Annotated in this window: 51 protein-coding genes and 3 pseudogenes (1 of these 54 running past the window's edge); 42 read left to right on the top strand and 12 right to left on the bottom strand. The window is 71.1% G+C overall.

The genetic code is table 11. The features are described from left to right. From AC0AIB_RS10785 to AC0AIB_RS10765, 5 genes are all read left to right on the top strand, one after another. Nucleotides 1-462: the 3' portion of an acyl-CoA dehydrogenase family protein gene (locus AC0AIB_RS10785; protein ID WP_465096515.1), read on the top strand. 2,142 nt of this gene lie to the left of the window's left edge; the window shows 462 of its 2,604 coding nt (coding positions 2,143-2,604); its start codon lies beyond the left edge, outside the window; the stop codon is at nt 460-462. Continuing rightward, nucleotides 462-1,673: a cytochrome P450 gene (locus tag AC0AIB_RS10780; protein ID WP_465096514.1), complete on the top strand. Its 1,212-nt coding sequence runs from the start codon at nt 462-464 to the stop codon at nt 1,671-1,673. The genes AC0AIB_RS10785 and AC0AIB_RS10780 overlap by 1 nt, the downstream gene beginning before the upstream one ends. A 30-nt stretch (nt 1,674-1,703) precedes the next feature. Beyond that, entirely contained in the window at nt 1,704-2,282 is a 579-nt protein-coding gene (locus AC0AIB_RS10775) for a GNAT family N-acetyltransferase (protein ID WP_328345303.1), read from the top strand. 17 nt (nt 2,283-2,299) lie between these two features. Next, entirely contained in the window at nt 2,300-3,613 is a 1,314-nt protein-coding gene (locus AC0AIB_RS10770; protein WP_328348746.1) for an MFS transporter, read from the top strand. A gap of 348 nt (nt 3,614-3,961) precedes the next feature. After that, nucleotides 3,962-5,821 carry an NB-ARC domain-containing protein gene (locus AC0AIB_RS10765; RefSeq protein ID WP_328345301.1) on the top strand — a complete coding sequence of 620 codons (1,860 nt, stop codon included), beginning with the start codon at nt 3,962-3,964 and terminating at the stop codon, nt 5,819-5,821. A gap of 18 nt (nt 5,822-5,839) precedes the next feature. On the opposite strand, the gene AC0AIB_RS10760 is transcribed toward AC0AIB_RS10765, so the two are convergent. Both AC0AIB_RS10760 and AC0AIB_RS10755 read right to left on the bottom strand, forming a co-directional pair. Next, nucleotides 5,840-6,532, bottom strand: coding sequence for a response regulator transcription factor (locus AC0AIB_RS10760; protein WP_328345300.1), 693 nt, complete (start codon nt 6,530-6,532; stop codon nt 5,840-5,842). Then, nucleotides 6,529-6,759 carry a phosphopantetheine-binding protein gene (locus AC0AIB_RS10755; protein ID WP_328345299.1) on the bottom strand — a complete coding sequence of 77 codons (231 nt, stop codon included), beginning with the start codon at nt 6,757-6,759 and terminating at the stop codon, nt 6,529-6,531. Before AC0AIB_RS10755 ends, AC0AIB_RS10760 begins: the two co-directional genes overlap by 4 nt. A 351-nt stretch (nt 6,760-7,110) precedes the next feature. Between AC0AIB_RS10755 and AC0AIB_RS10750 the strand changes: the two genes are divergently transcribed. Next, nucleotides 7,111-7,899: a hypothetical protein gene (locus AC0AIB_RS10750; protein ID WP_328345298.1), complete on the top strand. Its 789-nt coding sequence runs from the start codon at nt 7,111-7,113 to the stop codon at nt 7,897-7,899. A gap of 56 nt (nt 7,900-7,955) precedes the next feature. Here the strand turns inward: AC0AIB_RS10750 and AC0AIB_RS10745 are convergent. After that, nucleotides 7,956-8,120: pseudogene (locus tag AC0AIB_RS10745) on the bottom strand (IS701 family transposase); the annotation flags it as partial. 56 nt (nt 8,121-8,176) lie between these two features. Here AC0AIB_RS10745 and AC0AIB_RS10740 point away from each other — a divergent pair. From AC0AIB_RS10740 to AC0AIB_RS10710, 7 genes are all read left to right on the top strand, one after another. Next, nucleotides 8,177-10,441, top strand: a complete 2,265-nt coding sequence (locus AC0AIB_RS10740) for an AfsR/SARP family transcriptional regulator (protein ID WP_328345296.1) — start codon at nt 8,177-8,179, stop codon at nt 10,439-10,441. Nucleotides 10,442-10,551: 110 nt separating this feature from the next. Further along, on the top strand, nt 10,552-11,445 hold the full coding sequence (locus AC0AIB_RS10735; RefSeq protein WP_328345294.1) for a hypothetical protein: 894 nt from the start codon (nt 10,552-10,554) through the stop codon (nt 11,443-11,445). A gap of 325 nt (nt 11,446-11,770) precedes the next feature. Further along, on the top strand, nt 11,771-11,956 hold the full coding sequence (locus AC0AIB_RS10730) for a hypothetical protein (RefSeq protein ID WP_328345292.1): 186 nt from the start codon (nt 11,771-11,773) through the stop codon (nt 11,954-11,956). Nucleotides 11,957-12,149: 193 nt separating this feature from the next. Continuing rightward, nucleotides 12,150-12,863 carry a DUF6891 domain-containing protein gene (locus AC0AIB_RS10725; protein ID WP_328345290.1) on the top strand — a complete coding sequence of 238 codons (714 nt, stop codon included), beginning with the start codon at nt 12,150-12,152 and terminating at the stop codon, nt 12,861-12,863. A 571-nt stretch (nt 12,864-13,434) separates the two neighbouring features. Then, complete coding sequence (locus AC0AIB_RS10720; protein WP_465096513.1) at nt 13,435-13,680, top strand: AMP-binding protein; 246 nt, start codon at nt 13,435-13,437, stop codon at nt 13,678-13,680. 353 nt (nt 13,681-14,033) lie between these two features. Next, on the top strand, nt 14,034-14,927 hold the full coding sequence (locus AC0AIB_RS10715) for a hypothetical protein (RefSeq protein WP_465096512.1): 894 nt from the start codon (nt 14,034-14,036) through the stop codon (nt 14,925-14,927). A gap of 939 nt (nt 14,928-15,866) precedes the next feature. Beyond that, nucleotides 15,867-17,117: an alpha/beta hydrolase family protein gene (locus AC0AIB_RS10710; RefSeq protein WP_328345285.1), complete on the top strand. Its 1,251-nt coding sequence runs from the start codon at nt 15,867-15,869 to the stop codon at nt 17,115-17,117. A gap of 437 nt (nt 17,118-17,554) precedes the next feature. Here AC0AIB_RS10710 and AC0AIB_RS10705 read toward each other — a convergent pair whose 3' ends face one another. From AC0AIB_RS10705 to AC0AIB_RS10695, 3 genes are read right to left on the bottom strand one after another with little or no spacing between them, the layout of a single operon-like run. Continuing rightward, nucleotides 17,555-18,733: an MAB_1171c family putative transporter gene (locus AC0AIB_RS10705; protein ID WP_328345284.1), complete on the bottom strand. Its 1,179-nt coding sequence runs from the start codon at nt 18,731-18,733 to the stop codon at nt 17,555-17,557. A gap of 15 nt (nt 18,734-18,748) precedes the next feature. Next, entirely contained in the window at nt 18,749-19,261 is a 513-nt protein-coding gene (locus AC0AIB_RS10700) for a hypothetical protein (protein ID WP_328345283.1), read from the bottom strand. Then, complete coding sequence (locus AC0AIB_RS10695; RefSeq protein WP_328345281.1) at nt 19,251-19,727, bottom strand: helix-turn-helix domain-containing protein; 477 nt, start codon at nt 19,725-19,727, stop codon at nt 19,251-19,253. Before AC0AIB_RS10695 ends, AC0AIB_RS10700 begins: the two co-directional genes overlap by 11 nt. A gap of 158 nt (nt 19,728-19,885) precedes the next feature. On the opposite strand from AC0AIB_RS10695, the gene AC0AIB_RS10690 reads away from it, so the two are divergent. The 8 genes and pseudogenes from AC0AIB_RS10690 to AC0AIB_RS10655 all read left to right on the top strand — a co-directional run. Then, entirely contained in the window at nt 19,886-20,110 is a 225-nt protein-coding gene (locus tag AC0AIB_RS10690; RefSeq protein WP_328345279.1) for a hypothetical protein, read from the top strand. A 38-nt stretch (nt 20,111-20,148) separates the two neighbouring features. Continuing rightward, complete coding sequence (locus AC0AIB_RS10685; protein WP_328345277.1) at nt 20,149-20,376, top strand: hypothetical protein; 228 nt, start codon at nt 20,149-20,151, stop codon at nt 20,374-20,376. Nucleotides 20,377-20,482: 106 nt separating this feature from the next. Next, nucleotides 20,483-22,462, top strand: coding sequence for an alpha/beta fold hydrolase (locus AC0AIB_RS10680; RefSeq protein WP_465096511.1), 1,980 nt, complete (start codon nt 20,483-20,485; stop codon nt 22,460-22,462). Beyond that, nucleotides 22,459-23,025: a DUF5819 family protein gene (locus AC0AIB_RS10675; protein WP_328345273.1), complete on the top strand. Its 567-nt coding sequence runs from the start codon at nt 22,459-22,461 to the stop codon at nt 23,023-23,025. Before AC0AIB_RS10680 ends, AC0AIB_RS10675 begins: the two co-directional genes overlap by 4 nt. Further along, nucleotides 23,022-23,792 carry a class I SAM-dependent methyltransferase gene (locus tag AC0AIB_RS10670; RefSeq protein ID WP_328345271.1) on the top strand — a complete coding sequence of 257 codons (771 nt, stop codon included), beginning with the start codon at nt 23,022-23,024 and terminating at the stop codon, nt 23,790-23,792. The genes AC0AIB_RS10675 and AC0AIB_RS10670 overlap by 4 nt, the downstream gene beginning before the upstream one ends. Beyond that, nucleotides 23,789-25,612: an ABC transporter ATP-binding protein gene (locus tag AC0AIB_RS10665; protein WP_328345269.1), complete on the top strand. Its 1,824-nt coding sequence runs from the start codon at nt 23,789-23,791 to the stop codon at nt 25,610-25,612. The genes AC0AIB_RS10670 and AC0AIB_RS10665 overlap by 4 nt, the downstream gene beginning before the upstream one ends. Before the next feature lie 16 nt (nt 25,613-25,628). Further along, a complete protein-coding gene (locus tag AC0AIB_RS10660) occupies nt 25,629-27,110 on the top strand; it encodes a phytoene desaturase family protein (protein WP_465096510.1) in 1,482 nt (493 codons plus the stop codon). Nucleotides 27,111-27,696: 586 nt separating this feature from the next. Continuing rightward, nucleotides 27,697-27,995, top strand: a pseudogene (locus tag AC0AIB_RS10655) (SitI3 family protein); the annotation flags it as partial. 501 nt (nt 27,996-28,496) lie between these two features. Here AC0AIB_RS10655 and AC0AIB_RS10650 read toward each other — a convergent pair. Genes AC0AIB_RS10650 through AC0AIB_RS10635 form a run of 4 tightly spaced genes read right to left on the bottom strand, consistent with a single transcriptional unit; the run spans nt 28,497 to nt 32,723 of the window. Then, entirely contained in the window at nt 28,497-29,321 is an 825-nt protein-coding gene (locus tag AC0AIB_RS10650; RefSeq protein ID WP_328345265.1) for an SDR family NAD(P)-dependent oxidoreductase, read from the bottom strand. Beyond that, nucleotides 29,318-30,160, bottom strand: a complete 843-nt coding sequence (locus tag AC0AIB_RS10645) for an amidohydrolase family protein (protein WP_328345263.1) — start codon at nt 30,158-30,160, stop codon at nt 29,318-29,320. The genes AC0AIB_RS10650 and AC0AIB_RS10645 overlap by 4 nt, the downstream gene beginning before the upstream one ends. Beyond that, nucleotides 30,157-31,344, bottom strand: coding sequence for a mandelate racemase/muconate lactonizing enzyme family protein (locus tag AC0AIB_RS10640; RefSeq protein WP_328345261.1), 1,188 nt, complete (start codon nt 31,342-31,344; stop codon nt 30,157-30,159). The genes AC0AIB_RS10645 and AC0AIB_RS10640 overlap by 4 nt, the downstream gene beginning before the upstream one ends. After that, the gene (locus AC0AIB_RS10635; protein ID WP_328345259.1) at nt 31,344-32,723 is read right to left on the bottom strand and encodes an aspartate aminotransferase family protein; all 1,380 of its coding nucleotides are present in this window, start codon (nt 32,721-32,723) and stop codon (nt 31,344-31,346) included. The genes AC0AIB_RS10640 and AC0AIB_RS10635 overlap by 1 nt, the downstream gene beginning before the upstream one ends. A 239-nt stretch (nt 32,724-32,962) precedes the next feature. On the opposite strand from AC0AIB_RS10635, the gene AC0AIB_RS10630 reads away from it, so the two are divergent. From AC0AIB_RS10630 to AC0AIB_RS10530, 21 genes are all read left to right on the top strand, one after another. Continuing rightward, nucleotides 32,963-33,778, top strand: coding sequence for an IclR family transcriptional regulator (locus AC0AIB_RS10630; protein WP_328345257.1), 816 nt, complete (start codon nt 32,963-32,965; stop codon nt 33,776-33,778). A 278-nt stretch (nt 33,779-34,056) separates the two neighbouring features. Then, nucleotides 34,057-36,156, top strand: a complete 2,100-nt coding sequence (locus AC0AIB_RS10625; protein WP_465096509.1) for a hypothetical protein — start codon at nt 34,057-34,059, stop codon at nt 36,154-36,156. A gap of 25 nt (nt 36,157-36,181) precedes the next feature. Continuing rightward, the gene (locus AC0AIB_RS10620; protein ID WP_465096508.1) at nt 36,182-38,362 is read left to right on the top strand and encodes a hypothetical protein; all 2,181 of its coding nucleotides are present in this window, start codon (nt 36,182-36,184) and stop codon (nt 38,360-38,362) included. 35 nt (nt 38,363-38,397) lie between these two features. After that, complete coding sequence (locus AC0AIB_RS10615) at nt 38,398-39,660, top strand: Gfo/Idh/MocA family protein (RefSeq protein ID WP_328345251.1); 1,263 nt, start codon at nt 38,398-38,400, stop codon at nt 39,658-39,660. A 23-nt stretch (nt 39,661-39,683) separates the two neighbouring features. After that, a complete protein-coding gene (locus AC0AIB_RS10610; protein ID WP_328345250.1) occupies nt 39,684-40,916 on the top strand; it encodes an ABC transporter substrate-binding protein in 1,233 nt (410 codons plus the stop codon). Nucleotides 40,917-41,010: 94 nt separating this feature from the next. Continuing rightward, nucleotides 41,011-41,913 (top strand): carbohydrate ABC transporter permease, encoded by a 903-nt coding sequence (locus AC0AIB_RS10605; RefSeq protein ID WP_328345248.1) that lies wholly within the window; start codon nt 41,011-41,013, stop codon nt 41,911-41,913. Beyond that, complete coding sequence (locus tag AC0AIB_RS10600; RefSeq protein ID WP_465096507.1) at nt 41,910-42,803, top strand: carbohydrate ABC transporter permease; 894 nt, start codon at nt 41,910-41,912, stop codon at nt 42,801-42,803. The genes AC0AIB_RS10605 and AC0AIB_RS10600 overlap by 4 nt, the downstream gene beginning before the upstream one ends. A 5-nt stretch (nt 42,804-42,808) precedes the next feature. Continuing rightward, a complete protein-coding gene (locus AC0AIB_RS10595; RefSeq protein ID WP_465096506.1) occupies nt 42,809-43,828 on the top strand; it encodes an NAD-dependent epimerase/dehydratase family protein in 1,020 nt (339 codons plus the stop codon). Between the two features lie 2 nt (nt 43,829-43,830). Next, entirely contained in the window at nt 43,831-44,838 is a 1,008-nt protein-coding gene (locus AC0AIB_RS10590) for a dihydrodipicolinate synthase family protein (protein WP_328345244.1), read from the top strand. Then, nucleotides 44,822-45,919 (top strand): hydroxyacid dehydrogenase, encoded by a 1,098-nt coding sequence (locus AC0AIB_RS10585; protein WP_465096505.1) that lies wholly within the window; start codon nt 44,822-44,824, stop codon nt 45,917-45,919. The genes AC0AIB_RS10590 and AC0AIB_RS10585 overlap by 17 nt, the downstream gene beginning before the upstream one ends. An 86-nt stretch (nt 45,920-46,005) precedes the next feature. Continuing rightward, entirely contained in the window at nt 46,006-46,836 is an 831-nt protein-coding gene (locus AC0AIB_RS10580; RefSeq protein WP_465096504.1) for a fumarylacetoacetate hydrolase family protein, read from the top strand. After that, entirely contained in the window at nt 46,833-47,774 is a 942-nt protein-coding gene (locus AC0AIB_RS10575; protein ID WP_465096503.1) for a GNAT family N-acetyltransferase, read from the top strand. Before AC0AIB_RS10580 ends, AC0AIB_RS10575 begins: the two co-directional genes overlap by 4 nt. A gap of 87 nt (nt 47,775-47,861) precedes the next feature. Further along, the gene (locus AC0AIB_RS10570) at nt 47,862-48,716 is read left to right on the top strand and encodes an SMP-30/gluconolactonase/LRE family protein (RefSeq protein WP_465096502.1); all 855 of its coding nucleotides are present in this window, start codon (nt 47,862-47,864) and stop codon (nt 48,714-48,716) included. 582 nt (nt 48,717-49,298) lie between these two features. Continuing rightward, nucleotides 49,299-50,351, top strand: coding sequence for a LacI family DNA-binding transcriptional regulator (locus AC0AIB_RS10565; RefSeq protein WP_328345239.1), 1,053 nt, complete (start codon nt 49,299-49,301; stop codon nt 50,349-50,351). Next, complete coding sequence (locus AC0AIB_RS10560; protein WP_328345238.1) at nt 50,338-51,108, top strand: ABC transporter ATP-binding protein; 771 nt, start codon at nt 50,338-50,340, stop codon at nt 51,106-51,108. Before AC0AIB_RS10565 ends, AC0AIB_RS10560 begins: the two co-directional genes overlap by 14 nt. A 76-nt stretch (nt 51,109-51,184) precedes the next feature. Beyond that, a complete protein-coding gene (locus AC0AIB_RS10555; RefSeq protein WP_328345237.1) occupies nt 51,185-51,901 on the top strand; it encodes an ABC transporter permease in 717 nt (238 codons plus the stop codon). A gap of 20 nt (nt 51,902-51,921) precedes the next feature. Next, the gene (locus AC0AIB_RS10550) at nt 51,922-53,031 is read left to right on the top strand and encodes an ABC transporter substrate-binding protein (protein ID WP_328345236.1); all 1,110 of its coding nucleotides are present in this window, start codon (nt 51,922-51,924) and stop codon (nt 53,029-53,031) included. Nucleotides 53,032-53,062: 31 nt separating this feature from the next. Next, on the top strand, nt 53,063-53,884 hold the full coding sequence (locus AC0AIB_RS10545) for an N-acyl homoserine lactonase family protein (protein WP_328345235.1): 822 nt from the start codon (nt 53,063-53,065) through the stop codon (nt 53,882-53,884). Between the two features lie 11 nt (nt 53,885-53,895). Continuing rightward, nucleotides 53,896-54,639: a glutamine amidotransferase gene (locus AC0AIB_RS10540; RefSeq protein ID WP_328345234.1), complete on the top strand. Its 744-nt coding sequence runs from the start codon at nt 53,896-53,898 to the stop codon at nt 54,637-54,639. After that, a complete protein-coding gene (locus AC0AIB_RS10535; RefSeq protein WP_465096501.1) occupies nt 54,632-55,705 on the top strand; it encodes a ribokinase in 1,074 nt (357 codons plus the stop codon). Before AC0AIB_RS10540 ends, AC0AIB_RS10535 begins: the two co-directional genes overlap by 8 nt. A gap of 16 nt (nt 55,706-55,721) precedes the next feature. Next, nucleotides 55,722-56,009: a hypothetical protein gene (locus tag AC0AIB_RS10530; protein ID WP_465096500.1), complete on the top strand. Its 288-nt coding sequence runs from the start codon at nt 55,722-55,724 to the stop codon at nt 56,007-56,009. A gap of 97 nt (nt 56,010-56,106) precedes the next feature. Here the strand turns inward: AC0AIB_RS10530 and AC0AIB_RS10525 are convergent. Beyond that, a protein-coding gene (locus AC0AIB_RS10525; RefSeq protein ID WP_465096531.1) for an IS5 family transposase occupies nt 56,107-56,905 on the bottom strand; the annotation gives its coding sequence in 2 pieces (ribosomal slippage) (nt 56,107-56,569 and nt 56,568-56,905; 801 coding nt in all). Between the two features lie 322 nt (nt 56,906-57,227). After that, a pseudogene (locus AC0AIB_RS10520) lies at nt 57,228-57,461 on the bottom strand (transposase); the annotation flags it as partial. Nucleotides 57,462-57,671 lie beyond the last annotated feature (210 nt).

Raw genomic sequence — 57,671 nt, 5'->3', positions numbered from 1 at the left:
GCGATCAGCCTGAGCCTCGGGTACCTCGGTTACGAGAACGCCTACCGGCCCGGTCCGACCGGTTCCCGCCAGGACCGGGTACGCCACGCGGCGTACGTGCTGGGCCTCGGCGTCGGGCTGTTCCGCACGGCCTGGGAGCACGCGTCCGGCCGCGAGCAGTTCGGCCGGCGCCTCGTCGACCTCGACGCGTTGATGTTCCCGCTCGTGCGGTCGTACGCCGAGATGCACGCGGTGGGCACGCGCCTGTACGAGATCGCGAACACGGCGGCGCAACTGGACGAGAGCGCGCTCCGGCGGTTCGAGCTGGTCCAGCAGGACGCGATGGTCCGCCTCCTACGCGCCGCGATGCAGGTCATGGGCGCCCGAGGCATCACGGAGTGGTCGGTCGCGTCGTGCTTCTACATGCGCTGCGCGGAGAACATCGGGCTGCTCGACCCCCTGTCAGGCAAGGAGAGGTGCTGATGCGAGTCGATCTCGACACTCCCGGAGCGGCGGAACTCTACGACGAGTCGCGGTATTCGGACCAGGGCATGCACGCGGCGTGGCGGGAGATGCGCGCGCGCGGCGGACTCCACCGCCAGGTCACCCCCGACGGGCAGGAGTTCTTCGCGGCTGTGCGGCACGCCGACGTCCGGGAGGTGCTGAGCAACCACACGGCGTTCTCCTCGGCGTACAGCACGATGCTCAGCGTGCGCGGCGACGGGGACGTCGCGGCCGGGGCGGCGATCCACCTCACCGACCCCCCGGTCCACTCCGAACTCAAGCGCATCTTCACCCCGCTGATGACGGTGCCGGCGACGCAGCGGCTCGCGCAGGGGATCGACGAGCGCATGCGAGAGTTGTTCGACACCATCCGGGGCCGTGAATCGTTCGACTTCTGTGCGGACATGGTCACCCTGCCGATGACGGTCACCGGCGCGCTGATGGGCATTCCCACGAGTGAGTGGCCGGTCACCGGCCGGGCGACCGTACGCGCGATGGGCGGAACGGACGCCGGCGAATCGGCGTACCAACGTCGTCTCAACCTCTTCGAGGCCCACACGACGATCATGACCGTGCTCGGGGACGTCCTGGAAGACGCTCCGGCGGGTGACTCGGTGATCGGCCGGTGTCCGCGGACCGCCGGCGTGGTGGAGGACCCGGGCCGGGACGTCGCCCTGCTCAACGCTTACGCGTTCCTGATGGGGGCGAACCCGACCATACCCCAGACGATCAATCAGATGCTGATCCTGCTGGCCGGTGACGACGACCTGTGGTCCTGGTTCACCTGCCAGGAACGCACGGAACAGAAGTTCGTCGACGAGGCACTGCGGTGGGCCAGCCCGATCAACCACGTGCTGCGGCGTACCACCGGCGACGTGACGCTCGCCGGAACCGAGGTCCCGGCGGGGTCGTTGGTCACCGCGTGGCTCGGCTCGGCGAACCGCGACGAAGAGGTGTTCCCGGAGCCGTTCCGGTTCGTCCCCGACCGGTCCCCGAACCAGCACACCGCGTTCGGCTTCGGTGTTCACCGGTGCATCGGCCAGCATGTGGCCATCGCCGGCATGAAAACATTCTTCGATCTCTGGCGCGAGAGCGTGCGATCCGTTTCCCTTGCTGGTGAGCCCAGGCATCTCGTGTCGAACTTCCTGAACGGCGTCGTGAGCCTGCCGCTCTCGGTCAGCTGGAGATAGGCGGCACCAACGCCGCGGAGAGAAGGACGCGTGAGTGACCTCGTGGCAACCGTGGTCGGCCCGGGCGACCGGTCCAGGGTGGACCGGTTCTTCGGCCCGAAGGGGCTCGTCGAACACTGCTTCTGCCAGTACTTCCGACTGGAGCGCAAGGACTACTCCGCATGCCGTTCCGCGGCGCGGCGGGACCGCCTCGCCGAGCTGATCACCGCCGGCGAGCGGGTCGGAGTCCTCGGTTCGATCGACGAGGTACCGGTGGGCTGGATCGGGGTCGGTCCCCGGCTGGGCTTCGCGCGACTGCGCACCTCCCGCGCGGCCAAGCTGCTCCCGGGGGACGACCCGGAGCGCATCTGGTCCATCGTCTGCGTCTACCTGGCGCGTGAGCAGCGGCACCGGGGACTGCTCCAGATACTGATCAACCGGGCCGTGGAGTGGGCCCGGGACGAGAAGGCCGACCTGATCGAGGCCTATCCCGAGGATGACCGGGACCCGGCGACCCGGATCGACCCGCGCAGCTTCCGTGGCCGGGTCACCACGTTCGAGGCCTGCGGATTCACCGTCGTCGAGCCCAGGCTGAAACACCGGGCGCTGATTCGTAAAGACCTTCGATAACCTGTTGAGGAGTGCACATGGGCCTGGGGCGTAATTTCAACCGCCTGTGGTTGTCGCAAGGCTTGTCGAACACGGCTGACGGCCTGGTGTCGGCGGCCATGCCGCTGCTCGCGGTGGCGATCACCCGGGACCCGCTGCTGATCAGCGGGATGACCGTGGCGAACTTCCTGCCGTGGCTGCTGTTCACCCTGCCGTCCGGTGAGCTCGCCGACCGCATCGATCGACGCCTCATCATGGTCGTCGGCAACGTGTTCCGGGCGGTCGCGTTCGGTCTGCTCGTCCTGGCGCTGCTCGCCCACCTGCACAGCATCGTCATCCTCTACCTGGCGGTGTTCCTCTCCGGCGCGGCCGAGACGATGGTCGACAACGCGGCGTTGACGGTTCCGCCGCGCCTGGTCGAACGCAAGGACCTCGAGCGGGCGAACGGGCGCCTGTTCGCCGTCCAGTCGGCCATCAACACGTTCGTCGGTCCGCCGGTGGGCGCCCTGCTGTTCGCGGTGTCGGCATGGTTGGTGTTCACCACCGGCGCCGGGCTGTTCGCGATCGCCGCGCTGGCCCTGATCACGCTGCCCCGGCTGCTGCCGACGGCGAGCAACGTCAGCAGCTCCCGGCCCACCCCCGGCTCCATCGTGCGCAGCATCCGGGCCGGCTGGTCCTACTTCTGGAACCACAAGCTGCTGCGTCGGGTGGCATTCATCTCCGCCTCGATCAACGGTTTCGGAGCGGCCACCGGCAGTCTGATCGTGCTCGTGGCGACCGGGCCGCTCGGCGTCACACCGGCCTGGTGGGGCGTCTTCATCGCGGTACCGGCGGTGGGCTCCATCGCCGGCTCACTGATCGCGCCGAAGCTGGTCCGGACGATCGGCGGTGGACCGGTGACCTGGCTGGCGGCCCTGGTGCCCGCAGCCACCTACGCCGCGTTCGGCCTCAGCAGCAGTGTCGTCCTCGTCGAAATCTTCCTGTTCTGCAGCTCGGTGGCGACCGCGATGAACCAGATCGTGGTCAGTACGTTGCGGCAGGCCTCGGTACCCGACGAGCTGCTGGGCCGGGTCACCGCCGCCTACCGCCTGATCGTGCTCGGCGTCGTACCGCTGGGTGCGTTGCTGGGCGGGGCGCTGGCCCACTGGCGGGGAACGTCGGCCACGTTCATCGGCGCCAGCATCGGGTTGACGCTCGCCGCGCTCGTGTTCGCCTCGCGGGTGACGACGCGAGGACTCCGCGAGGCCGAGCAGGCCGGCCACTCGGCGACCGGGTCGTCGCCCGAGCCCGACCAGAACGGATCCGGCCCGGGCGAGCTCGCCGACGCCGAGGCCGCCACCCGGCAGACCTGACGACGGCGTACGGAGCTGACCCCGAAACGTCCTCGGGGTCAGCTTCCGCGTAGGCGGGGCACGCGGCCCCTTCGCTGGTGGGAGAACCGGCCCGGACGGCGGCCGCCTGCGGAACGTCCTCCGGCCGGCGCCCGCACAATCGCCGGTGCGGGTCGGGTCCTCGCCCGTAGGTCGAAACCGTCCGCCGTGTGTGGGAACACTTCAGCCGGACAAGCATTCACGTTGGGCACGCACGTGTGATTCGATGTCCGGACAGGCGCCGGACATCGACGTTTGCACACGCAGGCGATCGCGTGGGTCAGTCGCTCCGAGCGTTCTACAGCATCGGACATAGGAGGCCGCGATGCCATGGACCTGTCGCTTCAGTCGCTAGAGCACCTGTGCCTGGACCTACGGCAACTCCGACTCCAAGCGGGCGGCCCCAGCCTGCGTGACCTGGCCGCCCGGGTGGGCATCAGCAAGAGTCAGCTGGGAGCGATCCTGTCCGGACAGGTTCGCCGGCTGCCCGACTGGGACGTGGTCAAGGGGCTCGTGGAAGCCGTCCGAAAATACAGCGCCGATCGCGGGCAGTTGGCCCAGCTGTCGTTGACCACCGGCGTGGAGGAGTTCTGGCGGCCCCGTTACAGCGCTGTCGAACACGCGTTCAGCTGCCGGAAGATCCAGCCCTCCGAGACACTGCGGATCTACCAACCGGCTCCGCCCGAGCCGTGCCCGCCGGTCGTACCGCACCAGCTGCCGCCCGCCGTGTCCCACCTCAGCGGCCGAACGTCCGAGCTGGCCGCGTTGGACGCGGTGATCGCGCAGGACGTACCGGCCGGCTGCGCGGTGGTCGCGGTCGTCGGCGGCATGGCCGGGGTGGGGAAGACCGCACTGGCCGTGCACTGGGCCCACCAGGTCGCCGGTCGCTTCCCCGACGGGCAGCTGTACGTCAACCTCCGCGGGTGTGATCCGGACGGGCCGCCGATGTCCCCCGACGCGGTCGTGCGGGACTTCCTGACCGCCCTCGGCGTGTCGGCCGGACAGCTTCCCGCGACCGCCGCGGCGCGCATCGCACTCTACCGTTCCCTGCTCTACGACCGCCGGATGCTGGTGGTGCTGGACAACGCCCACGCGGTCGAGCAGGTGCGGCCCCTCCTGCCGGCGAGTTCGGGCTGCCTGGTCCTGGTGACCAGTCGGAGTCGGATGGCCGGCCTGATCGCCGCCGACGGCGCCCGGTCGGTGCGGCTCGACGTCCTGGCCGGCGAGGCGGCCGGCGAGCTGCTGGCGCGCCGCCTGGGGCCGCACCGGGTGGCCGCCGAGCCGCGCGCGGTCCGCGACGTCGTCGAGCGGTGTGGAGGGCTGCCGCTGGCGCTGGTCCTCGTCGCCGCCCGGGCGCTGAACCACCCCGGCGTGGCCCTGGACACGCTGGCTGTCCGCCTGTTCAATGGCGGCCGCGAACCGAACGCGCCCGCCGGCGATCCGGCCACCGATCTCGAGGCGGCGTTCTCCTGGTCGTACCGGACGCTCAGCCCGCCGTCCGCCCGGCTGTTCCGGCTGCTGAGCCTGCACCCGGGACGGAACGTCAGCACGGCCGCGGCCGCCAGTCTGGCCGCCCTCCCGCTGGCCGAGACGACCCTGCGACTGTCCGAACTCAGCGAGGCGGCCCTGGTCACCGAGCGGGGGCCGGGCTGGTACGCGCTGCACGGCCTGGTCGGCGCCTACGCCGGCGACCTCGCCACGCACACCGATCTCGAGAACGCCCGGCGCGCCGCGACGGTCCGGCTGCTCGACCATTACGTGCACAGCGCGCGGGCCGCCGCGACCCTGCTGGATACCGGCGACGACCCGGACCCGGTGCCGCTCGCCCCGCCGGCCGCCGGCGTCACCCCCGAGCTGCGGTACACCGACCGGTCGCCGGCGACGGCCTGGTTCGACGAGCGACGCCCCGTGCTCCAGACCGTGCTGCACCACGCGATCGGCGCCGGGTTCGCCGCCCACGCCTGGCACCTGGCCTGGAGCCTGGACGCGTACCTGACCCACGGCGGCCACCGGGGCGACCGGGTGGACATCTGGCAGGTCGCGTTGCGCGCCGCGGAGCGACTCGGCCATCCGGACGCCCGGACGTTGGCCTGCCGGCGCCTGGCCGGCGCCTCCGTCCGGCTGGACCGGACGGTCGAGCTCCTCGCCCACAACGAGCGCGCGATGGTGTCCCACCGGCGTCGCGGTTGACCGCCCTCGACAGCGAGGTCAGCTCGCCCGCTTCTCCAGGTCAGTACCTCGCCCATCCGACTGAATGAGACCGGACCGGTAGGCCAGTGACACGAGCTGCGCGCGGTCGCGGACGCCGAGCTTGGTGCGCACCCGGTAGAGATGTGTGCGCACGGTGGCCACGCCGATGATCAGCTCACGGGCCACGTCCTCGGTCGACATACCCCGAGCCACCATCTGTGTCACCTCCCGCTCACGCGGGGTCAGGTCGGTCACCTCCGGATACTGCGGCGGGGCCGTGGTGTCCGGTTGCTCGCGGAACCACGTGACCAGGCGCTGCGCGACGTTCGGGGCGAGCATGGCCCGACCCGCGGCCGCCGCCCGGATCGCGGCGACCAGTTCCTGCGGGCTCGCGTCCTTGCCGAGCAGGCAGCTCGTGCCCGCGTGCAGGACGTCGCTGACGGTCTTGTCGGCGTCGGACGCGGTGAACACGACGATGTTGGGCGGCGGGTCCTCCTTGCCGAGCCGGCGGATCATCTCGAGGCCGGAGATGATCCGCAGGTTCAGGTCGGTGACCACGACGTCGGGCCGTGCGGTGCGCGCCAGCATGATCGCTTCCATGCCGTTGTCGGTCGTCCCGATCACGTCGATGTCCGGCACCGCGTCCAGTAGCGTCCGCATGCCGTCCCGGACGACCGGCAGTTCGTCGCAGATGAGTGCGCGGATGGTCATCGCGTCTCGCCTTCGCACGGATCACCGGAGACCCGGTCGACGAAGGCCGCGACACCGGCCACGGTCGGGTCGTCGAACAGATCGAGGAGCGTCATCTCCACCTGGAAGTCCGAGCGCACCAACGCTACCAGTCGCGCGGCGAGCAGCGAATGGCCGCCGAGGGCGAAGAAGTTGTCGTCGACACCGACCCGCTCGCGGCCGAGCAACGCGGTGAACAGCGCGGTCACCCCCTCCTTGGTCGTCCTGCAGGGTGTGGTCGGGTCATCGACGCCCTCGTGAGGCGGGAGATCCGCCGTGTTCGTTCTGTGCGACACATCAGCCATCTGTCTGTTGTTCTGCGCACCGGTATTGGTGGGCTATCCGATAGATATCGGCACCGGAGAATGCGTCGCCTTCCCGCCCTCCCGGATTGCCGATCTCGGGTCTTTCGCCCGGTTTCCCGGTCGACGGGAGTCCCGCCGTCCTCCGGTGGCACGCCCTGGCACTCCCGGAACGGGCGCAGGCGATCGCCAGGCGATACACGATCGATATCGTCCCTGGGTTGCCTGGGCGCTGGCGATCGAGTGAAGGGGTGGACGGTGGAGCTGACGACGTGGCGGGAACTGTGCGATCGTGGGCGTGACCTGGTCCTGTGCCTGGACTTCCCGGGCGGGCGGGCAGCAGCCGGCTTCTCCGACCTGGCCGCCGGGGCACCCGTCGAGTTGTGCTTCCTCCATCTCGCCTGGTCGGGCCTCCACACGGATTCGCGATTGGACGCGCACATCGCACAGTGGGTGGGCGAGGCGCTCGGGACCCGTCGCCCGGTGCGGGCCGTGCTGGGCTTCTGCGCCGGAACCGCCCTGGCGACACGTGTCGCGGACGCGGTCAGCGCGACGGCCGGCGCGACACCGCCCACGGTCCTGCTGTTCGACGCGGCCGCCGTCCAGGACGACGCGCTCCGCGACCAGTTCGTGTCGTCGGTCCAGGCCTCCGCGGCCTACCTGGCCGAAGGCGAGCTGGACGATGCCCGGCGGTGGTCGCAGGAGTTGCTCGCCACCGGCCGGGACGACCTGCCGCGGGTCGCCACGGCGTTGATCGACCGGTACGACCAACTCATGTCAGGGATCGCCGACCGACTGTCCCTGGGCGAGGTCATCCGCCGGGAGCTCACCGACGGATTCGCCGCGTACATGGCCTACCTGCTCCTGGCCGCCCAGGGCGGACTGGATCTGCGGGTCGGAACTCCGATGTTCCTGTCCTCGCGGGATCACACGCTGCCGGTGGATCCGGTGCGCGGCACGTCGTTCGGGGTCGACCGCGAGCGGCTGTTGGGCGACGCCGACGTGTGGAAGGTCGTCGCCAGCGTGCTGGGCGAACAGCGGTCGTGATCCGGACCGCGCCGCGCCGCAAGTCACCAATCTGACGGTCGGCGACCGCGCCCTGACCGGTCGAGCAGCCACTGCATCCGGTCCGGCGCCGCATCGCCGGCGGCCTCGGCCAAGGTCCAGCCGTCCCGTGTCGCCAGGGGCGACAACAACCCGACCAGGTAGGTCAGCACCCGCCGGCGCGGCTCTGCCCGCCCGGACCGGTGCGCGAATCGCGCCAACAGTTACCGGGCTGACGCCGTCCCGGCGTCGATCACGCCGATGAGCTGCCGAAACCTCAATGCGGGCAAAGTGCGGCTGGAGTACCGGCGTCACCGCATCCGTGGTTCATCGAATATTTGCGCAAACAGCGTGGCGACTGCCGCGCGGGATTCCCACCGCGTCCATTGCTGTCCGCAAGATTTGCTGGACACGCAGGTACGACCTGCGGGTACGGTCCAGGCGTCCGCTGCTTGTCCGGAATGAATGGGATGAGCCTATCGGCGAGCGACCATTCCCAGAGACGGCTCAAGCCCGAGATGCCGCCGGCACGGGGGATCCTTCAGCGCAGTATCGCCAATTTTGCGATGGACGCGCCGAAGCCACCTCATCTCAAAGAGGGAGCATATTCGTGCGGTTCCGCGTTCTCGGTCCACTGGAGGTCGTCGGCACGACCGGCCACCTGTCGTTCCCGCCTCGGCAGCGGACCGTTCTCTCCATGCTGTTACTCGAACCCAACCGGGTGGTGACCGTCGAGCGCCTCGTGGACGCCGTCTGGGACAACACGCCACCACGGACCGCGAAGGAGCAGGTCCGGATCTGCGTCTCGGCCATCCGGCGGGCCATGACCGCCGGCGGCCGGCCCGACGCTATCGTGACCCGCCCGCCGGGCTACTCGATCCAGTGCACCGACCGGGAACTGGATCTGCTGGAGTTCAACGATCTGGTCGCTACCGGCCGGCGGCTACTGGGCCAGGGCCGGCCGCACGACGCGGTCGACGCGCTCCGTGACGCCCTGCGGCTGTGGCGGGGTGCTGTCCCGCTGGTCGGCGTACGCAGCCAACTCGTCCAGTCGATCGGCACCCAGCTGGCCGAACGGCGGCTGGCGGTGATCGAGGAATACGTCGACGTGCGACTGCGGCTCGGCCAGCACCACGAGCTGGCCAGCGGGCTGGCCGAACTGGTCGCGGCGAACCCGTTCCGTGAGCGGCTGCGGGCACGGTTGATGATCGCGCTGTACCGCAGCGGACGGCAGGCCGAGGCGCTGCACACCTACCGGGTCGGCCGGCAGCTGTTCGTGGAGCAGCTCGGCTTGGAGCCCGGGGCCGAGCTGCACCGGTTGGAGCGGGCGATTCTCGCCGGAGAACTGGCCGACCTGCTGGAGCCGGAGGAGGCGTCCCGTCCGATACCGGTGCGGGCCGCCGTGCCCCGCCTGCTACCGGCTGACATCGGCGACTTCACCGGCCGGCGGGACCTGATCGAACGGGTGCGCACGGCGCTGCGCGGACCGCGCGACGCCGGGTCCCGTGCCGTGCCCATCGTGATCCTCGCCGGCCGGCCCTGGCTGGGCAAGACCACCCTGGCTGTGCACGTCGCCCACGCCCTCGACAAGGAGTATCCGGACGGCCAGCTGTTCGCCCGGCTCGGCGGCACCGCCCGCCCGGCCGACACCGGTGGGGTGCTGGCCCGTTTCCTCGGCGCGCTCGGCGTGCCGGGCCGGGCCGTACCCGACACCCTGGAGGAACGGACGGACATGTACCGCAACCTGCTCAGCGACCGCCAGCTTCTCGTGGTCCTCGACGACGCGGCCAGCGGGCAGCAGGCGGCGCCGCTGCTACCCGGCGGCCCGACATGCTCGGTGATCGTGACCAGCCGGACCCGGCTGGCCGCGCTCGGCGGCGCGACCACGCTGACCATCGGCCCACTGGAGGCCCGGGAGTCGGTCGAACTGCTCACCAAGGCGGTCGGCCAGGAGCGGGTCGACACCGAGGCGGCCGACATCGCCCTGCTGGCCGACCTGTGCGCCGGTGAGCCGCTGGCGCTACGGCTGGCCGCCGGGCGGCTGAAGAGCCAACCGCACTGGCCGGTACGGGACCTGATCGTCCGCCTGTACGACGACCACCGCCGGCTGACCGAACTGTCCTACGGCGGTCTGGACCTGGTGGCGATGGTCAACGAGATCTGGCAGGGTCTCACCCCGCTGGCCCGGGGCCTGCTGCGGCGCGTCAGCCGGCTGGACGACCTGCGCTTCCAGGACTGGATGTGCGCGCCCCTGCTGGGCGTCGCCGAGCAGGACGCACAGGACGCGCTCACCGAACTGCTGGACGCCGGGCTCCTGGACGTCGAGCGGCAGGACGGCCACATCGTGTTCCAGCTGCGGGGCCTGCTGCGGGCGTTCGCCCGGCGGTCAGCGGCCGAGGAGTCGTCCTTCGGCGACACCGGCCGCGCGGCGGAGCGGCCCGGCGGGAGCCACGCCGACATCAGCGGGGACCGCACCCCCTCAGCACAGCCAAGACGCCGCCCGACCCGGGATGACCTGAACCGCACATCGCCTAGATCATCCTAGGAGGCAGGCCTGATTCTGTCGGATGCCGGGCGGTAAGGGCACGACCGACAAGCGGATCACCGTCAGCAGCAGGCGTTGCCGGTTTGTCCGATCGCCTAACATCGGCGTACGTGACCTGGTTTGCACTGGCGGCCGCGCCGTCCGCCGACGAGCCGCCGGTGTTGTTCGCCGCCGCCGTGTGGTCGGTGGCGGTGATGGCCACGGTCCTCGTCAGCACCTTCGTCACCTACCTGCTGCGGCAGCGGCTCGAACGGGTGAACACACTGGTCCAGGGGATGCGCGAGCACGAATACGTCAGGAGCGTCCAGCAGCCGGTCGCCGCCGTGCTCGTCGCCGCGGTGGGCGGCTACGGCATCAACACCGCCACCCAGGAGGCCGGCTGGCCCGGATACCTGGGCTGGCTGCTCGGCATGCCGATCCCCGCCGGCATGGTCACCTGGGCCGCGATCCGCAGCGTCCGGCAACGCCGGTTCGACGAGCAGTGGCCACCGGACGAGATCCCCGCCAACGACCCCGTCAAGATCCGCAGCACCCTCCGCCGGGTCGTCCACCAGCACACCGAGGCCGAACAGGCGGACCCGGCCGCGCTCGACCGGGCCCTGACGCTCCTGCTGGACCATGTCCTACCGGCCCTGCGCCAACGCCGCGACCGTGACCCCCGCCGATGGCTACGGGAACACCGCACGACCACCACCCTCGTACTCGGCTGGGCGGTGACGACCCTGACCGCCACAGCGGTGGCCGTCTCCCCCCACCTGTCGGACCGACGCCGGAGCGCCTGGCTCTTCATGGCCGCCGCCACCCTGGTGATCGCCCTCCTCGCCAGCAGCCTGCTGACCGTCCTCTACCGCTACAGCCGCTACCGGAACACCACCCTCGCCGACGAGATACAACAGTCGGCAGGCACAATCCGCCGCCGCATCGTCGAACGCCGCCTCGGCATCCCCACCACACCCGACGACGGCCCACGACGCCGACGACGACCCGCCACCCACCACGGCTGAACCCCTGCCGAACATCACCCACCGCCCCCGCACCCAGAGCCGACAGCCAGCACAGCGGCGAAAGCCACGCCGCACACTCCACGACTTGAAACCTCGCCGACAACCGCCAAAGGCGGACACCCGATGCACAGCAGAACATCGCTCGACACTCGCCGACCGCCAGGAGATCGCCGGTCGAGGAAGACAAAGACCTCCACAATTCGATACTGGTGTATGCACGCTGAGCCAGGTTGTACTTGGGTAGCAGCAGCAGACTGAGTTCCTCCACGCCTGGGCGTCATGGGCACAGGCCAACGAGAAGGCGCTCGTCGACCCTGGCGCTCCGGTGAACGCGAAGAAGCTGGTCACGGCACAGGGGATCGAGGACCTCGTCGACGCCACGACCGGCTACACGATCGTGGGAGCGGCCTCGCACGACGAGGCGGTCCGGATCTTCTCCGGGCACCCGCACCTGGGGCTGTCCGCCGGAAACTCGATCGCGGTGCTGGAGTGTCCTCCTCCGCCCAACTGACTCGTCAGCCGGTGGTCCGCTCGGAACGCCCCCAGCGAAGGCGCCACGTTGATTCTGGCTGAGGCGGGTTCGACTGCGGTGGCGTCGGCTGGGGTGGGTCGTCGGTCGAAGGCGTGGGTGGGCTCGTACCGCAGGGCACGACAGCGCAGGTGCCAGTGCGGCACTGTCGCAGGTCCGTGTGAAGATCGTCGCTGTGACTGAGTGGATCTACAACGATCGTCCCGAGGGCGTCAGGTTCCTGCCCGAGCGGATCGCGGAGCCGGGCCGGGCGGAGATCGAGGACGAGATCTGGGCTTTCGTGGTGCGCGGCGAGGACGACGCCGACGAGTTCTTGGACTACTTCGACGATGACGAGCAGCGCCACGGTGCGACCGACGAGGAGCTCAGCGCGGCGTACGCCACCGCCGTGGCCGTTCGGCGGGAACAGCAGCGTGGCTGGGGCGAGGTGCGCAGCAATCTGACCAGCGCCTTCGCGGAGCTCACCGCGCTCGGCGTGGTGGCGAGGGAGGACTTCAGCTGTTGCGGCACCTGCGCGGCGGCGGAGATCCACGACGAGCGGGACGACTCCCGGCACTGGCAGGGATACCTCTGGTATCACCAGCAGGACACGGAGTCGCTGGTCGCGAGCGAGGACGGCGAGGTCTACCTCGGCTACGGCGTCTACCCACCGGCGGACTTCGACGAGGACGCCTACGCCGCCCTGTCCGAAGCCGAGCAGCAGGCCGGCTACCAGGCCGACCTGGAACGGTTCCTGGACGAGGTCGCCTTTCCGGTGCTCCGCAGGCACGGCATGCGGGTGGAGTGGAACCGCAAGCAGTCGAGGCGGATACGGGTGACCGGCGCCCAGTGGTACGCGGAGATCGACCCAGACCACCCGCACGAGGACTTTGCCGTCCTGACGAGGTGACGAGGGAGCCTGAGCCCGGGGGCGGGGGCTGCCGGTCTGCCCCCGGCGCTGGCCGGTCGATGACAGAGCACTGGGCCGGTACGAGGTGATGGGGAGGCTCACGGGTGAGGTGAGGACACGTCCGTCGGCAGGACGGTACGGGCCAACGTGCTTAAGGGCACCCGCCCCAGTGTCAGCGACGGCTTTCATGAGGTGGCTAATCCTGTTCGACCCACCTGCGTCGGCCGGCATCACACGCAGGCACCGCGCGCGGTGAGCGAGCGATTGCCGCGCTCAAGCGCGCCTACCCGGAGGCGGTCGCCGTCCGACACGGCGGGAAGAGCCTGCGCTACGGCGAGCTGGACGCCGCCGCCGGGCTCGCGGGGCACCTGGTCGAGGCGGGGGTACGGCCGGGGACGGGTCGCCGTGACCGCCGAGCGGGGCGCGGACGCGGTCACCGCGTTCCTGGCCGTGCTGCGCGCCGGGCGGCGTACGTGCCAGTCGACGTGGCCCAGCCGCCCGCCCGCAGCCGGACGATCCTGCGCGACAGCGGCGTGCGGCTCCGCCCTGTGCCAGCCGGGGTGTGCAGGACATGCCGGCCGGGGTGCCGACAGTTGACCTGGCCGCCGCGCTGGCCGGGGCCGCCGACCGGGCCGCGCCGGTGCCGGTGACCGTCCGGCATCCCGCGTACGTCATGTACACCTCCGGCTCCACCGGGACGCCGAAGGGCGTGGTGGTCCCGCACGAGGCGATCCTGCGGCTGGGGGCGCAGCGGGTTAGCGATGCTCGGCCCTGGCAAGGCGTGGTTACCCGTATGGCTGTTGGTCGCTCGATCTGACGCGATGGAGAAAGCGATGGATGGGATCATTGCGTGGGTTTGCAGCATCACAGCAGTACCGCACCCGCAACGGACGCACCGAACTCGTCCCCCGCAACCCCCACTACCGGGCGGCCACGCGACGATCCTCGGCAAGGTCATCTGCGTCCTACACCGCCCATGATCCCGAACTGGATCAGGTTGCGGCCGCGTGGGAGGAGGGGCCGGTCGTGCCGCTGAGAGGGCCCCCGCCTCGACGATCGAAGTCCAGCGAGGTTGGGCTGGTACGTCGGTCACGAGTCCCGCCTTCGGGTTGGCTACCGTCCTGCGCCATGACGCGATCTCGTGTGCATTCCCGGTACCGGGATGGACTTGTGCTGGCCTACGAGATTCCTGTCGGCTCAGCGCCGGTGTCGGACGTGGTGCCCGCGGCGACCTTTCCCGTTGGGGCGCACATGGAGTTGGACGACCATGCCATAGCACCCGACCTGAGCCGCGCCGTGTACGCGATGCCCGACCACGTGACGTGTATCGACCGTACCGGACGGAGGCTGTGGCAACTCGACTTCATCCCCGCTGCGGCACCGTGGCCCATCGCCCATACCTGCTGCGCCTACTCGTTGGACGGAATGATCGTGTGGGTGTTCCGACCTGACGCGATGGCGCGCGGTACCGGCGCCGATCAGTGGTTGGCCGTCGACGCGGGCACCGGCCGGGTGGTGGCGCAGGTGGACTTGTGTTCGGCCGGTCACGGGGGCAGACACTTCACCCATCCAGACGGCAGGCACATGCTGCTGAGTGTGGGGGAAGGACAGGATGGCTCGCTGATCTACCGGGGTCGCTTCGAGAACGGTCGGATCGAGCTGACCGAGTATCCATGGCCGGATCGCGTCCTTGTCGCCGTAGCGCCGGACGGCCGCCATTTCATGACAGTGGACCACGATCAGCATGATGCCGCTTTCCATGCGTATCCCGACGGCGCAGTCGTCGCGCGAGTAACGGCGGAGTCGCTCGGACGTGATCGCGACGGCGTGTTCGTCGAGTGGGTTGGCTGCTACCTCGGCGACGACACCGCCGTTGTGACAGTCGTCGGCGAGGCCGACGATGAGGAGGAGGGGTTCGAGCGGTACATCGTCGATCCGCAAACCGGCGCGGTCCGAGGGCAGCTGGCCCCCTTGCCTGGGGAACAGTACGACTACGAACCGTTCGGCGACGGCTCTTGGCTCACCACCGCCGACGACCATCGGCTTCAGCGCCAAGCCGGTTAACGGAGCGACCCGGGTCGGTAGGACTTCGTGCAAGAGGTTGAAAGATCAGGGTTATGGCGGTTTGCCGGTGCTCATGGCCAGGCCACGCCATTGCTTGAGGCGGTGGACGGAGGGTTGTGCACGGCGGATGGCGTCCGGGCGTAGGCGCGGGCCCGCTCCCTGCCGAAGCCGGTGTCATTCGCCGGCTGATTCTCGGGCAGCCGGCGTCGCGTGCGCGCCCCACAGCAAGGTCCGTACGAACGGCGATGTCCGGGGGACGTGGGGGATGTCGAGGTGGAGCCGGTACCGGACGGTGTGGGTGCCGTCCCGCCGGATGGACGCCTTCCGGTCGGTGCTGATCGCTTCGGCGGCGACCAGCACCGATGGCCCGCTCGATGGCCTTGATGTCGGCCCGGGTGAGGGGTCCGACCTTCCCGCGGCCGAGGGCGAACTCGGCGAGGGCGTGGTGGCCCCGCCCGAACCAGGGGCGGGAGTCGTCGTCTCTCGACACAGCGGCCATGTAGGCGAGTAGCTGCATCGGCAGGGCGCTACAGGCCGGCTCGCTGACTCTCGACGAGCTCAGCCCCGACGGCTACCGGCAGTACCCCACTGCGCGGTGGATGGTCATGGAGTCGGACGGGCCGGTCGTCACCGCCTGCCTCGGGCCGGCCCGGGAAAACCCCTCTGACTCGACCGCACCGGCATATTCTCGACCCGTAGGCACCGGAGGGATCAGGTCCGCGGACCCGTCACACGTGACGGCAGTCCTCCCGACCGCCGGGGGCCTGCCGGTGGTGCGCGGACGACGCGACGGGTCACGTCGGTGGCGGTGGGGCACGACCTCCTGCGGGAGCGGTCTCGGGAACTCACGACGACGGGAGCACGATGATCAGCTGCCCCATCGGATCACGCGGACGGCGCTGTCGCGTCCGGCGCGGACTCCCGGTCGTCGCGCTGCTGGTGGGGTTACTGATCCCCGTCGCCCCGGCGTGGGGTGCCGACGGTGGTCCGACCGGCGCCGTCGAGGTGTCCTCCGACGGGGACGTGGTCGGCACGCCCACGCCGCTGCGGAACGTGCCGTCGGTGATCGCCGACGTGGCCGACGGTCAACTCGTCGTCTACCGCATGCCCGGCATCCGGGGTGGCCAGATCAACGCCACCGCCATGCTGTTCCTGCCCACGCAGGCGCCCCCGCCCGGCGGGTGGCCACTGGTGGTGTGGGGGCACGGCACCGTCGGGTGGGCCCCGGAGTGCGCGCCGAGCGTGCAACTCCAGGAGCACGGCCGGTGGGCCGACGGGCCGAACGCCGCCCTGTTGGCGTCCATCCTGAGCATGAACATCGCCGTGGTCGCCCCGGACTACGAGGGACTCGGCCCGGTGGCAGACGGTGTAACGGAGGGGCACGGCTACTACGAGCTGTCGAGCGAGGGAAACTCGATGGTCTACGCCGCGGTGGCCGCACAGCGGCTCCTCGGCGACCGGCTGTCGGGTCAGTGGGTGCCGGCCGGCTGGTCGGAAGGGGGCTTCGCCGCTCTGGCCGCGGCGTACTACTCCGACCGGGCCACGATGGCGGACCCCGACCTGAAGTACCGCGGCACCATCACCCTCGCCCCGGTACCGGACGTGCCCGCGATGAACGGGGTCCTGTGGAACGACATCGAGACGGCCGCGCGATCCGGACTCCCGCCGACAGAGCACCAGATCGAACAACTCGTCTTCGCCAACGCGGAGACCATCTACTTCACCAGGACCGCACGCTACGCCGGCTACGACATCGACCCCGCCACGATCTACGGCCCCAACATGCTGAGGTTCTACCGCGAGAACTGGCGCACCTGCCTGGACGGCCTCAACGCCCTGGTCAAACGGGACATCCAGAACTACCTGAACGCGTCCCCGACGCACCGGCTGACCACCTATCCAGGCATCCGTGGCGACACCCCGAACTCCCTGCCGGAGAACAGGCGGTTCTACGCGGAGAACCAGGGCAGGCTGGAGAACTCGACACTGCCGGGGTCGATCCTCTGGCTGTACGGGACCGACGACATCACCAGCCCCGCCACGGTCACCTACCACACCGTCAACACGATGTTGATCAACGACAACGACGTCAACCTCGCCGTACTCGAAGGAGCCGGCCACTACGACGTCTCCACCGCCGGCCAACCGCTGATCCAGGCCCGGCTGAAGCAACTCTTCGACATCGCGTAGGGCCGTGCGACCCCGATGCCGTACGTCCGGGTGACCGGTGTGCCGGGACTCCCTGGCCCTGCCGTCCTCGACACGGTCCTTCGCCGACGTCGGCGGGCTGGTGTTGCAATCGATCTATCAGGAGTTGCAGGTCCGCTGGTGCTCGCCCCGATGCCCCAGTACGCACACCTCAGCGAGTGCGACATGTTCGACGAGGCGGCCGATGGCAGCACGGCGGCAGATCAGCGAATCCCGTCGCGGCGATCAGGCCGGGACAGTGCTCGGTCGATGCGTGCAGTCACCGTTGGCGATGCGTCTTGTGATCAGGCAGCCACGCTGGCGGCACGGCAAACCGGGGCTGTCGGTTCTGCCCGGTGCGCCCGGGGGACCGCCGAGGTTGACCCGGGCGAAGGGACAGCGCAGCTTCACCGGCCAGCCGAAACCCGATTGCCAGGGGGCTACGCCTGGTCGGCGTTCTGGGGTCTGGTGGCTTCGGCGGCAGCGAGTTGGCGGACCCGGGCCACCTCCGCCGAGCTGGCGAACTGCCGGGCCACCCGAGCCAGCCAGGCGCTCTCCGAGGCCAGTGAGGCGTCCACGTCCTGGAACGGGTGCTCGGCACGGTAGTCCCGGCCGTGCGCGTGACCGACGAGGGCGGCGGCGATCACCGCCGCCTCCACGGTGGCCGGGTCCGCCGCCGGGCCGACCCAGCGCGACACGTCCGGATGGGCGTACGGGCGCAGCGTCAACTGCGCGTCGCGGATCTCGATCACCCGCCGGTAGAGCGCAAACTCCGCGCCGGGCAACCGCCAGCCGCCGCTGGTGTTGAGGTCGATCTGCGGCAGCGCGGCCCGCAGCGCCCGCCAGAGCGGGTCGATCCGGCGCAGCCGGCGTAGCGCACGCAGCCAACGCAGTGGCGCGGTGATCCGGTCGCCCCAGGCGGTCAGGGTAGCCCCGATCAGCCAGAGCAGCATGCAGACCGAGCCCAGGGTGGCGCCGATCGGCAGCGTGGTGGCCAGGGATCGGCCGGTGAGGAGGGTGATCACCGGCCGGACCCCGGACCAGGCCGCCCAGACGATGCCCAGCGCGGTGCCGGTGACCACGAAGCTGAGTCCGGTCCGCAGTACGCCGGCCGGCACGTGGCGCAGGTAGCCGCCCACGCTGGTGATGAAGGTGACCAGGCAGACCGCGATGTAGCTGAAGAAGACCACGAGGTAGCCGACGACGACCGGATCCCGCGAGTACGCGTTGACGAAGTTCAAGGTGAAGGTGGTGTCGGCGTTCGCCAGCAGCACCGCCATCGCCAGGACCGCGCCGACCAGCAGGACACCGTGCCGGCGCAGCCAGCGCCGGGTGCCGGCCGGGCGGGCGATGCTCTGACCGAGCGCGCCGAGGAAGTACGCGGCGAGCATCTCCAGGCCGTTGCCGAGCAGTCGACTGAGGTTCGGCACCGGCTCGACGTGGCTGATCGCGATCAGGACCGGGTGGGCCATCACCGCCAGGCCGAGGCCGATGCAGAGGAAGAAGGCGGAGAGGTACCGGGTGCCGGCGGCGCGCCGACGGCCGGGTACCGGGATGAGTTTGTAGGCGGCGACCACGATGGCGAGCGCCAGGGCGGTGAAGTTGAGCCAGGTCAGCATGGTGCCCGGCCCTGGTCAGCCGGTGTCGAAGATCGAGCCGAGTCGGGCCAGCCCGTCGGCGACCTCGGGGGTGACCGGACCGGCGCCGCCGGTCGGGCCCCGGCGGGCGCGTTGGGCGATCATCGAGGCGACCAGTTCGGCCTCCTGCTCCTGGGCGGCCGAGTAGTCGGAACGGCCGAGCACCCGGCGGACCAGGTCGGTGGAGAGGTTCGGCAGCAACAGGGCGGGCAGGGCGGCCAGCGAGCGGTCGTCGACATGGCCGCAGAGCAGGTGCCCGACCTCGTGCAACAGGATGTGCTCCTGGTGCAGCCGGGTGGTGCTGGTGGCGTAGAAGAGGTAGTCGGCCTGGTCGGTGGTGACCAGTGCACCGCACTGACTGGCCCCACCGGGCATCGGCACCAGCTCGACCGGCCGGCCCCGCTGGTGGGCCAGCGCGTCGACGAACCGGGTCGGCTCGAACGGCGTCGGGATCGACAGCGCGTCGACGATCCGTTGGCACCGGCGCCACATGCCCCGATCAACCGCCATCGCGCTCCACCGGACCGCCCGTACCGGGCCCGGGCAGCTCCACGCCGGCCGGCCCGGCGCGGCGTGCCTCCCGCCGCCCGATGGCTTCGATCATGTCGCTGATGGTGTCCAGCCCCTCCGGGGAGAGGGTGACCGCGCGCAGCGCGATCTGCCGGACGGCGCTGTCGCGCAGCGCGCCGAGCAGCTCCAGCTCCTCGACGATCCGCGCGCTCTGCTCGTCGTCGAAGAAGTATGCCGCCGGCACCTGGAAGAACTGGGCGAGGGCCTCCAGGTGCCGCTTGGTGGGGTTGGTCCGTCGGCCGTTGCGCAACTGCCAGAGGTACGTGGTGGAGAAGCTCTCCCCGGTGGCCTCGCGGCAGGCGGTGGCCACCTCCTCGTTGCGGTACTGCTCCCGGTCGGGTCGGCGGATCACCGCGAAGAGTCTGTTGATCTTCTCGGCGAGGGTGCCCGTGGTCGGGTGGCCCATGTGGTGACCTCCCCTCGCCGGATCGGGTGGACCCCGTTCTCCGTGGTTGACGGCGGCGACCCCCTCGGACATCCTAGCGACTCAGGAATTTAGCTGAGATGAACGGCCTGCGCGCCGCCTTTCACACTGGCTGAGAGCTTTCGAGGGAGGTGAACCAGATGACCGCACTTGTCGACCACACCAACGACATCTCCCTGGAGATGTTCGGTGAGCTCACCGAGGCCGACCGGACCGCCCAAGGGCTGGCCGGGCTCACCCCGGTGCTCGCCACCCCGACGGCGGTGGCGCTCGGCGTCGCCGTCGGCGCCGTGGCGTTCCACGCCGGCTACATGGTGGGCATCGCCCGCAACATGGCCGAGGGCACCAGGCCCCAGCCGAAGTAGTCGCCCGACAACCCGTACCGCCAGTCAGGAGGTGATCCATGTCCGTTCTCGCCAACAGGGTGAACGCGGACCCCGCCCTCGCCACGATCCCGATCCACAGCGACGAGGCATACAACCAGGTCGGCGGGATGCCGGTGCTGGCCACTCCGGCCACCATCGTCACCGTGGCGGCCGGGGTCGGCCTGGTCGGCTCGGTGGCGGCGCTCTTCGGCGCCGGCTACGTCGCCGGGCGCAACCTCGGCGGGACCAGGCCGGTCCCGAAGTGATGACGCGATCGCGGTAGCAGTACCCGGGCCGGTGGACCGCCGCGGCGGTCCACCGGCCCACCCGTCCCGCCCCGGTCCTCCCCGCACCATCAGGAAGCGCTGACCCATGAAGAGAGCACCCTGGCACCGCCGGCTCCGGCCGCCCGCCACGTTCGACCGCTCCGCCGTGCTGAACTGGACCGAGCGGATCAGTTCGGTGACCCACCTCTTCGCCAGCCTGGAGTACCTCACCCGCAGCCGGGACCGGCAGCGGGGCGGGGCGAACAACTGGGCGGTCAACCGGCGTACCTTCCACGAGCACGCCCCCCGCCTGACCCGGGCGCTGGACCTGGCCGCCAACGACCGGGTGGCCACCGCGCTGCACGTCAGCCGGGCCGTCGCGGCGGCCGCGCTCTGGCTGCCGCTCAACCGCCGGCAGCGGGTCGCCGCGAACGCGGTGCTCACCGGCAGCCAGGCCGCGCTGCACGCCCAGCACCTCTACGGCAGTGACGGCGCCGACCAGGTCTCCTTCCTGGTCCAGGCGCTCACCACCGCCGCCCGCGCCGGCCAGCGCCGACCCGCCGTGGTCGACGCCTGCCTCTGGTTCGTCGCCCTGCAGTCGGTGCTGTCGTACACGGTCTCCGGCTGGGCCAAGCTGCCCAGCGAGACCTGGCGCAGCGGACGCGCCCTGCCCGGCATCACCCGGACCCTCACCTACGGCGACCCGCAGGTCTGGCAACTGATGCGCCGCTACCCCCGGCTGACGAAACTCGCCGCCCACGGGGTGCTGGCGATGGAGTGCGCCTTCCCGCTGGCCTACGCCGCGAAGGGCCGCCCCGCGCCGTACCTGCTCGCCACCGCCGGGGCGTTTCACCTGGTCAACGCGCGGGTGATGGGGCTCGGCCGGTTCTTCTGGGCGTTCACCTCCACCTATCCGGCGGTCGCCTACACCACCCGGCCACGGGAACGCACCGGCGACGCGGCCGGCTTCCGGCGCGACGACACCCTGCCCGCCGTGGCGACGGCCGCCGGGCTGGTGCTCTTCGCCGCCGGCCAGGTCGCCCGAATCCGGCGGCGTCGGCTGATCGAGCGGGGGCGCGGCGACGAGCGCACCTTCACCACCGCCGCCGGCAACGTGCTGTCCTACCGGTACGCCGGCAACCCGCCACCCGACCGGACCACCCCTGCCGGGGAGCGGTCCGGCGGGGCTGGGGAGCGGTCCGGCGGGGCTGGGGAGCGGTCCGGCGGGGCTGGGGAGCGGTCCGGCGGGGCTGGGGAGCGGTCCGGCGGGGCTACCGGCGACGGGCCGCTGGTGGTGCTGGAGAGCGGGATGGCCGCCACCGCCGAGCACTGGGAGCGGATCGCCGGTCCGCTCGGTGACCGGTTCACCACGGTCACCTACCAGCGGGCCGGCTACGGTGCCAGCCGCTACCGGGGCACCGGGGAGTACCGGTTCGAGACCATGGTCGACGACCTGGTCGAGCTGACCCGGCACGTGGCCGGCGACCGCCCGGTGGTCCTGGTCGGCCACTCACTCGGCGGCTACCTGGCCCTGCTCGCCGCCGAACAACTCGGCGGACAGGTACGCGGGGTGGCCCTGGTCGACTCCAGCCACCCCGCCGAACTACGCCGTTCCCTGCGGCAGGCCGAGGGCGGTCGGGCGCTGACCAGCACCCTGGCCATCATGCCCGGTTCCCTGCGGGCCGGATTCGGTTCGCTGCTGCCCCGGGCCCCCTGGATCGACCGGCTGCCCGAGCCTGTCCGCCCGCTCGCCCTGGCCCAGTACCGCGACCCGGAACTCTGGGCCGCCGCCCGGCGGGAGTGGCGGGTGGTGCAGGAACGCTTCGAAGACGAGAGCACCGGGCTGCCCCGGATCGACGTACCACTGGTGGTGGTGACGGCCGGACGGACCGCGCGGACCGACTCCGTCCAGGCCGACCTGCACGACGAGTTCGCCGCCGCGGCACCCCGGGCCGAGCGGCACCTGATCGCCGACGCCGACCACGACGAGATCCTCACCGACGCCGACCGGTCCGCGGAGGTCGTCAAGATCCTCACCGCGTTCGTGGACGACGTCACCGGGCCGGGGCCGGAGGTCCGGCGATGAGCCGCCGGGTCGGCTCCGACCTGCGCCCACTGACCACGGCGATCACCGCCGGCCTGGTCGGCTGGTTCGGGGTGACCGTGCTCAGTCAGCACCCGCAACAGGTCTTCGACCGGTTCCGCCGCTACGACGTGCCCGGGTTGCTCATCGGCAACTGGCGCTTCTTCGCCCCCGAACCGGCACAGCACGACTTCCACGTCCTGCACCGGGTGCTCACCGCCGACGGCACGCAGACCCGCTGGGTGGAGACCACCCAGATCCCGCGCCGGCATTGGCGGCAGGTGGTCTGGTTCCCGGAACGCCGGCAGGACAAGGCGATCTTCGACATCTGCGCCGATCTGATCGTGCACCTGGGCACCCCCGGCGTCGAGATCACCGCCACCGCGCCGTACGAGGTGCTGCGGGACTTCGTCGCGCACGCCGTACGCCGGCAGTACGCCGGGGCCGACGTACCCCGGGGATTCCAGTTCGTGATCGCCCGCAGCGCGGGCTACGACGAATCCCACCAGCCGGACTACCTGCTTGTCTCCCCGTTCGAACCGTTGCCGGAGGGCACCCCGAGATGACTGAGATCGCCGACAGCGGTTACGGACGCCAGTTCGTCGACTTCTACGACCAACTCTTCCCCGGCGGGACGGCTGCGGAGCCGGCCGTCGCCTACCTCGCCGGCCTGCACCCGGGCGGCGGAGCACCCACCCTGGAGCTCGGCGTCGGCACCGGCCGGATCGCCCTGCCGCTGGCCGACCGGGTAGGCGAGATCGTGGGGGTGGACTCGTCGCCGGAGATGCTCGACGCGCTGCGGGCCGCCCTGGCCGACCGGCCCCGCCCGGTCACGCCGGTGCACGGCGACATCCGCGACTGGTCCGACGACCGCCGGTACGGGCTGGTCTACTGCGTCTGCGGCACCCTGTCGATGCTGCTGGACCCGCAGGAGCAGCAACGGGTCGTGCAGGCCGCCGCCGCCCGGCTGGCCCCCGGCGGGATCCTCGTGGTGGAGACCCACAACCCGCAGTTCGCGCTGGCCGTGCTCAACCAGGGCCGGGCCCGGGACTCCTTCTTCGTGCCCTACCCCGGCCAGGACACCGGGCTGCTGTCGTACTCCACCATCGACGTGGCGAACGGGATCTGGCACCTGGCGCACATCTGGATCTCCGGGGGCCGGTCCCGGATCGCCTCGGAGCTGAGCCGGCTCACCACCCCCGACGAGGTCGACGGGTACGCCGAACAGGCCGGACTGGCCCCGCTGGCCCGGCACAGCGACTGGGCCGGCAACGAGTTCACCGGCACGGAACCGATGTACGTCACCGTCTACCGCGCCCCGGGTGACCGGTGAGCACCCCGGCCGCCGGTGAGCGGCACTGGCTGCGCATGATCGCCGGGTACGTCCGGCCACACCGGGGGCCGTTCGTGGCCGCCGCCGTGTTGCTGCTCCTCTCCAGCCTGCTCGGGCTGGCCCAGCCGCTGGCCGCCAAGGCGCTGATCGACGGCCTCACCGCCGGTCAGGGGGTGGGTCGGGCGCTGGTCGTGCTGACCGGGCTGGTGATCATCGCCGCCGTACTGCTCGGGATCGGCAACTACCTGATCCTGCGCACCGCCGAGGCGGTCGCCCTGGACGGGCGGCGCGGCCTGGTCCGGCACCTGCTGCGGCTCACCGTGCCGGCGTTGCAGCGGCAGGCCCCCGGCGACCTGCTGGCCCGGGTCGCCGGGGACACCATGCTGCTGCGGCAGATCGCCAGCCAGTCCCTGATCGACATCTTCACCGGCGGCGTCATGCTGCTCGGCGCGGTACTGCTGATGGCGGTGGTCGATCTGGCCCTGCTCGGGGTGACCGCGGTCGTGGTGGTGCTGCTGGTGGTCATCATGGGGTTGTTGATGCCCCGGATCCGCGCCGCCGCGCTGCGCTCCCAGGAGTCGGTGGGCGACATGGGTGCCGCCCTGGAACGGGCGCTGGGCGCGTTCACCACCATGAAGGCCTCCGGCACCGAGGCCACCGAGGCGGCCCGGATCGACGCGGCGGCGCTGACCGCGTACCGGCAAGGGGTGAGCCTGGCCCGCTGGGGCTCGGTCGCGGGCACCAGCGCCGGCCTGGCCATCCAGGTCGCGTTCCTGGTGGTCCTCGGGGTCGGCGGCGCGCGGGTGGCCAGCGGCGCGATGCCGGTCTCGGCGCTGGTGGCCTTCCTGCTCTACGTGGCCTACCTGAGCCACCCGGTGATGCAGCTCGTCGGGGCCGGCACCTACCTGCAGATCGGGCGGGCGGCGCTGACCCGGATCGCCGAGATCGACGCGTTGCCCACCGAACCGATCGACCTGCCCCCCGCGCCGCCGGTCAGGGCAGCCAGCCCGGCGACCACCGGAACCGGTGCCCCGGCGGGAGCCGGCGGGCCGACCAGCACGTCGACCGGGGCGGGGTCGGCCCGCGGGCCGGCGGAGGTGGTGTTCGAAGAGGTCTGCTTCCGGTACCCGGACCGGGACGAACCGGCCCTGCGCGACCTCACCCTGACCGTGCCGGCGGGCGGGCTGACCGCCCTGGTCGGGCCCTCCGGCTCCGGCAAGACCACGGTGCTCGCCCTGATCGAACGCTTCACCGAGCCGCAGCAGGGCCGGATCCTCGTCGACGGCCGGCCGCTGGCCGACTGGCCGCTGGCCGAGCTGCGCGCCGCCATCGGGTACGTCGAGCAGGACGTCGCGGTGCTCGCCGGGACGCTGCGGGAGAACGTCGCGTACGCCTCCCCCGGCGCCACCGACGAGGAGATCCGGGCGGTGCTGCGGACCACCCGGCTCAGCACCCTGCTGGACCGGCTCGGCGGTGACCTGGACGCCCCGATCCGGCACCGGGGGCTCTCCCTGTCCGGCGGCGAGCGGCAGCGGATCGCGGTGGCCCGCGCGCTGCTGCGCCGTCCCCGGCTGCTGCTGCTCGACGAGGTGACCTCGCAACTGGACGCCGCCAACGAGGCCGCCCTGCGCGAGGTGATCCAGGAGGTCTCCCGCCGGACCACAGTGGTCGTGGTCGCGCACCGGCTCTCCACGGTCCTCGCCGCCGACAAGATCGTCGTGCTGGAGAATGGCACGGCCCGTTCCGTGGGTTCGCATCCGGAGCTGGTCCGCACCGATGCGCTCTACGCCAGTCTGGCTGCGGAACAGGCGTTGGTCTGAGGCGGGAGGGCACACCATGGGAGCGCAGACCGCAGCCGGCGGGTTGGACGCGGTGGTGGTCGGCTCCGGCCCGAACGGGCTGGCCGCCGCACTGGTGCTCGCCTCGGCAGGGCTGAGCGTCCAGGTTCACGAGGCCGCCGACACCACCGGCGGCGGCACCCGGACCGAGGAGCTGACCCTGCCCGGGTTCCGGCACGACGTCTGCTCGGCGGTGCACCCGATGGCCCTCGGCTCGCCCTTCTTCCGCGCCTTCGACCTGGCCGCGCACGGCGTACGGCTGTTGCAGCCGGAGATCCCGTACGCCCATCCGCTCGACGGGGGGCGGGCGGCGCTGGCCTGGCGGGACCTGGACCGCACCGCCGAGGGGCTGGGTCGCGACGGGGCGGCCTGGCGGTCCCTGCTCGGGCCGCTGGTCCGACGCTGGTCGGGAGTGGTCGACACGGCCATGTCCGACCTGCGCCGGGTGCCCCGCGACCCGCTCGCCGCACTGCTGCTCGGGATCCGCACCCTGGAACAGGGCACCCCGGCCGCGGCGGCCCGGTTCCGCACCGAGGAGGCCGCCGCGCTGCTGGCCGGGGTGGCGGCGCACGCGATCGCCCCGCCGCGCCGGCTCGCCCCGGCCGGGGCCGGCCTGCTGCTGGCCACCCTCGGACACGCGGTCGGCTGGCCGGTCCCCTCCGGTGGCAGCCGGGCGATCACCGACGCGATGGTGAACCGACTACGGCAACTCGGCGGCCGGGTGGTCACTGGCGACCGGATCGACGACCTGGCCCAGCTGCCGCCGGCCCGCACGGTCCTGCTCGACGTCTCCCCCGCCGGCCTGCTGCGCATCGCCGGCGACCGGCTACCCGCCGGCTACGTGCGCAGTCTGCGTTCCTTCCGGTACGGCGGGGCCGCCTGCAAGGTCGACTTCGCGCTCTCCGGGCCGGTGCCGTGGGCGGATCCGGGATGCGCCCGCGCCGGCACCCTGCACCTGGTCGGCTCGGCCACCGAGGCCCGGATCGCCGAAACCGCTGTGGTACGCGGCCGGCACCCGCAACGCCCGTACGTGCTCGCGGTGCAGCCCGGCGTGGTCGATCCGACCCGCGCACCCGCCGGCAAGCAGGTGCTCTGGACGTACGCGCACGTGCCGAACGGCTCCCCGCGCGACGTCAGCGACCAGATCGTCGCCCAGGTGGAACGTTTCGCGCCCGGCTTCCGGGACCTGATCCTGGCCACCCACGTGGTGCCGGCGGCACAGGCCGGCGCACACAACCCGAACTACGTCGGCGGGGACATCTCCGGCGGGGCGGTCACCGGGTGGCAGCTGGTGATGCGGCCGGCGGCCCGCTGGGACCCGTACCGGACCCCGCTGCCCGGCGTGTACCTCTGCTCGGCCTCCACCCCACCCGGCCCGGCCGTGCACGGCATGTCCGGGCTGCACGCCGCCGGCCGCGCCCTGCGGCAGCACTTCGGCATCCGCACCGCCCCCCTCGACCTGATCCGCGGCGGACACTGAGCGATCCGGGCGGCGACCGAGTGGGGCGGCATCGATCGGGTTTTCAACCATCATCAGAATCGCTTGCACCCCGTCCGACGGGTAACCGGGCTAAACTGGAGAGTGGCACTCATACACCAGCAAGTCTTCGAACGGTACGTCCACGCCGGTGCGGTCACCCGGAACCCGGACGCGATCGCCGCCCTCTTCACCGAGGACGGCGCATACGAAGCACCGCTGGCTCCCGGCGTCGACCTCCGTCTACGGTTGGGCATAGCCGGTAACCACCTCCCCGCGGCCCCGGGCCGTTGACCGCTTCAGACGCCGGCCGACGGCACCGGCGGTCGGCGTGCCCGGCACAGGAAGCGGTGGGACGGCTCAGCACCGGTCGGTGCCGCGTCGGCATCGAGCACGTGCAGATCGGCTCGGGTGCCTACCGAGCTTGAGCAGCGCCTCCCGTAGGTCAAGGGGCGGTTCGCCAATCAACTCGGCTTCTTCTTCGCGGTCCTTTGCCGTACACCGATCGACGGGCTGAAGGAACTGGTCATGGTCAGACCCGACAGCACGATCCACCAGATCATCCGGCGAGACTGAGGAGAGGGCAGCGATGGGCGTCGAGTTCCGGCTGGTCCTGGCCGGTGATCCCGCCGTCGACGAGGTCGCCGCCCGCACCGCCGCGACCCCGCAGCCGACGTCGAACCCGCGCCTGTCCACCGCCCGGCTGTACGACCAACGCGGGTACGCCGTCACCGTCCGCCCCGGCACCCACGGCTACTACGAAGCCGACACCGACGACGAGGCCCGCTGGGAATGGGAACCCGACACCTACGTCAATGTCACCTTCTCGACGCGCCCGACGACCTGGCCGACAAGGGAATACCGAACATGCTGTCAGCGGTGGCCAGGGACCGCTGCCACCTCCGCCACCTCTTCACCGACGCCGTCGCCTGCCCCTGCACCGTCGGCCCTGGCCGCAACCACCACCGCACCGGTGAGAGGTGGACCCTCCGCGAGCCCACCGCTCCGCGTACGCGTTCGCCCGAGGCCACCGCAGCAAGGCGGGGGTAACGAAGAACGTCGACCAGCGGAACCGAGGCAGCAGCCGCGACAGGGCTGACAGCACCAACCGGTCGACGGGCTCGGGGTCCGGACGTGCGACCTGTCGGCGCAGCACCGCGACCTGATGACACAGCACAAGAATCTGGAGATCCTTGGACCGCTCGCGACGCAGGCCTTGCCCCACGAGCCGCAGGATCTGACACAAGACCAGGTACCCGAAGGACAGGAACATGCCCGCCACCACGCCTCGCGGTCGGCTGGCTGGGCCGCACAGAACCACACCCCAGAGGGCAGAACCGGGTTTCCGAGCGGTACGGGCGGGCACCTCCGACGCGGCGTGGCGGGAGGTCAGAGTGTGCTGCGGTACGGCGGCATGAACCGCAGCCGGGGCATCTGGTCGGCGAGCACTCCCCCGTCGACGACGAGATGGGTGCCGGTGATGTAGCGGCCGGCGTCGGAGGCCAGCAGCAGGAGCGCGCCCACGCAGTCGGCCGGTGTGCCATAGCCACCGCGCAACGGGATCCGCTCCTGCCAGGCGGCCTCGAACGCCTGCCGGTCCAGGGGGAAGTCGCCGTCGATCGGCGTGGCGATCATGCCGGGAGCGATCGTGTTGGCGGTGATGCCGTGCGGGCCCAACTCGGCGGCGAGCGATCGGGTGAGCAGCTCGACGGCGCCCTTCGAGGCGTTGTAGTGAGCCAGCCCAGCCTCGGCCACCAGCCCGTTCTTCGAGGAGATGTTGACGATGCGGCCGGCCACCGCGTCGGCGATCATGTGCTCGGCGACGCGCTGCGCGAGGAAGAAGACGGCATCCACGTTCACCCGCATCACCTCGCGCCACGCGGCGACGGTGATCTCGTTGAAGTGCTCCAACCGGGCCACGCCGGCGTTGTTCACGAGGATGTGCACCGGGCCGCGGTCACGGCGTAGCCCGTCGACCCAGGCGGCGATCGCCGCGGTGTCGGACAGGTCGAACGGGTACGGGTGGCAGGGTCGGCCGTGCTCGGTCACCGCGGCCACTACCGGGCCGAGGTCGACACCGGGCCGGTCCACCACCACGAGCTCGGCACCGGCCGAGGCGAGGCCGACCGCGAACGCGGCGCCGAGCCCTCGCGCGGCGCCGGTCACCACGGCGAGCCGGCCGGACAGGTCGAAGGAGGGCGTGACGCGGGTCATGCCAACCCCAGCAGGTCGAGTGACGGGCGGTGGATCAGCTGCTCGACCTGCTCGGTGTCGAGCGGGTCGAGGCCGGGGATGCCGGGCACTCGGCCCACCGCCCGCAGCCCCTCGATCGAGGCGTCGACCGTGGTGAAGGGGTAGTCGCTGCCGAACATCAGCTTGTGCCACACGCCGTAGTCCTGGACGAGCCGCAGGCTGTGCCAGAGCTGGAAGGGACGGTAGTGCAGCGCGGAGACGTCGGCGTAGACGTGCGGGTGCTTCCGGATGACCGCGATGCACTCCCCCTCGTACGGGTGGCCCAGATGGGCCAGCACCATGCGCAGCTCGGGGTGGCGGATGGCGACCTCGTCGAGGTGCACCGGCAGGGCATAGCGCAGCGGCGCGGCGGAGACGAAGGTGGTGCCGGTGTGCACCAGCAGCGGCAGGCCGTGCCGCTCGGCGTAGGCGTACAGGTCGTCGTGGGCGGGGTCGGCGGGGTCGAAGCCGGCGTACATCGGCATCAGCTTGATGCCGCGCAGCCCGAGGTCGCGGTGCCCGTGCTCCAGCTCGTCGCGCCACTCGGGCTGGGTGGGGTCCAGGGCGAGGTACCCGATGAGCCGGTCCGGCCGGGCGGCCACGTACGCGGCCACCGCGGCGTCGTCCACCCACAGCCCGGACCGGCGGGCCTTCCCTCCGACGACGATCGTGCGGGTGTCCGCCGGTGCGGTGGCCGCGTACTCCGACCACCGCACCGTCAGGTCGACCTCACCGCCGTGCGCCCGCGAGGCCTCGGCGGCGAACGGGTCACCGACGTGGTCCGGGCAGTCGAACAGGTGCGAGTGCACGTCGACGATCATCTGCGGTCCCGCTTCTCCCAGCCCTCGGCGAACATGTTCCAGAAGCCGTGGCTCGGCGGGTGCTCGGCGAACACCTCGTCCACGAGTTCGACCCCGAGGCCGGGGCCGGTGGGCAGGTCGATGTGCCCGTCGACCACCGGCAGGGCGCCCCGCACCGCGTCGAAGACGTAGTCCTCCAGCAGCCCGTCGAAGGTCTCAAGAATCTTGAAGTTGGGCATTCCGAGGACGGCGTGCACGGAAACCGTGGTGCACAGCGGCGAGTTGGAGTTGTGCGGGGCGACCACCATGGCGTGCTCGTCGGCGATGGCGGCGATCTTGCGCACCTCGGTGAACCCGCCGGCCATGGAGAGGTCGGGCTGGATGATGTCGACGGCGTCGGTGGCGAACAGCCGGGCGTACTCGTAGCGGTTGTGGAAGTGCTCGCCGCCGGAGATCGGCATCGTAGCCCGGGCGCGCAGCTCGGCGTAGCGCTCGATGTGGGTCCACGGCAGCGGCTCCTCGAACCAGCCGAGGTCGAACGGCTCCAGCTCCCGCACGAGCCGGGCGGCGGTGTGCATGGCGAAGCGGGCGTGCCCCTCGACGAACAGCTCGGTCTCGGGGCCGACGGCGGCGCGGACGGCGGCGACGATGTCGACCGAGCGGCGCAGCTCGGCGCGGGACAGCTCACCGAGGCCGGCGCCGAACGGGTCGAACTTCAGCGCGGTGTACCCCTTGGCGACGGTGGCCCGCGCCCGTTCGGCGAACGCGGCCGGCTCCCGGTCGCCGGTGTACCAGCCGTTGGCGTAGACCCGTACCCGGTCACGGCAGGCGCCGCCGGTCAGCCGGTACGCGGGCACGCCGAGGGCCTTGCCCATGATGTCGTAGAGGGCCTGGTCGACGCCGGAGACGACGATCCCGCCGACGTCGCCGCCGCGCAGGAAGTCGCCCTGGTACATGCGCAGCCAGATCTCCTCGACGTCGAACGGGTCGGCGCCGATCAGGTGCCGCCCGGCCATCGCCTCGGCGAGCTGGCAGGTCTCCCGCGTCCGGTAGGGGTGGGTGATTTCACCGACGCCGGTCAGCCCGGCGTCGGTGTGCACCCGCACGTAGGAGAAGTCGCGCCAGGCGGTGCCGAGGGTGAGGGTCTCCACCCGGCTGATCCGCCCCGCCGGCCCGACCGGCCGGGTCTTGTCGACGGTGAGCATCAGCACCCTTCCCCTCCGGCGGCCGCGCCGCCCATGGTGGCGGTGCCGGCCAGCTCGGTCACCCCGCCGGAGGCGAGGGTGTCGCGGACGGCCGCCCGGGTGGCCTCGACCAGGTGGTCGATGTCGGCGTCGGTGTGGGCGTACGAGATGTGGTTGCGCTTGAGGTTCAGCGGCAGCTCGAAGATGCCGTGCTCGGGCATCCGCCGACGGTAGCCGATGAACATGGCGGCATCGTTGCGCAGCAGGTCGTCGTAGCTACTCGGTGCCGGGCCGGGCATGAAGTAGGTCACGAACACCGAGCCGTGGCCGGTGACCACGGCGGGGACGCCGAGGCCGGCGAGGACCTCGGCGATGCCGGCGCGGGCCCGCTCGCCGAGGCGGTAGACGTGCTCGTGCACGGGTTCGGCGCGCAGCTTGCCGAGGGTGGCGAGGGCGGCGGCGACCACGGCCGGATGGCCGTTGTAGGTGCCGGCGAAGAACGCGGGTGCGCCGGGGCGGGTGCTGAACAGGTCCATCAGGTCGGCGCGACCGCCCAGGGCGCCGATCGGGTAGCCGTTGGCGATGGCCTTGCCGAGGGTGGTCAGGTCGGGGGTGACGCCGCTGATCTTCTGCCAGCCGCCGAGGTCGTGCCGGAAGCCGGTGATCACCTCGTCGAAGACGAGGACGCTGCCGGCCCGGGTGCACTCGTCGCGCAGGGCCTGGAGGAATTCCTGTTCGGGCAGGAGGCAGCCGACATTGTGTGGCACCGGCTCGACGATGACGGCGGCGATGTCGGCGCCGTGGGCGGCGAAGGCGGCCCGGACGGCGGCCACGTCGTTGAAGCGCAGCACGAGGGTGGCGTCGAGGACCTCGGGCAGGATGCCGGTAGAGATCGGGTCGACCTGGCCGACCCGGTCGGGGGCGGAGATGACGTTGAGGCTGACCGAGTCGTGCCAGCCGTGGTAGCAGCCCTGGAACTTGACCACCAGGCGCCGGCCGGTGGCGGCGCGGGCGACCCGCAGGGCATGGAAGGTTGCCTCGCTGCCGGTGCTGGTCAGGAGCACCTTCTCGATGCTCGGGATCAGTTCGGCGAGGGTCTCGGCGAGCTCGATCTCGCCGTGGGTGACGGCCACCCCGCACAGGTCGAGCCGCTTGCCGGCCTCGGTGACGGCGGCGTTGACGTCGGGGTCGTTGTGGCCGAGCAGGGGCGGGCCGAAGGCCGCGTGGTAGTCGGTGTACTGGCGTCCGTCGGTGTCCCAGAAGTGGGCGCCGGAGGCGCTGGCGATCACCAGCTCGGTGAGGCCCGGGATGCTGCGCTGCCCGCTGTTGACGCCGCCGGGGATGACCCGGCGTGCCCGCTCGGCGAGGGTGGCGCCGGACGGGGCCGATCGTGAGTTCACACCTTCTCCTCATCGCTGCGGCGCGGCGACCCAGCCCGGTCGCGGCACCGCGGTTTGTCCGCCGCGGGAGGAAACCACTCAAGTTTCCAAACACTGTTCGGTCCTGCCAAACGATGTTCGGTATATTAGTCAGGCCAAATCGCGGAGGTCAACAGCCAGGGCAACCTTTCTTCGAACAGATTTGTTACATTGTTCGGCCTTGGCGAACAGTGCTGGTTTCCCTGACCGAAAGAAGGACCATGACCACCACCGAAGACGGGGACAGCTCCCGCTACCTGGTGCGCAGCGTCAGCCGCGCCGCCGAGGTGCTGGAGGTACTGTCCGCTGCCACCCCCGGCGGAGGGCTGAGCGTCACCGACGTCGCTCGCGCCTGTGGCCTGTCCAAGAGCGCCGCGTTCGCCACCTTGCACACGCTGTGCCACCACGGCCTGGCCGCCGACGACGGCGAGGGGATGAACCGTCGCTACCGGCTCGGCATGGCCCTGGCCCGACTCGGCGGCCGCGCCCAGGAACAGCTGTCGCTGCGTGACATCGCCCGCCCGGTGCTGGCCGCGCTGACCCGCGACACCGGCCTCAGCTCCCGGTTGGCCGTCCCCGAGGGGTCCCACGCGGTCGTCATCGACCAGGTCGGCAATGGCGAGCGCATCCAGATCGAGCTGCGGATGGGCACCCGCGAACTGCCGCACTGCACCGGGCTGGGCAAGGCCCTGCTGGCCGAGATGACCCGGCCGCAGGTTGCCGAGCTGATCGGCCGCATCGGCCTGCCCCGGCGCACCGACCACACCATCACCGACCTGGACTCGCTCCTGGCCCACCTCGACGACGTCCGCAAGGACGGGTACGCCCTCGACGACGAGGAGGACGCCGACGGGGTGTTCTGCATCGGCAGCGCCCTGCGCGACCACACCGGCCTGTGTTGCGGCGCCATCAGCGTGACCGGGCTGAAGCTCGGTCTACCCAGCTGGCGCTACCAGGAGCTGGGCCGACAGGTACGACAGGCCGCCGAGGCCATCTCCGTCCGGCTCGGCCAGGTCCCGGCGGAACAGACCGCTTGACAGCCGGTTCACCTGCTGTTTAACGTTCCCGCCAACGTCACGGCCCTGGCCGTGACGGGTCGCGACCCCTGGTCGCGGCCGTCTCGGGCGAACAGCTGACTCCCGTCGCGCCGCAGCCCCGGCGCCGGGCGTTCCGGTCAGCAGCTCCGCCGCCTGCGCGCCTCGCGCGTTTGCCCGACCTTCCCCCGCCCTGCGGCTCCCCCGTGGTGCCCGCAGGCCCCCAGCACCGCCGTACGGCGTCCCGCCGGCCGGCCGGACCGCGAAGGTTGAGGCTCTCCATGGGTCTACTTGGCACGTCCGCACCCACCCCCCACGGCCAGGTTCAGCGCGTCGACACCGTCGCCGAGCTGGCCGCCCTCACTCCCGCCACGCTGGCCGCCCGCACGCTGGTGCGCGTCGCCGGCTACCACACCCCCGGCGACGGCGGCGGCGGCATACTGCGCTGGGACCCCACCAGCACCGCCGCCGGCAACGGCGGCACCGTGCACGACCCGTACCCGAACGGCAGCGCCCGGCGTGGCCGATGGCTGGCCGTGCACGACGGGCTCGGCGACTTCCGGCGCTTCGGCATCTTCGGCCGGGAGACCCCCGCCGACGCCGCGCTGGACGCCATGGTCACGGACCCGGCGATCCACCGGGTCGAGGCCCACACCGGCCTGCGCTTCGTCAAGCGGCACACATTCGGCCGCAGCGACATCGAGCTGGACTTCGGCGGGCACACCGTGCACACCGACGGCATCGAGCGCAACACCCACGACAACCCGTTCGGCGCGGTGCTCTACTTCCGCGGCACGGTGACCGACACGGTGATCACCCACACCCTCACCGAGACCGTCCCCGAGCTGACCGACGTGTTCCAGGTCCCGGACTCGGCGCGGTTCACCGTCGGCCAGTGGTGGACCGCCACCAGCAACGCCCTCAGCGGCGCCGACGAGCGCGAACTACAGAAGATGGTCCAGGTCACCCAGATCGTCGACGGCACCCACATCCGCGTGGGCTACCTCAACGGCTGGACGCTGGAGCCGGGCCGCACGATCACCTGGCGCCGGGTCGAGCCGGTCCGGCAGGCGCACGTACGCAACATGGTCTTCCTCGGCCACGTCGCCTTCACCGGCGAGTACCCCGGATCCGGGCCCGACGACCGCGAGTACAGCGGCTCCCACCCCGTCGCCTACGAGTACGCCGTGCGCTGCGACGTGTCCGGCATCGACGCCATCGGCACCTGGTGGCCGGTTATCATGCGCCGCTGGTGCACCCACTTCACCACCGCCAACTGCACCCTGAAGAACCCGCCGACCGTCATGTACGGCGGCGCCGGCTACCTGACCCAGCAGATCTACTGCCTGTACGGGCACGTCGTGGACTGCCGCAGCGCCAACGCCCGGCACCTCAACGACCTCACCGCGTCGGCGTACTGCACCGTGGAGAACTGCCACGGCGATGGCGACGACGCTGGCGGCAACCCGTTCACCACCCACGGACAGTACGAGCACGACCTGGTCTTCACCGGCAACTCCGGCCTGATGGACATCGCCAACAGCGGTGGCCAGTGGGGCATCAGCGCGAAGCGGATCACCGTCCGCCGGCACCTCTGCTCCTGGTTCGTCGCCGGCACCAAGATCACCGACCTGACCCTGGAGGACGTGCGGGTCATCCCGCGCTCGACCTTCGATCCGGCCGGCACACTCCAGGTCAACGCCGACGGCGCGCAGCTGCGCGGCTGCTCGGCGCGGACGCTGAGCATCGCCCAGCGCTCGGCCCGCTCGGCCCGGCCCACGATCATCGCCGACTGCGACTTCGACCAGCCCGCCGGCACGGTGATCGTGCAGACCCCGGTGAGCAACCCGGTGCACTTCGTCCGCACCACCTTCCGCGGCCTCGATGGCGCGATCCTGCGCGGCCCGGGTCCGGTGCATTTCACCGACTGCACGCTGACCGGGACGCCCGGCGCGGCGCCACTGCTGGTCGGCGCGGCCGAGGTGGTGGTACACGGCGGCACGCTGACCGACACCGGCATCGAGCTGTCCGCCGTGCGCGACCAGCGCCTCGTGGTCGACGGCGGCGCGGTGGTCACCGGCACCAACGCACGGCGGGCCCTGCTGACCCGGGCCGCCGGCACCGGGGCCGTCCGGATCGAGCTGGTCGACTACCGCAGCACCGCGGCCGACCCGCAGACCGCGCACGTGCGTATCGACGCCGGCGTCAACCGCTACCGCGCAGTCGGCGCCGGCTTCTCCGGCGGCCGGCTGACGCTCGCCGACGCGGCCTTCGGCGCCGCCTCCACCCTGCTGCACACCGGGTGCGTCGAGGAGGGGGTCGCCCGCGAGCTGCCCGCCGAGTCCCCCCGCGTCGTCACCGGCGACAACCTCGCCCTCTGATCGCCCCCCGGAAGAGGAGACACCCATGAACCGCTCCGACCCGACCTCCCGCCGCACCCTGCTGCGCACCTCCGGGCTCGGCGGGCTCGCCCTCGCCGGCACCGCCCTCGCCCTCTCCCCCGCCACCGCCACCGCCACCGCCGCCGCCAAGCCGGACGGCCCGCCGACCCCACTGGCCCCCGGCCTCAACGGGGTGCTGCACGTGGGCACCGTCGCCGCGCTGCTCGCCGTCAGGCCCCAGACCCTGCGCGCCGGGCAGGTCGTGCACGTCGACGGCTACCACGCCGCCGGCGACGGCGCCGCCCGCATGTTCCGTTGGAACGCCGCCAGCACCGCCGCCGGCAACGGCGGCACCGTCCTCGCCCCCGCCAACGACCGGCCCGGCCGCTGGCTCCAGCTGCACGACGGCGCCGTCGAGTTCCGGCACTTCGGCATCTTCGACGCCAAGACCCCCGCCGACGCCGCCCTCGAGGCGATGGTCAACGACCCCACCGTGCACCGCATCGAGGCCCACTCCGACCTGCACTTCGTCAAGCGGCACCGGTTCACCCGCAGTGACCTCGTGCTCGACTTCGGCGGGCACACCATGTCCACCGACGGCATCGAGGACGCCGGCCGCGACGACCCGTTCGCCGCGGTGCTGTTCTTCCGCGGAAAGGTCACCGACCAGGTACGCACCCACACCCTGACCGAGGTCGTCCGGGAGGGCTGGGACACGTTCCAGGTCGCCGACTCCTCGGCGCTCACCGTCGGCCAGTGGTACGCCGTCGAGGTCAACCGGCTCGCCGGCAGCTGGGAGCGGGAGCTGCAGAAACTCGTCCAGGTCACCCAGATCGTCGACGGCACCCACATCCGGGTCAACTACAAGAACGGCTGGGAGCTGGCCGCCGGCCGCACCCTCACCTGGACCCGCATCGAGCCGGTCAGCCGGGTGCACGTACGCAACCTCGTGTTCACCGGCAACGGCGCCGACCAGTACACCGGCTCCCACCCCGTGGCCTACGAGTACGCGGTGCACTGCGACGTCGCCGACATCGACGCCACCGGCAGCTTCTGGCCGGTGATCATGCGGCGCTGGTGCACGCACTTCCACACCGCCCGATGCAGCCTGAAGAACCCGACCTCGGTCACCTGGGGCGGCGCCGGCTACCTCACCCAGCAGATCTACTGCCTGTACGGGCACGTCGAGGACTGCCGCACCTCCAACGCCCGGCACCTCAACGACTGGACCGCCTCGGCGTACGGGTACGTCACCAACTGCCACGGCGACGGCGACGACCAAGGCCCCTTCGTCACCCACGGCCAGTACGAGCACGACCTCGTCTACACCGGCAACTCCGGGCTCATGACCTTCGCCAACTCCGGGGCGGCCTGGGGCTCGGCGGCAAAGCGGATCACCGTGCGCAAGCACGTCTGTTCCTGGTTCGTGGCCCGCGTGAAGATCACCGACCTGACCCTGGAGGACGTCCAGGTCATCCGCAAGGCCGGCCTGGCCGGCTCCGGGATGTTGTGGGTCAACGCCGACGGCGTGCAGCTGCGCGGCTGCTCCGCCGACGACACGCTGATCATCTCGCAGCAGTCCACCCGGTCGCAGCGGCCGAACGTCATCGAGGGCTGTTCCTTCACCCTCGCCACCGCCGGCACGGACGTGGTGCAGGCCAACGTCACCACGCCGGTGCACCTGGTCCGCACCACCGTCCGCGGGGTCGACGGGCACACCTTCAGCGGCAGCGGGCAGCTGCACCTGACCGACGTGACCCTCGTCGGCGCCCCCGACGCCGCGCCGGTCACCGTCAAATCCGCCGACCTGCGCGTCTGCGGAGGCACCTTCACCAACGCCGGCGTCCGCCTTGCCGGCACCGCCGACCAGCGGATCAGCGTCGGCGGCGGGGCCGTGCTCAGCGGAACCAACACGGCCAAGGCGCTGCTGTCCCGCGCCGCGGCCACCGGCGTCGTCCGGTGGGAGCTGGGCGGCTACCTCAGCACCACCTCCGACGCCGGCACCGCGCACATCACCGTCGACGCCGGCACCAATCGGTACTCCGCCGTCGGCACCCAGTTCACCGGCGGGAAGCTGCGACTGGCCGACGCCGGCTTCGGTGACGGCTCGTACCTGCACCACACCGGGTGCGTCGAGGAGGGCGTCTCCCGTGAGCTACCCGCCGCCGGCCCGCGCATCCGCGACGCCGGGAACCTGACGGTCTGACCACACCGCAGCAGCGAGAGAAGGCGAGGAGCCAGGTGGAACAGCAGGACCGGCCGGTGCGGGTCGCGCTGGCGGGCGTGGGCAACCGGGGCCAGACGTACGCCCGGTGGGTGGCCGCCAACCCCGCGCGGGCGCGCATCGTCGCGGTCGCCGACCCGCGTCCGCACCAGCGGAGCCTGGTCACCGCCGCCCACCCCGGCGCGGCGGAGTTCAGCGACTGGCGAAACCTGCTGGCGGCGGACGTACCGGCCGACGCGGTCATCGTCGCCACCCAGGACCGGATGCACGTCGAGCCGGCCGTCGCGTTCGCCAACGCCGGCCAGCACCTGTTGGTGGAGAAGCCGCTCGCGCCGACGGCCGACCAGTGCCGCGAGATCGTCGACGCGGTGCGCGCCACCGGCGTGCTGTTCGCCGTCTGCCACGTCCTGCGGTACACCCCCTACACCGACCTGGTGAAGCGGGTGGTGGACAGCGGGGTGCTGGGCGAGATCGTCAGCGCCCAGCACCTCGAACCGGTCGGCTGGTGGCACTACGCCCACTCCTACGTGCGCGGCCCCTGGCGGCGAGAGGACCTCGCCACCCCGATGCTGCTCGCCAAGTCCAGCCACGACCTGGATTGGCTCGGCTACGTCACCGGCCGGCGTATCGAGCGGGTCGCCAGCTTCGGCGGGCTCCACCACTTCCGGCCCGACCAGGCGCCGGCCGGCGCCGCCGCGCGGTGCCTGGACTGCACGGCCGAGCCGGGCTGCCCGTACTCGGCACCGAAGTTGTACCTGCCGGTGCTGCGCGAGCGCGGGTCGATCTGGCCGGTCAGCGTGGTCACCGACGGCACCGACGAGGCCGCGCTGATCGAGGCGCTGCGCACCGGCCCGTACGGCCGGTGCGTGTACTCCGGCGACAACGATGTCGTCGACCACCAGGTCGTGGCGATGGAGCTGACCGGCGGCGTCACCGCCAGCTTCACCATGGCCGCCTTCACCGAGCAGACCCACCGGCAGACCCAGCTGTTCGGCACCCACGGTTCCCTCTCCGGCGACGGCGAACGGGTCCGGGTGCACGACTTCCGCACCGACCGGATCGAGATCCTCGACGCCGCCACGGTCGGCGGGTCCACCGCCGCCGACGACCACGGCGGCGGCGACACGGGACTGATGGACGCCTTCGTCCGCGCCGTCGCCACCGGCGACAGCCACCACATCCGGTCCGGGCTGGACGAGACCCTCGCCAGCCACCTCGCGGTCTTCGCCGCCGAGACGGCCCGGCACACCGGCACGGTCGTGACCGTGCCCGCGCAGTGAACCACTGAGAGAGGAACGCACAGATGAGACTTCGAAGGTTCGCACCGGTCGCGGCCGCCGCGCTGGTGGCCGGTCTGCTCAGCGCCTGCGGCGGCTCCGACGCCGGCGGCGACAAGGAGAGCGTCACCATGTGGATCTACCCGGTGATCCCCGACGAGGCCACCCACCGCGGCTTCTGGGACAAGCAGGTCGCCGCGTTCAAGGCCGACCACCCCGACATCGACGTCAAGGTGGAGATCTTCCCGTGGGCCAAGCGCGAGGAGTCGCTGACCGCGGCGATCGCCGGCGGCAAGGGCCCGGACGTGGTCTACCTGATCCCCGACCAGCTGGGCAAGTTCCACAAGATGATCGAGCCGGTGGACGAGTACCTGCCCGCCGACGCGAAGGCCGACTACCGGGAGAACGTCCGGGCCGCCGTCACCCTCGACGGCAAGATGCTCGGCGCACCGCTGCTGACCAGCAGCAACCCGCTGATGTGCAACGCGAAGGTGTTCACCGCCGCCGGGATCACCGAGTACCCGAAGACCTGGGCCGACCTGCTGGCCCTCGCGCCGAAGCTGAAGGCCAAGGGCTTCGACGCCACCAACTACTACGCCGACCCGAACGCCACGCTCAACCAGTCCTTCTACCCGCTGCTCTGGCAGGCCGGCGGCGACGTGTTCAACGCCGACGGCACGTCCGTGGCGTTCAACGGCCCCGAGGGCGTCAAGGCACTGACCTTCCTCAAACAGCTCGTCGACGGCGGCTACGTCGAGAAGGACCTGATCACCAGCATCCCGGCCTTCGAGCAGACCAACGTGGCCAAGAACAAGGTCGCCTGCACCTGGCAGCACGTCCCGGCCGACGTCGAGAAGCTCTGGGGCACGGAGAACATCAAGATCTTCCCGCCGCTGAGCGACGCCAAGAGCGTCGGCTACGGCACCGTGGGCAGCCTGTCCATCCTCAAGGGCAGCAAGGCCAAGAAGGCCGCCGGCCAGTGGGTCACCTTCGTCACCGCGCCGTCGGTCGCCTCCGCGTACGACGTCGCCGGCGGCTACTTCTCGGCCAAGACGTCCGCCGGGGCCCTGTACCCGCAGGACCCGGTGAACACCGAGATGGAGAAGACCCTGGACAGCACCACCGTCGGCCCGCTCAACGAGAAGAGCCGCGAGGTGATGGGCGTCCTCGCCCCCGAGATCCAGGCCGCGCTGATCGGTAAGAAGACCCCCGAGCAGGCGCTCGCCGACGCGGCCAAGGCCGCCGACGCGCTGCTCTGAACCCCGCCGGCCCACCGCCGCGGTGCGGCGGCGGGCCGGACGCCACCGCATCGGCCGCAGCGGCCGATGTCGAACCTGCGAAGAGGATGGCGAGATGGCCGTACCTGCTCAGCTGCCAGCCCGGCGGGCCCGGCGGGTGATCGCCCGGCGCGAGGCACGATGGGGTCTGCTCTTCGTCCTCCCCGCGTTCCTGCTGTTCCTGGCGTTCCGCTTCGGCCCGGCGATCGCCGGGCTGGTGCTCGGCTTCATGGACTACACGATCGGCGGCGACGCCGAGTGGACCGGGCTGGAGAACGCCCGGCGGCTGGCCGACGACCCGGTCTTCTGGCAGGCGCTGCGGGTCACCGTCGGCTACACCGTGCTGTACGTGCCGCTGACCGTCGCCGCGTCGGTCGGGCTGGCACTGCTGGTCCGGCGCGGCTTCCGCGGCGTCGGCTTCTTCCGGTCGGTGTTCTTCCTCCCGGTCGTCACCAGCCTGGTGCTGGTCGCCACCATCTTCTCCTGGGTGTTCTCCTCCGGCGGCCCGTGGTCGCGGATCCTCGGCTGGGTCGGCCTGCCCGACGACTCCTGGCTGGCCTCCAGCACGCTGGTCCTGCCGGCACTCGCCCTGATCGGCGTGTGGTCGCACTTCGGGTACGGCATGCTGATCGTCCTGGCCCGCCTCCAGGACCTGCCCAGAGAGCAGGAGGAGGCCGCCCTCACCGACGGCGCGGGCGCGTGGCAGCGGTTCCGCTTCATCGTGCTGCCCCAGCTCAAGCCGGTGCTGTTCTTCCTGCTGGTGATCGAGACAACCGCCTCGTTCCAGGTCTTCGACCTGGTGTACGCGATGACCGGCGGCGGCCCCGCCCGCGCCAGCTACACCCTCGTCATGGCCCTGTACGACCAGGGCTTCAAGTACTTCGACCTCGGCTACGCCAGCGCGATCGGGGTGGCCCTGTTCGTGATGACGCTGGTCGTCGCGCTGATCCAACGGCTGGCCCTCGGGAGGGACAAGTGACCGCCACGACCACCGCCCCCGCGCCCACCCCGGCACCCCCGCCGCGGCGCCGGCGACGCTCGTACCGGGCGTTGCAGCCCGGGCCCGGCGGCACCGTGCTGCGGTACGTGCTGCTGGCCGTGGCCAGCGTGGCCACCCTCTTCCCGTTCTACGCGATGGTGGTGCTGAGCCTGAAGCCCGCCGCCGCCGTCGAGTTCCCCGGCAGCCTCCTGCCCTGGCCGATCGAGTTCGACGCGTACGCGACGGTGCTCGACTCGCGGAACATTCTGCGCTGGCTGCTCAACACCACCATCTACTCGGTGGTCAGCGTCGTCGCGGTGCTGCTGCTCTCCGCGTTGGCCGGGTACGCGTTCGCGAAGAAGCGCTTCCCCGGCCGGGAGACCATGTTCTGGTCGTTCCTGGCGATGGTGATGGTGCCGTACCACGTCACCCTCATCCCCACTTTCGTCCTGATCGCGAGAGTCGGCGGGGTCGACACGTACTGGGGGCTGATCCTGCCGACCCTGGCCAACGCGCAGGCGGTGTTCCTGATGCGACAGTTCATCCAGGGCCTGCCCGACGAACTCTTCGAGGCCGCGACGATCGACGGCGCCTCCGAGTGGCGGATGTTCGTGCGGATCGTGCTGCCGCTGTGCAAGCCGATCCTGGCCACCCTCGGCGTGTTCGTCTTCCTGTGGCACTGGAACGACCTGCTCTGGCCACTGATCATCGGGCAGAGCGGGGACATGCGCACCCTCACCGTCGGCATCGCCTCCCTCCAGCAGGAGCAGGTGCCGCTCAACGTCATGCTCGCCGGCTCGGTCGTCGCGTTCGTGCCGATCTTCGCCGCCTACCTCGTCGGCCAGCGGTACTTCACCGAGGGCGTCACCATGTCCGGAATCAAGGGGTGAGTGCAGTGTTCAACAGTGAGTCCGCACTGGAGGACCGGCTCGCCCGGCCCTCGGCGGCGCTCGTCGCCGACCTGGCCGGCGGCTCCGGTGACCTGGTGGTCCTCGGCGCCGGAGGCAAGATGGGCCCGTCGCTGTGCCGGCTGGCCCGCCGAGGGCTCGACGCCGCCGGCCGCTCCGGCGACCGGGTGTACGCTGTGTCGCGCTGGTCGGACCGGACGGCCGCCGACGCGCTGGCCACCGACGGAGTGGAGCCGGTGGCGTTCGACCTGCTGGGCGACGGCGACCTGGCCGGACTGCCCGACGCCAGCGACGTGATCTTCATGGTGGGCGCGAAGTTCGGCACCGCCACCGCCCCGTACCTGGCCTGGATGGTCAACGCGGTGCTGCCCGCAGCGGTGGCCCGGCGCTACCCTGCCGCCCGGATCGCCGCGTTCTCCACCGGCAACGTCTACCCGATGGCGCCGGTGGCCTCCGGAGGCTGCGTGGAGACCGACCCGACCGGCCCGGTCGGCGACTACGCGATGAGCTGCCTCGGCCGCGAGCAGGTGTTCGCGCACGCCGCCAGCCGGGGCACCCCGGTCGCGGTGCTCCGGCTCAACTACGCCGTCGACCTGCGCTACGGCGTGCTCGCCGACATCGGCCAGGCGGTGCTCGCCGGCGAGCCGGTCGACGTCACCACCGGCCACGTCAACGTGGTCTGGCAGGGGTACGCCAACGAGGTGGCGCTGCGGTCGCTGGGACACGCCTCCGCCGACGTGTTCACCCTCAACCTGACCGGCCCGGAGACCGCCCCGGTGCGCCGGATCGCCGCCCGCACGGGCGAACGTCTCGGCCGGCCGGTCAGCTACGCCGGCACGGAGGCGCCGACCGCGCTGCTCAACGACGCCACCCGCTGCCACGCGCTGTTCGGCTACCCGGACGTCCCGCTGGGCACCCTGATCGACTGGCAGGCCGACTGGCTGGCCGCCGGGTTGCCCACCTCGGGCAGGCCCACCAAGTTCTCCGTCCGCGACGGGAGGTTCTGACCGTGTCCCTGGACCTGCTGCGCGAGGGGACAGTCATCCCCGCACACCCGCTCGCGCTGACCGCCGACCGCCGCCTCGACGAACGGCGGCAGCGGGCGCTGACCCGCTACTACCTGGCCGCCGGGGCCGGTGGGCTCGCCGTCGGCGTACACACCACCCAGTTCACGATCCGGGAGGCAGGCCTACTGCGACCGGTGCTCACCCTGGCCGCCGAGACCGTCGACGCCGAGGCCGGACGGCCGGTGGTGAAGGTCACCGGGGCGTGCGGCGACACCGCCCAGGCGGTCGCCGAGGCGGAACTCGCCGCCGAGCTGGGCTACCACGCCGTCCTACTCTCCCCCGTCGTGCCGGGCGCCGACGAGGCGTACCTGCTCCGGCGGGCACGGACGGTCGGCGAGGTGCTGCCGGTCATCGGCTTCTACCTGCAGCCGGCCATCGGCGGCCCGCGCCTGTCGACGGCGTTCTGGCGGGCGTTCGCCGACCTCCCGTCGGTGGTGGCGGTGAAGCTGGCCCCGTTCGACCGGTACCGCACCCTGGAGGCGGTGCACGGGATCGCCACCGCCGACCGGGGCCGGGACGTGGCGCTGTACACCGGCAACGACGACCACATCGTCGGCGACCTGCTCGGCGAGTTCGCCGGCCGCCGGTTCGTCGGCGGGCTGCTCGGCCAGTGGGCGGTGTGGACCCGCGCCGCGGTCGCCCTGTTCGCGCAGGCACGGGCGGCGCGGGCCGGCGACGGGGCGGCGCTGGCGGAGTTGACTGGCCGGTCCGCGGCGGTAACCGACGCGAACGCGGCGGTGTTCGACGCCGTGAACGGGTTCCACGGCTGCATCGCCGGGGTGCACGAGGTGCTGCGCCGGCAAGGGCTGCTCGACGGGGTGTGGTGCCTCGACCCGGCCGAAGGGCTGTCCCCCGGCCAGGCGGAGGAGCTGACCCGGGTGATCACGGCCTACCCGTGGCTCACCGACGACGACTTCGTCGCGGAGCACCGCGATGACTGGCTCCGCTGAGCCGCCGCCCGGGGCCGGTGCGGGCGGCGTGCCCCGGCCCCCGGCCGGGCCGCCCGTGACCACGCTCTCCGGCGGGCACCGTCCGGTCACCGTGGTCTCCGTGTCCGCCCCGCTGCGGGCCGAGTTCTTCCCCGACCGGGTCGGCGACCGGCTGACCGCGGCCACCGACGCCACGCTGATCGACGACCATGCGGCGCTTACCCGGGCCGACCTGGCGCCGCTGCTGGCCCGGGCCGAGGTGCTGGTGACCTCCTGGGGCGTCCCACGGCTCGACGCGGCCCTGCTGGACCGGGCCCCGGCGCTGCGGCTGGTCGCGCACACAGGTGCCTCGGTCAAACCGTTCGTGACCCCCGAGCTGTTCGCCCGCGGCGTCACGGTCACCCAGGCCGGGCAGGGCATGGCCCGGTCGGTGGCCGAGGTCGCCCTCGCGTTCACCCTGGCCCTGCTGCACCAGACGCCCCGCTTCGACCACGCGTTGCACGCGGGTGCAGGCTGGAGCCGGGCGGAACAGGCACCACCCCGGCACGAGATCCTCGGCTGCCCGATCGGCGTCGTCGGGGCGTCCCGCACCGGCCGTGCGTACCTGGACCTGGTCCGGGCCCTCGGCGCGGACGCCAGCGTGTACGACCCGACCCTGACCAGGGCGAACACCGCCGCGCTCGGTGCCCGGCTGGTCGGCCTCGACGAGCTGTTGGCCGGTAGCCGCATCGTCGCGCTGCACGCGCCGACCCTGCCGGAGACCCGGCACCTGCTCGGCGCCCGCGAGTTGGCGCTGCTGCCCGACGGCGCCGGGCTGGTCAACACCGCCCGGTCCTGGCTGGTGGACGAGGCGGCGCTCGTCGCGGAGCTGTCCCGCGGCCGGATCGACGCCGCGCTGGACGTCTTCGACGAGGAGCCGCTGCCCACCGGCCACCCGCTGCGGGCACTGCCCAACGTGCTGCTCACCCCGCACCAGGCCGCCGGCACGGTGCAGGGCCGCCGGCGGCAGGGCGAGATCGTCGTCGACGAGATCGTCCGGTACGCCGCCGGCCGGCCCCTCAGCCACGCGGTGACGCCCGAGATGCTCGCCCGGACCGGCTGACCCGCCGTCGCACACCGCCCCCGTACGCGATCGACCCGGGCCCGCCGACGGGCCCACACCACCACGGAGAGGACACCATGAGGTTCATGCGGATCGGCCCGGTCGGCGCCGAGCGGCCGGTGCTGTTCGACGGCACCAGCTACTTCGATCTGACCGGAGTCACCTCCGACATCGACGCGGCGTTCCTCGCCGCGGACCCCGTGGCGCGGGTACGGTCGGCGGGTCCACTGCCCCGGCTCGACGTGACCGGGGAGCGGATCGGCGCCCCGATCGCCCGGCCCGGGGCGGTGCTCTGCATCGGGCAGAACTACAGCGCGCACGCCGCCGAATCCGGGGTCGCCCCGCCCGAGCGGCCGATCCTGTTCCACAAGTCGCCGAACACCGTGGTCGGCCCGTACGACCAGGTGCTGATCCCGCGCGGCTCGACGAAGACCGACTGGGAGGTCGAGCTGGCCGCGGTGATCGGCAAGCCCGCCCGCTACCTCGACTCCCCGGCCGATGCGCTCGCTCATGTGGCCGGCTACACGGTCACCAACGACGTGTCCGAACGGGACTACCAGTTCGCCGACCCGGGCGGCCAGTGGTCCAAGGGCAAGTCGTGCGAGACCTTCAACCCGCTCGGCCCGTGGCTGGTCACGCCGGACGAGGTGGGCGACCCCCAGGCGCTTCGGCTCCGCTCCTGGATCAACGGCGATCCACGGCAGGACTCACGCACCGCCGACATGATCTTCGACGTGGCGTACCTGATCTGGCACCTGTCCCAGTACACCGTGCTGGAACCGGGCGACCTCCTCAACACCGGCACCCCGCAGGGCGTGGCGCTCTCCGGCCGGTTCCCCTACCTGGCAGCCGGCGACGTGATGGAGATGGAGATCGACGGGCTCGGCCGGCAGCGCACCGTGCTCGCGCCGGCGTGAGCACCCCCGTCGACTACCGCCCGGCCACGCCGGCGGACGTACCGTCGCTGTACGCCACCTGGGCCGAGGCGTTCACCAGCGCGCACGTGACCCAGCTCTACGCCCGCGACCCCGGCCGCCTCCCGCGCACCTTCGTCGCGGTGGAGGCCGGGACGGTCGTCGCCGCCGTCCACTACCTGCCCCGGCGGTTACGCAACGCCGCCGGCGGCGTCGACCTGGTCGGCGGCGTCGCCAATGTGGCCACCCGGGTCCGGGCGCGCGGCCAGGGTCACATCCGCTGCCTGCTCGACCTGGCCGTCACGGCGATGGCCGCCGACGGCTGCGCCTGGTCGTTGCTGTTCACCGGCACCCCCGGCGTGTACCTGTCCAGCGGCTACCGCCCGTTCGCCCTGCGCTACCCGAGCGGTCGACCGGCGGCCGCCGTGGCCCCCTTGCCGCCGGACTGGATCGTCCAGGCCGACGCCGGAGTGGACTGGGCGCAGCTCGCCCCGTTGCACGAGGCGTTCAACGCCCGCCGGCCGCTCAGCACCGTGCGGGACGCCGACGACTGGCGGCTGCGGGTGCCGGTGTGGTACGCCCCGCCCACCCAGCTGCTGGTCGCCCGGCACCACGGCCGGATGGCCGGCTACCTGGCCGCGCAGTGGACGCCCGGGTCCGTGCGAGTGGTCGAGGTGGCGGCGCACCCCGACCGGCCGGAGGCCCTGCGCGCCCTGTTCGGCGCCGTCGCCGGCACCGCCGCCGAGCGCGGCGTACGGGAGTGCGTGGCCCGGCTGCCCGCCGATCCGGCCATCGACGCCGCACTGCCGCACCTCCTGACCGACCCGGTGACGCAGGCCGACGCCACTGGTATGGTCCGGCCGATCCACGCCGCGCCCGACCATCTGGCCGCGATCACGGAGGCGCCCGAGGCCTTCCACTGGCCGGCCGACTACCTGTGAGGACCCGGACCGCACTGCGCGGGCCGGACACCGGTCGTGGCCGGATGGTGTGGAATGTGACCGGCACGTTTCGGAAGAGGAGGCGCGATGGGTGCCCTTGCGCAGGTCACCTCACCGGTCGCCGAGCACGGCGAAGGGCCGGTGTGGTGCCCGGCCGACAAGCGGTTGCGTTGGGTCGACATGCTGGTCGGGGACATCCTGACGCTGGACCCGGTCACCGGGGTGATCACCCGCCGGCACGTCGCCCCGGTGGTCGCGGCCGTGCGCCCGCGGTCCGGTGGTGGGCTCGTCGCCGCCGTCGAGCGGGGCTTCGCGCTGCTCACGGACGACGCGGTGGAGCTGCTGCCCGAGAACTGGTCGGACCCGTCGATCCGGATGAACGACGGCGGGTGCGACCCGCTTGGGCGCTTCTACTGCGGCTCCATGGCGTACGACGCCGCGCCGGGCCGGGCCGCGCTGCACCGGCTCGGCCCCGACGGCGCGGTCGAGACGGTGCTCACCGGGCTGACCGTCTCCAACGGGTTGGCCTGGACCCGGGACGGCAGCACCGCCTGGTACGTCGACTCGGCCACCCACCGGATAGACACCTTCGCCTTCGACCCGACCACCGGCGAGTTGCACGACCGGCGGCCGGTGGTGGCGGTGCCACCGCAGGTGGGCACGCCGGACGGGCTCTGCCTCGACGTCGAGGGTGGTGTCTGGGTCGCGCTGTGGGACGGCGGGGCCGTGCACAGGTACGCGTCGGACGGTCGCCTCACCGCCGTCGTGGAGCTGCCGGTCCGACGCCCCACCGCATGCGCGTTCGGCGGCCCCGACCACGCCGACCTTTACATCACCACCTCCCGCCACGGCCTGCCGGCGGACGACCGCTCCCCGGCGGGGGCCTTGTTCCGGATCGGACCCGAGGTTCCCGGCTTCCCCGATTACACATTCGTTGGCTGAGACGGGTGGCCGCCCGGACCCACCGGTCCGGTCCGGGACCCGCGGTCTCAGCGAGGTCGAGCAGCTCATCCTCGACACCGTCGACGGGCGCGCACAGCAGCACGCTGACGCCACGGCCGCCGAATCGCAGTCCGCACCGCGTCCGGGCACACCCAAGACGGACACCGTCGAACGCAACGCGGCGGTCGATGACTCGCCTGGAGTCCATACGGATGCGCTCATCGGTTCGGCTCCCGTCGTCTGATCCTGTCAGTCGGGGTCAGCCAGGTTTCGGTCCGGCTGGCCCCGTACAGGCCGATCGCTGCTCCCCGTGCGGGCGGGGGTGATCCGCACACGCGGATCACCTCGACCAGTGCCCACTCCCGGACAGTGGACACATCGTCCCCGCCGACGCCCCCGGCGGCCTCGCCTCGATCGTGGCCCGAACTGATCTACGCCGACCGGGGGCTACGACTACGACTGCTACCGACGAACGGTGCCGGCACTGGCCGAAGATTTCCAAAACATGCCCTTGACGTGGGCGTCTCTCATGATTAGCGTGACGCAAACCGGTTTGACAAACCGGTTTGCGCGGAGGTGAGAATGTCTGTCTCCATCAGTGACGTGGCCGCTCGGGCCGGAGTCAGCCGAGCGACCGTGTCCCACGTTCTGAGCGGCAACCGGCCGGTCAGTCAGCGCGTCCAGTCCCTGGTCAGGGAGGCCATGCAGGATCTGGGCTACGTGCCGAGTCGTACCGCCCAGAACCTGGCGCGGGGCACCACCCGCACTATCGGGCTGCTGGTGCCCGACATCGGCAACAGCTTCTTCGCTGACCTGGCCAAGGGTGTCGAGCAGGCCTCGATCGAGCGCGGCTTCAACGTCCTGCTCGGCAACACCGGGTGGACCTCCGAGCGGGAGATCTTCTACCTGGAGACGCTGAAGTCGCGGGCCATCGACGGGGTGGTCTACGCCGCCGGTGCGCCCGCACCCACCTCCCGGCTCGCCGAGCTGTTTGCCGGCGTACCGGTCGTCGCGGTCGACGAGGAACTGGACGGGCTGGCCCTGACCACCGTCGTCTCCGACAACCGGGCCGGCGGAGCGCTCGCCGCGCGACACCTGGCCGGACTGGGGCACCAGCGGGCCGTCGTGGTCGGCGCCAACCCCCACCTGGCCAGCAGCAAGCACCGGGTGGACGGCTTCGTCCACACCTGGGGCGAGCTGGTCGGTCGCACGCCGGAGGTCATTGAGGGCCCGTTCGAGGAGGAGGCCGGCTACCTGGCAGCCAGCCACCTCGTACCCCGGATCCGGATCGGTGAGGTGACCGCCGTTTTCGCTCTCAACGACCTGGTCGCCCTCGGTGCGCTGCGGGCGTTGCGGGAGGCGGGCCTGCAGATACCGACGGCCTGTTCCGTGGTCGGCTTCGACGACATCTACGCGGCACGCCACGTTATCCCCGGCTTGACCACGGTCCGCCAGGACGCGGTCGGCATGGGTGCGCTGGCTGCCTCGGCTCTGCTAGGGGTGCTCGCTCCGACGAACGGCGAAACCCGATCCAGCCGGCACATCCTGCCGGTGTCACTGACTCTGCGGGGCACCACCGGGCCACTGCTGCACCCGACACCTGTGGATGGAGGCGACAACGATGGCGGTCATTGACGTCGAGGATGTCAGTAAGGAGTTCCAGGCGCGGCGGGCCGACGTGCTGGCGCTGTCCAGGACCACCCTGCGGATCGAGGGCAACCAGGTCGTCTGTGTCGTCGGGCCGAGCGGCTGTGGTAAGACCACCCTGCTCAACCTCATCGCCGGCTTCCTGCGGCCGAGTGCCGGTCGAGTGCTGGTTGACGGCAGTCCGGTCACCGGGCCGGACAGCTCGCGAGCGGTGGTCTTCCAGTCAGACGCGGTCTTCCCATGGCTGACCGTGCGCCGCAACGTCGAGTACGGGCTGCGGCTGCGCGGTGTCGACCGGACCGCTCGGAAGGAGCGGGTCGACCGGTATCTCGACCTGGTCGGGCTCGCCGACTTCGCGGATGCATACCCGAAGGAACTCTCTGGCGGCATGCGCAAGCGGGTCGACATCGCCCGCGCCTACACCTCCGGCCCCGAGGTGCTGCTGCTGGACGAGCCGTTCGGCGCACTGGACATCTTCACCCGCGAGGCGATGTGGCTCGCGTTGCACCACGTCAACCTGGCGGAGCCGAAGACCATCGTCTTCGTCACCCACGACATCGAGGAGGCGCTCTTCGTGGGCGACCGGGTGATCGTCATGACCCCGCGTCCGGCGCGGGTGCACCAGGACATCACGGTGCCCTTCGATCGGCGCGGTGACCTCGATCTACGGGGCAGCAAGGAATTCCAGGACATGCGGATCCAGATCTCGCGGAGTCTTCGGGAGGTGTCCGGTGACCGCACCTGAGGGACAGCTCGTCCGCCCCCGCGTGGCAGGGGACCGGTCTCGGATAATCGGACTCGGGCTCGGTGGCGGTGTCATCGTGGGGCTGCTCGCCCTCTGGTGGCTGCTCACCGACCTGACCGGCACGATCAGGCCGCTCTACTTCCCGGCCCCGACCGAGGTGCTCAGCGCCCTGCAGCAGATCTGGCGGAGCATGCTGCCGGACGCCGGGGCCACCCTGCTCCGGGTGCTCTTCTCCTGGTCACTCGGCTCGGCTGCCGGCATTCTGATCGGTCTGTTGATGGTCCGTTCCCGGATTCTCTTTCACACCCTCACCCCGGTTATCGAGGCACTGCGACCGGTTCCACCGGTGGCCCTGATCCCGTTCGTCATCCTCTGGTTCGGCATCGGCGACAGCGGCAAGCTCTTCCTGGGCTCCCTGGCCTGCTTCATGGTCATGGTGGTCAACACGATCGTGTCGGCAAACAACGTCAGCCCGGTCTACGGTCGCGCGGCCCGCTCGTTGGGTGCCGGCGAGGGGCAGGTCTACCGGACCGTGATTCTGCCCGCCATCGTTCCCGAAATCGTCTCCGGGTTGCGGATCGGCAGCGCGCTCGCCTTCGCGGTGGTGGTGGCGGCCGAGTTCCTCGGTGCCGAACAGGGCATCGGCCGGCTGATCATGCAGGCCAGCCGGACGCTGAACACCCCCGTGGTGCTGATCGGCACCATCGTCATCGCCATCGAGGCGGTGGCCGTCGACCGGCTCATCAAATTCGTCAGCTCACGCATCACACGCTGGTCCGAAAGCTCTTCCTGAGGCAGCTAAGGAGCACGACCATGTCAACCAGAAAGCTCGCCGTCGGCCTTGTCGTCACCGCGCTCGCCCTGACCGCCTGCAACGCCGAGACCGAATCCGGTAAGGCCGCCGACGGCACGACGACCATCCGGCTCGGCATCTCGCCGTTCCAGGACACCATGCTTCCGATCATCGCCGAGGAGAAGGGGTGGTTCAAGGCCGAAGGGCTCAACGTCGAGCTGAAGTCGCTCGCCTGGGACGCCATCATGCCGGCGGTCGCCTCCAACGGCATCGACGCGGCCATCAACAACACCACCGGCGTGGTCTCGGTCGCCAACAAGGCCGACAACGTCGTCTACTGGTACGCCTGGAACCCGTTCACCGAGGGCTCCGCGCTGATGGGCAAGAAGGGCTCCGGGCTGAAGACCCTCGAGGACTTCGTCGCCACCGGCCTCCCCGAGGAGGCCGCCCGGGCCGAGACCTTCAAACAGCTCAAGGGGCGGACCATCGTCACCACCATGTCGACCGACATGGGCAAGCAGGTGGTCGCCGCACTGGAGTCGGTCGGGTTGAAGCAGTCCGACGTCAAGCTGGTCGACCTCGACCCGGACCAGGGCCTCGCCGCCTTCCTCAGTGGCACCGGTGACGCGTACCTCGGCGGCATTCCGCAGCGGGTCCGGGCCACCGCGGAGGGGATGCCGGTGCTCGCCTCCGGCCCCGACCTGGCCCCGCCGCCGATCAACGGACTGGTCACCACCACCGAGTTCGCCGGAGAGAACGAGGAGGCGTTGCTCAAGCTGGTCAAGGTGTTCCACCGGATCGTGCGGTACTGCGACGCCAACACCGCCGACTGCGGCAAGACCATCACCGAACGGCTCAACCGGGACACCGGCGCCAACCTGACCGTGCAGGGATTCCAGGACTTCTGGCAGAAGTTCGAGCTGTACGCGCCCAACGCCAAGGCAACGAAGGAACTGATTCTCGACCCGAGCGGAATCTCCTACTGGAAGAAGACCTGGGACGGCGACAACAGCTACCTGACCGCCAACAAATCCATCCCGGCACCGGTCGACGCCGGCAAGCACTTCCTGGTGGAACAGACCTGGAACAAGTACGTCGAGAAGTACGGCGCGGACGAGACCGGCTTCTAATCCCGATGGCGGTGAGGAGAGGGGTACGACGATGATGCGGATCCACCAGATCGTCACCGGTGAACTGGAGAGTTCACTCTCGGTCAGCCTGCTCAACAGCGGTGCCCATCCGGACCTGGACCGGTCGAAGGTCCTGCCGTACGGCTTCCGGAACGACATCCGGCGGCGCAACGGTGAGCTCACCGAGGGGGTGATGGTGCCGGTGCCGGTCTGGCTGATCGAGGGGGCTGGCCAGACCATCCTGATCGACACCGGACTGGGCGCCATCGATGAGGTGTCGGCGATGCAGAGCCGCTACGGGGTGGACTTCGTTGCTTCCCGTGGCGAAGACCAGGATCTGGTCGCCGGGCTTGCCCGGCACGGAGTCCGCCCGGCCGACGTGGACGTGGTGGTGCTGACCCACCTGCACTTCGACCACGTCGGCAACAACGAGCTCTTCCCGAGGGCGAAGTTCATCGTGCAACGCGACGAACTGCCGCAGGCCGTCGCGCCACCGTCGTTCTGCATGTTCTATTACCCCGATTACTCGTACAAGGTCACTGATATTCGGGACCGTCTGGAGGTGATCGACGGCGACGTCGACATCGCCGACGGGGTCCGGCTCGTCAAGATCGGTGGGCACACCCCCGGCTGCATGGTGGTCATGGTCGAGACCGCCCGAGGCACCGTCTGCCTGACCAGCGACGTCATGTACAACTACCGCAATCTTGAGCTGAACTGGCCGATGGGCTCGTTCTGGAACCTACCGGAACTCATGCGCGGCTATGCCCGCCTCCGGCACGAGGCTGATCTCATCATCCCCGAACATGACTGGCAGTTCCGCGAGCATTTCCCGAGCGGGACGATCGAATAGGAGTCTGGTCCGTGAAGGTTTTGCTACTCGGCGAGTCGTGGTTCATCCACCTGATCCACCAGAAGGGTTTCGACAGCTTCACCAACAGCGAGTACCAGGAGGGCGGCCACGAGTTCAAGGCGGCGCTGCTGGCTCAGGGCTGGGAGGTCGACCATGTTCCGGCGCACCGTATCGCCGAGAGGATGCCGACCACCGCCGACGGTCTTCGGCAGTACGACTGCATCGTGATCAGCGACGTGGGGGCGAACACCTTCCTGCTGACGCCGAACGTGTTCAGTAACTCGGCCAGTGAACCCAACCGCCTCACGGCCCTCCGCGATTACGTAGAGACGGGTGGCGCCCTGCTGATGGTCGGCGGATACCTCTCCTTCGCCGGCATCGAGGGCAAGGCACGGTACGGGCAGAGCCCGCTGGCCGACATCCTTCCGGTGGAACTGCTGACCACCGACGACCGGGTGGAGGTGCCCGAGGCGATCCCGCCCCGGGTCCTCGGCGTTCATCCGGCGCTGCCGGACGGCCAGCAGCAGTGGCCCGGTCTACTCGGCTACAACCGCACCCGGCAACGTCCGGAAGGGAAGGTCCTGGTCGAGGTCGGCGCCGACCCGCTGATCGCGGTCCGGCAGGTGGGTGCGGGGCGGACCGGTGTCTTCACCTCCGACCTGGCACCGCACTGGGCGCCACCGCCCTTCCTGGCCTGGCCGGATTACCCGCAGTTGTGGGTCCGACTCATCTCGTGGCTGGCCGCCCGTGACTGACTCGGCCTCTCCGCGATCGGCTACAGCCGGCTCGGCGCTGGGCGGTTCCGTGGTCGCGGCGGCGGCCGGCTCGGTGGCCCCGGCGGCGGCCGGCTCGGTGGCCGCGGCGGCGGCCGGCTCGGTGGCGACCGGGTGGGGAGAGGCCGAACCCGCCGAGGTGGTGGTGGTCGGCAGCGCCAATGTCGATCGGGTGGTCCGGATCGACCGGCTGCCCCGCCCGGGGGAGACGGTGCTCGCCGCCGATCCTCGGATCGGCGCCGGTGGCAAGGGCGCCAATCAGGCCGTGGCACTGGCCGTGCTGGGACGCCGGGTGGCTCTGCGCGCCGCCGTCGGCTCCGATGCCGCCGGCAGCTTCCTGATCGACAACCTGCGCCGGCTCGGGGTGGAAACGTCAGGGGTGCGCCGCCTCGGCGAGGGCGTCGGCACCGGCGAGGCGGTGATCCTGCTGGACCGAAAGGGCGAGAACTCGATCGTCGTCATTGAGGGCGCCAACCGTCGACTGACGGCAGCGGATGTTGGGCCGATCGACCCGGAAACGGCGGCGGTGCTCGTGCAGTGCGAGGTGCCGGTCGACGCGATCCGGGCGGCGCTCTCCACCGCCGACGCCGGTCAGTTGAGGGTGCTCAACCCGGCTCCCGCCGGTGTGGTCGACGTCGGGCTGCTCGAACTGGTGGATGTGCTGGTGCCGAACCGGGTCGAGTTGGCCCAGCTCACCGGCGCTCGGGACGACGAATTGAACGACCTCGTCGGAGTACGGGCGGCCCTGGCTGCCCTGCCGGTGCCACGGGTGGTGGTGACCCTCGGCGCCGTCGGGGCGTTGGTCCGGGACGGGCAGCGGTATGAGCTGGTGCCGGCTCCGGTGGTGCCGGTTGTCGACACGACAGGAGCCGGTGACTGCTTCTGTGCGGCGCTGACCTCGGCGCTGATCGAGGGGGCCGACCTGATCGATGCGGCGAATGTCGCCGTGGCCGCTGCCGCACTGTCGACTCGCGCGATCGGTGCTCAGGGCGGCCTACCGAACCGCGTCGAGGTCGACTCGTTTTTGGCCGGTGCGGCCAACCGGTAGCACGGCGGGTGGTGGCTTGGCGGTGCCGATCCGCATCCCGAGCGTAATCACGCTTCTGGTGCGCCGCCAACCGCGTCGTCCTGGTGTTCCTGCCGACGTATGCGTCCTGGCTGAACTGGATCGAGGCCGAGTTCGCCGCGTGCGTTACTTCGCCCTCAACGGCACCGACCACCGCACCCACACCGAACAGGACACCGCCATCGGCACCTACATCCGCTGCCGCAACCAACGAGCCGAACCGAAAACCGCATTCGCCACCGGCTCCAGAATCCGCCACCCGGATTACCCGTTCAAGGCTGCATGACGAGGCACTAGCCCCGACTTGGGCCACGGTTGGCTGATTTCGTGGTCGGCAGGGCTGTGACCTGGGGTGTCGTGTCGGAGGTGCGCACTAACAACTCCTAACTCTTTGAGCGTTGGAGTCTGCGCCAGCAGATGATGGCGCAGGCGAGGGTGAGGATGGCTTCGTGGATGTCGTCGCGGATCTCCCAGCGGATGCGTAGGCGGCGGAACCAGTGCAGCAGTGCGATGGTTTGCTCGACGACCCATCGTCGGGTGCCGGGGCCGGAGCCGTGGCCGGTGCCGCGTCGGGCGATGACAGGGGTGATGCCCCTCGCCCGAAGCTGGCGGCGGTAGCAGTCGTAGTCGTAGCCACGGTCGGCGTACAGCCACTGTGGTCGCTGCCGGGGCCGTCCACGGATGCCCCTGATGCGGGGGACCCTGTCGACCAGAGGCATGAGCTGGGTGACGTCGTGGCGGTTGCCGCCGGTCAACGCCGCAGCGAGGGGAATGCCGCCCGTGTCGGTGATGACGTGGTGTTTCGAGCCCGGCTTGCGGCGGTCGACCGGACTCGGACCGGTTTTTGGCCGCCCTTGAGCGCCCGGACGTGGAACCGTCGATCACCGCCCGAGACCGGTCGAGCTGCCCGCTGGCGCGGAGCTTACCGAGCAGAACCTCATGCAACCGCTGCCAGACACCGGCGCTGTTCCAGTCCCGTAACCTGCGCCAACACGTCATCCCCGAGCCGAAGCCGAGTTCCTGAGGCAGGTACTCCCACGGAATCGCGGTGTAGAGCACGAACAGGATCCCGCAGAGCACCTTGCGGTCATCCAGGGGCTTCCGCCCGGGATAGCGGTACCGGCGAGGCGGACGCGGTGGCAACAGAGCTTCGACCTCGGCCCACAACTCGTCCGAGACGATCCACGGCGGCTGCGCACCCCTCCCCACGTTCAGACAGAACCATCCTCACGTCCGTCCAGTTACGCCCAACCTCATTGAGTTAGGAGTTGTAAACGGGTCGGGTTCTATCGTGCGGGGCCGTGGCGTACGTGCGGACGGTGAAGACGGCTTCTGGGGCGCGGGCGGTGCAGATCGTGCACTCGCAGCGGCGGGGGTCGCGGGATATCGAGCACATCGGGTCAGCGGACGCTCTGGGAGTCGATGATCCCCGCTGTCGGCTCGGGCTGCCGGTCGTGGCCAGGCGGACCTCCTCCCGCAGCTCGGTGAGGTTCCGATCGGTCACACCCCGCCGGTTCCACCGCTGGAAATGGGAGTACACCGTCTGCCAGGGCGGAAAGTCCACCGGCAGGTACCGCCACGCACACCCGGTCCGCACCACGTACAGGATGCCGTCGACGACCGCCCGACGCGGGTGCTTCTCCGGCCTGCCCATCCACTGCGGCGACGGCAGCATCGGCTCGACGAGCGCCCACTCGCCATCGGTCAGGTCAGACGGGTACCGCCGCACTCGATCCATACCCATCTACCGACCGAGCCCGGTTCATCGATCACACCCACTGTGCGACAACCCCGACCAGCACACATCCCAAACGCGCTCTTACTGGACGTTTGTTTCGCGTTCGGGGCAGTAGTGGCCGATTCATGTTTGGACATCGGTAGCGCGATATGTCCGAACCGGTCCAGTAAGAGCGCATAAAGGCAGACGCGCACCTGCCCGACTTCAGTG

This window comes from Micromonospora sp. DSM 43699 (genome assembly GCF_055517075.1).
Note: the sequence above shows the minus strand (reverse complement) of the source record. Positions and strands in the feature narration are given on the sequence as shown.

Coding starts and splice junctions, on each gene's coding strand:
- AC0AIB_RS10585 (WP_465096505.1), top strand. CDS start 44,822: ATGACTGGCTCCGCTGAGCCGCCGCCCGGGGCCGGTGCGGGCGGCGTG.
- AC0AIB_RS10770 (WP_328348746.1), top strand. CDS start 2,300: ATGGGCCTGGGGCGTAATTTCAACCGCCTGTGGTTGTCGCAAGGCTTG.
- AC0AIB_RS10550 (WP_328345236.1), top strand. CDS start 51,922: ATGTCAACCAGAAAGCTCGCCGTCGGCCTTGTCGTCACCGCGCTCGCC.
- AC0AIB_RS10700 (WP_328345283.1), bottom strand. CDS start 19,261: ATGGCGGTTGATCGGGGCATGTGGCGCCGGTGCCAACGGATCGTCGAC.
- AC0AIB_RS10695 (WP_328345281.1), bottom strand. CDS start 19,727: ATGGGCCACCCGACCACGGGCACCCTCGCCGAGAAGATCAACAGACTC.
- AC0AIB_RS10720 (WP_465096513.1), top strand. CDS start 13,435: ATGCCGGCCGGGGTGCCGACAGTTGACCTGGCCGCCGCGCTGGCCGGG.
- AC0AIB_RS10560 (WP_328345238.1), top strand. CDS start 50,338: ATGGCGGTCATTGACGTCGAGGATGTCAGTAAGGAGTTCCAGGCGCGG.
- AC0AIB_RS10565 (WP_328345239.1), top strand. CDS start 49,299: ATGTCTGTCTCCATCAGTGACGTGGCCGCTCGGGCCGGAGTCAGCCGA.
- AC0AIB_RS10680 (WP_465096511.1), top strand. CDS start 20,483: ATGAAGAGAGCACCCTGGCACCGCCGGCTCCGGCCGCCCGCCACGTTC.
- AC0AIB_RS10645 (WP_328345263.1), bottom strand. CDS start 30,160: ATGATCGTCGACGTGCACTCGCACCTGTTCGACTGCCCGGACCACGTC.
- AC0AIB_RS10780 (WP_465096514.1), top strand. CDS start 462: ATGCGAGTCGATCTCGACACTCCCGGAGCGGCGGAACTCTACGACGAG.
- AC0AIB_RS10625 (WP_465096509.1), top strand. CDS start 34,057: ATGGGTCTACTTGGCACGTCCGCACCCACCCCCCACGGCCAGGTTCAG.
- AC0AIB_RS10740 (WP_328345296.1), top strand. CDS start 8,177: ATGCGGGCAAAGTGCGGCTGGAGTACCGGCGTCACCGCATCCGTGGTT.
- AC0AIB_RS10605 (WP_328345248.1), top strand. CDS start 41,011: ATGGCCGTACCTGCTCAGCTGCCAGCCCGGCGGGCCCGGCGGGTGATC.
- AC0AIB_RS10570 (WP_465096502.1), top strand. CDS start 47,862: ATGGGTGCCCTTGCGCAGGTCACCTCACCGGTCGCCGAGCACGGCGAA.
- AC0AIB_RS10685 (WP_328345277.1), top strand. CDS start 20,149: ATGTCCGTTCTCGCCAACAGGGTGAACGCGGACCCCGCCCTCGCCACG.
- AC0AIB_RS10545 (WP_328345235.1), top strand. CDS start 53,063: ATGATGCGGATCCACCAGATCGTCACCGGTGAACTGGAGAGTTCACTC.
- AC0AIB_RS10765 (WP_328345301.1), top strand. CDS start 3,962: ATGGACCTGTCGCTTCAGTCGCTAGAGCACCTGTGCCTGGACCTACGG.
- AC0AIB_RS10650 (WP_328345265.1), bottom strand. CDS start 29,321: ATGACCCGCGTCACGCCCTCCTTCGACCTGTCCGGCCGGCTCGCCGTG.
- AC0AIB_RS10640 (WP_328345261.1), bottom strand. CDS start 31,344: ATGCTCACCGTCGACAAGACCCGGCCGGTCGGGCCGGCGGGGCGGATC.
- AC0AIB_RS10675 (WP_328345273.1), top strand. CDS start 22,459: ATGAGCCGCCGGGTCGGCTCCGACCTGCGCCCACTGACCACGGCGATC.
- AC0AIB_RS10580 (WP_465096504.1), top strand. CDS start 46,006: ATGCGGATCGGCCCGGTCGGCGCCGAGCGGCCGGTGCTGTTCGACGGC.
- AC0AIB_RS10620 (WP_465096508.1), top strand. CDS start 36,182: ATGAACCGCTCCGACCCGACCTCCCGCCGCACCCTGCTGCGCACCTCC.
- AC0AIB_RS10610 (WP_328345250.1), top strand. CDS start 39,684: ATGAGACTTCGAAGGTTCGCACCGGTCGCGGCCGCCGCGCTGGTGGCC.
- AC0AIB_RS10630 (WP_328345257.1), top strand. CDS start 32,963: ATGACCACCACCGAAGACGGGGACAGCTCCCGCTACCTGGTGCGCAGC.
- AC0AIB_RS10760 (WP_328345300.1), bottom strand. CDS start 6,532: ATGACCATCCGCGCACTCATCTGCGACGAACTGCCGGTCGTCCGGGAC.
- AC0AIB_RS10690 (WP_328345279.1), top strand. CDS start 19,886: ATGACCGCACTTGTCGACCACACCAACGACATCTCCCTGGAGATGTTC.
- AC0AIB_RS10705 (WP_328345284.1), bottom strand. CDS start 18,733: ATGCTGACCTGGCTCAACTTCACCGCCCTGGCGCTCGCCATCGTGGTC.
- AC0AIB_RS10660 (WP_465096510.1), top strand. CDS start 25,629: ATGGGAGCGCAGACCGCAGCCGGCGGGTTGGACGCGGTGGTGGTCGGC.
- AC0AIB_RS10670 (WP_328345271.1), top strand. CDS start 23,022: ATGACTGAGATCGCCGACAGCGGTTACGGACGCCAGTTCGTCGACTTC.